Annotated in this window: 49 protein-coding genes, 1 tRNA gene, 2 rRNA genes and 2 pseudogenes (2 of these 54 only partly in view); 31 read left to right on the forward strand and 23 right to left on the reverse strand. The window is 67.7% G+C overall.

Going from position 1 to position 57543, the window contains the following annotated elements; translation table 11 throughout:
• From JN22_RS06670 to JN22_RS06680, 3 genes are all read left to right on the forward strand, one after another.
• Nucleotides 1-2462, forward strand: a 23S ribosomal RNA gene (locus JN22_RS06670); it begins 281 nt to the left of the window's first position.
• Between the two features lie 151 nt (nucleotides 2463-2613).
• Nucleotides 2614-2729: ribosomal RNA gene (gene rrf, locus JN22_RS06675) — 5S ribosomal RNA — on the forward strand.
• Nucleotides 2730-2820: 91 nt separating this feature from the next.
• A tRNA-Met gene (locus JN22_RS06680) sits at nucleotides 2821-2897 on the forward strand.
• Nucleotides 2898-3145: 248 nt separating this feature from the next.
• Here the strand turns inward: JN22_RS06680 and JN22_RS06685 are convergent.
• Nucleotides 3146-3787, reverse strand: a complete 642-nt coding sequence (locus tag JN22_RS06685) for a GIY-YIG nuclease family protein (RefSeq protein WP_317852918.1) — start codon at nucleotides 3785-3787, stop codon at nucleotides 3146-3148.
• A 205-nt stretch (nucleotides 3788-3992) separates the two neighbouring features.
• Between JN22_RS06685 and JN22_RS06690 the strand changes: the two genes are divergently transcribed.
• The 3 genes from JN22_RS06690 (at nucleotide 3993) to JN22_RS06700 (ending at nucleotide 6937) form a co-directional block, all read left to right on the forward strand.
• The gene (locus JN22_RS06690) at nucleotides 3993-4247 is read left to right on the forward strand and encodes an ArdC-like ssDNA-binding domain-containing protein (protein WP_449658090.1); all 255 of its coding nucleotides are present in this window, start codon (nucleotides 3993-3995) and stop codon (nucleotides 4245-4247) included.
• A 159-nt stretch (nucleotides 4248-4406) separates the two neighbouring features.
• Complete coding sequence (locus JN22_RS06695; protein ID WP_085552005.1) at nucleotides 4407-5603, forward strand: IS256 family transposase; 1197 nt, start codon at nucleotides 4407-4409, stop codon at nucleotides 5601-5603.
• A 62-nt stretch (nucleotides 5604-5665) separates the two neighbouring features.
• Nucleotides 5666-6937: an IS701 family transposase gene (locus JN22_RS06700; RefSeq protein ID WP_085553465.1), complete on the forward strand. Its 1272-nt coding sequence runs from the start codon at nucleotides 5666-5668 to the stop codon at nucleotides 6935-6937.
• Nucleotides 6938-7200: 263 nt separating this feature from the next.
• On the opposite strand, the pseudogene JN22_RS06705 reads toward JN22_RS06700, so the two are convergent.
• From JN22_RS06705 to JN22_RS06735, 7 genes and pseudogenes are all read right to left on the reverse strand, one after another.
• Nucleotides 7201-8277 (reverse strand): annotated as a pseudogene (locus JN22_RS06705) (IS5 family transposase).
• An 88-nt stretch (nucleotides 8278-8365) separates the two neighbouring features.
• Nucleotides 8366-9194, reverse strand: a protein-coding gene (locus tag JN22_RS06710; RefSeq protein WP_211099584.1) for an IS5 family transposase whose coding sequence is annotated in 2 segments (ribosomal slippage) — nucleotides 8366-8824 and nucleotides 8826-9194 — 828 coding nt in all. Because the reading frame shifts where the segments join, the coding sequence is not laid out codon by codon here.
• Between the two features lie 122 nt (nucleotides 9195-9316).
• Nucleotides 9317-10672 (reverse strand): 2-hydroxyacyl-CoA dehydratase subunit D, encoded by a 1356-nt coding sequence (locus JN22_RS06715; protein WP_085553152.1) that lies wholly within the window; start codon nucleotides 10670-10672, stop codon nucleotides 9317-9319.
• A 27-nt stretch (nucleotides 10673-10699) separates the two neighbouring features.
• Nucleotides 10700-11863, reverse strand: a complete 1164-nt coding sequence (locus JN22_RS06720; RefSeq protein WP_143268164.1) for a 2-hydroxyacyl-CoA dehydratase subunit D — start codon at nucleotides 11861-11863, stop codon at nucleotides 10700-10702.
• 331 nt (nucleotides 11864-12194) lie between these two features.
• Nucleotides 12195-13577 carry a 2-hydroxyacyl-CoA dehydratase subunit D gene (locus JN22_RS06725; RefSeq protein WP_085553153.1) on the reverse strand — a complete coding sequence of 461 codons (1383 nt, stop codon included), beginning with the start codon at nucleotides 13575-13577 and terminating at the stop codon, nucleotides 12195-12197.
• Between the two features lie 59 nt (nucleotides 13578-13636).
• Nucleotides 13637-14785: a 2-hydroxyacyl-CoA dehydratase subunit D gene (locus JN22_RS06730; protein ID WP_085553154.1), complete on the reverse strand. Its 1149-nt coding sequence runs from the start codon at nucleotides 14783-14785 to the stop codon at nucleotides 13637-13639.
• A gap of 269 nt (nucleotides 14786-15054) precedes the next feature.
• On the reverse strand, nucleotides 15055-16704 hold the full coding sequence (locus tag JN22_RS06735) for a class I adenylate-forming enzyme family protein (protein WP_211099585.1): 1650 nt from the start codon (nucleotides 16702-16704) through the stop codon (nucleotides 15055-15057).
• 151 nt (nucleotides 16705-16855) lie between these two features.
• Between JN22_RS06735 and JN22_RS06740 the strand changes: the two genes are divergently transcribed.
• The 20 genes and pseudogenes from JN22_RS06740 (at nucleotide 16856) to JN22_RS06835 (ending at nucleotide 37349) form a co-directional block, all read left to right on the forward strand.
• Nucleotides 16856-17290: a VOC family protein gene (locus JN22_RS06740; RefSeq protein WP_085553155.1), complete on the forward strand. Its 435-nt coding sequence runs from the start codon at nucleotides 16856-16858 to the stop codon at nucleotides 17288-17290.
• 88 nt (nucleotides 17291-17378) lie between these two features.
• Nucleotides 17379-18524, forward strand: coding sequence for an acyl-CoA dehydrogenase family protein (locus JN22_RS06745; protein WP_085553156.1), 1146 nt, complete (start codon nucleotides 17379-17381; stop codon nucleotides 18522-18524).
• 10 nt (nucleotides 18525-18534) lie between these two features.
• A complete protein-coding gene (locus JN22_RS06750) occupies nucleotides 18535-19767 on the forward strand; it encodes an acetyl-CoA hydrolase/transferase C-terminal domain-containing protein (protein ID WP_085553157.1) in 1233 nt (410 codons plus the stop codon).
• A gap of 50 nt (nucleotides 19768-19817) precedes the next feature.
• Nucleotides 19818-20750, forward strand: coding sequence for a BKACE family enzyme (locus tag JN22_RS06755; RefSeq protein WP_085553158.1), 933 nt, complete (start codon nucleotides 19818-19820; stop codon nucleotides 20748-20750).
• Between the two features lie 532 nt (nucleotides 20751-21282).
• Nucleotides 21283-22689 (forward strand): DcaP family trimeric outer membrane transporter, encoded by a 1407-nt coding sequence (locus tag JN22_RS06760; RefSeq protein WP_143268165.1) that lies wholly within the window; start codon nucleotides 21283-21285, stop codon nucleotides 22687-22689.
• A gap of 254 nt (nucleotides 22690-22943) precedes the next feature.
• Entirely contained in the window at nucleotides 22944-23492 is a 549-nt protein-coding gene (locus JN22_RS06765; protein WP_211099586.1) for a MarR family winged helix-turn-helix transcriptional regulator, read from the forward strand.
• A gap of 225 nt (nucleotides 23493-23717) precedes the next feature.
• Nucleotides 23718-24164 (forward strand): PaaI family thioesterase, encoded by a 447-nt coding sequence (locus tag JN22_RS06770; protein WP_085553161.1) that lies wholly within the window; start codon nucleotides 23718-23720, stop codon nucleotides 24162-24164.
• 125 nt (nucleotides 24165-24289) lie between these two features.
• Nucleotides 24290-25462, forward strand: a complete 1173-nt coding sequence (locus tag JN22_RS06775; RefSeq protein ID WP_085553162.1) for an acyl-CoA dehydrogenase family protein — start codon at nucleotides 24290-24292, stop codon at nucleotides 25460-25462.
• A 111-nt stretch (nucleotides 25463-25573) separates the two neighbouring features.
• On the forward strand, nucleotides 25574-28189 hold the full coding sequence (locus JN22_RS06780) for a methyl-accepting chemotaxis protein (protein WP_085553163.1): 2616 nt from the start codon (nucleotides 25574-25576) through the stop codon (nucleotides 28187-28189).
• Between the two features lie 231 nt (nucleotides 28190-28420).
• The gene (locus JN22_RS06785) at nucleotides 28421-29218 is read left to right on the forward strand and encodes an SDR family NAD(P)-dependent oxidoreductase (protein ID WP_085553164.1); all 798 of its coding nucleotides are present in this window, start codon (nucleotides 28421-28423) and stop codon (nucleotides 29216-29218) included.
• Between the two features lie 33 nt (nucleotides 29219-29251).
• Complete coding sequence (locus JN22_RS06790; protein ID WP_085553165.1) at nucleotides 29252-30040, forward strand: SDR family NAD(P)-dependent oxidoreductase; 789 nt, start codon at nucleotides 29252-29254, stop codon at nucleotides 30038-30040.
• Between the two features lie 45 nt (nucleotides 30041-30085).
• Nucleotides 30086-31330, forward strand: a complete 1245-nt coding sequence (locus tag JN22_RS06795) for an acyl-CoA dehydrogenase family protein (protein ID WP_085553166.1) — start codon at nucleotides 30086-30088, stop codon at nucleotides 31328-31330.
• Entirely contained in the window at nucleotides 31330-32367 is a 1038-nt protein-coding gene (locus JN22_RS06800; RefSeq protein WP_085553167.1) for a phosphotransferase family protein, read from the forward strand. The genes JN22_RS06795 and JN22_RS06800 overlap by 1 nt, the downstream gene beginning before the upstream one ends.
• 82 nt (nucleotides 32368-32449) lie before the next feature.
• Complete coding sequence (locus JN22_RS06805) at nucleotides 32450-33319, forward strand: SDR family oxidoreductase (RefSeq protein WP_085553168.1); 870 nt, start codon at nucleotides 32450-32452, stop codon at nucleotides 33317-33319.
• Nucleotides 33320-33424: 105 nt separating this feature from the next.
• Nucleotides 33425-35080, forward strand: coding sequence for a class I adenylate-forming enzyme family protein (locus JN22_RS06810; protein ID WP_085553169.1), 1656 nt, complete (start codon nucleotides 33425-33427; stop codon nucleotides 35078-35080).
• Nucleotides 35080-35874, forward strand: a complete 795-nt coding sequence (locus JN22_RS06815) for a 3-ketoacyl-ACP reductase (protein WP_085553170.1) — start codon at nucleotides 35080-35082, stop codon at nucleotides 35872-35874. The genes JN22_RS06810 and JN22_RS06815 overlap by 1 nt, the downstream gene beginning before the upstream one ends.
• Before the next feature lie 3 nt (nucleotides 35875-35877).
• A complete protein-coding gene (locus tag JN22_RS06820) occupies nucleotides 35878-36351 on the forward strand; it encodes a MaoC/PaaZ C-terminal domain-containing protein (protein WP_085553171.1) in 474 nt (157 codons plus the stop codon).
• Nucleotides 36352-36386: 35 nt separating this feature from the next.
• Nucleotides 36387-36506: pseudogene (locus JN22_RS35340) on the forward strand (hypothetical protein); the annotation flags it as partial.
• 13 nt (nucleotides 36507-36519) lie between these two features.
• Entirely contained in the window at nucleotides 36520-37062 is a 543-nt protein-coding gene (locus JN22_RS06830; RefSeq protein WP_143268167.1) for a molybdopterin-dependent oxidoreductase, read from the forward strand.
• Nucleotides 37059-37349 (forward strand): molybdopterin dinucleotide binding domain-containing protein, encoded by a 291-nt coding sequence (locus tag JN22_RS06835; RefSeq protein WP_085553173.1) that lies wholly within the window; start codon nucleotides 37059-37061, stop codon nucleotides 37347-37349. Before JN22_RS06830 ends, JN22_RS06835 begins: the two co-directional genes overlap by 4 nt.
• Before the next feature lie 4 nt (nucleotides 37350-37353).
• Here JN22_RS06835 and JN22_RS06840 read toward each other — a convergent pair whose 3' ends face one another.
• The 8 genes from JN22_RS06840 to JN22_RS06875 form a co-directional block, all read right to left on the reverse strand.
• Nucleotides 37354-38265, reverse strand: coding sequence for an HpcH/HpaI aldolase/citrate lyase family protein (locus JN22_RS06840; protein ID WP_085553174.1), 912 nt, complete (start codon nucleotides 38263-38265; stop codon nucleotides 37354-37356).
• Nucleotides 38266-38268: 3 nt separating this feature from the next.
• Nucleotides 38269-39009: an ABC transporter ATP-binding protein gene (locus JN22_RS06845; protein WP_085553175.1), complete on the reverse strand. Its 741-nt coding sequence runs from the start codon at nucleotides 39007-39009 to the stop codon at nucleotides 38269-38271.
• Complete coding sequence (locus JN22_RS06850; RefSeq protein WP_143268206.1) at nucleotides 38996-39820, reverse strand: ABC transporter ATP-binding protein; 825 nt, start codon at nucleotides 39818-39820, stop codon at nucleotides 38996-38998. Before JN22_RS06850 ends, JN22_RS06845 begins: the two co-directional genes overlap by 14 nt.
• On the reverse strand, nucleotides 39817-40806 hold the full coding sequence (locus tag JN22_RS06855; RefSeq protein ID WP_085553177.1) for a branched-chain amino acid ABC transporter permease: 990 nt from the start codon (nucleotides 40804-40806) through the stop codon (nucleotides 39817-39819). Before JN22_RS06855 ends, JN22_RS06850 begins: the two co-directional genes overlap by 4 nt.
• A gap of 4 nt (nucleotides 40807-40810) precedes the next feature.
• The gene (locus JN22_RS06860) at nucleotides 40811-41692 is read right to left on the reverse strand and encodes a branched-chain amino acid ABC transporter permease (protein WP_085553178.1); all 882 of its coding nucleotides are present in this window, start codon (nucleotides 41690-41692) and stop codon (nucleotides 40811-40813) included.
• Nucleotides 41693-41793: 101 nt separating this feature from the next.
• Nucleotides 41794-43029 carry an ABC transporter substrate-binding protein gene (locus JN22_RS06865; protein WP_085553179.1) on the reverse strand — a complete coding sequence of 412 codons (1236 nt, stop codon included), beginning with the start codon at nucleotides 43027-43029 and terminating at the stop codon, nucleotides 41794-41796.
• 161 nt (nucleotides 43030-43190) lie between these two features.
• Nucleotides 43191-44753 (reverse strand): enoyl-CoA hydratase-related protein, encoded by a 1563-nt coding sequence (locus JN22_RS06870; RefSeq protein WP_085553180.1) that lies wholly within the window; start codon nucleotides 44751-44753, stop codon nucleotides 43191-43193.
• Nucleotides 44754-44780: 27 nt separating this feature from the next.
• A complete protein-coding gene (locus JN22_RS06875; protein WP_085553181.1) occupies nucleotides 44781-45548 on the reverse strand; it encodes an SDR family oxidoreductase in 768 nt (255 codons plus the stop codon).
• 187 nt (nucleotides 45549-45735) lie between these two features.
• On the opposite strand from JN22_RS06875, the gene JN22_RS06880 reads away from it, so the two are divergent.
• The gene (locus JN22_RS06880; protein ID WP_085553182.1) at nucleotides 45736-46461 is read left to right on the forward strand and encodes a TetR/AcrR family transcriptional regulator; all 726 of its coding nucleotides are present in this window, start codon (nucleotides 45736-45738) and stop codon (nucleotides 46459-46461) included.
• Between the two features lie 10 nt (nucleotides 46462-46471).
• Here JN22_RS06880 and JN22_RS06885 read toward each other — a convergent pair whose 3' ends face one another.
• The 6 genes from JN22_RS06885 to JN22_RS35170 are packed head-to-tail and all read right to left on the reverse strand — an operon-like array spanning nucleotide 46472 to nucleotide 52627.
• Entirely contained in the window at nucleotides 46472-47329 is an 858-nt protein-coding gene (locus JN22_RS06885) for a MaoC/PaaZ C-terminal domain-containing protein (RefSeq protein ID WP_085553183.1), read from the reverse strand.
• Nucleotides 47330-47331: 2 nt separating this feature from the next.
• Entirely contained in the window at nucleotides 47332-48255 is a 924-nt protein-coding gene (locus JN22_RS06890; protein ID WP_085553184.1) for an SDR family NAD(P)-dependent oxidoreductase, read from the reverse strand.
• Nucleotides 48256-48283: 28 nt separating this feature from the next.
• Nucleotides 48284-49465 (reverse strand): acyl-CoA dehydrogenase family protein, encoded by a 1182-nt coding sequence (locus tag JN22_RS06895; protein WP_085553185.1) that lies wholly within the window; start codon nucleotides 49463-49465, stop codon nucleotides 48284-48286.
• A gap of 55 nt (nucleotides 49466-49520) precedes the next feature.
• On the reverse strand, nucleotides 49521-49973 hold the full coding sequence (locus JN22_RS06900; RefSeq protein WP_085553186.1) for a MaoC family dehydratase: 453 nt from the start codon (nucleotides 49971-49973) through the stop codon (nucleotides 49521-49523).
• Between the two features lie 28 nt (nucleotides 49974-50001).
• Nucleotides 50002-51201 carry an acetyl-CoA acetyltransferase gene (locus JN22_RS06905; RefSeq protein WP_085553187.1) on the reverse strand — a complete coding sequence of 400 codons (1200 nt, stop codon included), beginning with the start codon at nucleotides 51199-51201 and terminating at the stop codon, nucleotides 50002-50004.
• Nucleotides 51202-51205: 4 nt separating this feature from the next.
• Nucleotides 51206-52627: an OB-fold domain-containing protein gene (locus JN22_RS35170; RefSeq protein WP_143268168.1), complete on the reverse strand. Its 1422-nt coding sequence runs from the start codon at nucleotides 52625-52627 to the stop codon at nucleotides 51206-51208.
• A gap of 205 nt (nucleotides 52628-52832) precedes the next feature.
• On the opposite strand from JN22_RS35170, the gene JN22_RS06915 reads away from it, so the two are divergent.
• The 3 genes from JN22_RS06915 (at nucleotide 52833) to JN22_RS06925 (ending at nucleotide 56085) form a co-directional block, all read left to right on the forward strand.
• Entirely contained in the window at nucleotides 52833-53621 is a 789-nt protein-coding gene (locus tag JN22_RS06915; RefSeq protein ID WP_085553189.1) for an enoyl-CoA hydratase-related protein, read from the forward strand.
• A 162-nt stretch (nucleotides 53622-53783) separates the two neighbouring features.
• Nucleotides 53784-54956 carry an acyl-CoA dehydrogenase family protein gene (locus JN22_RS06920; protein WP_085553190.1) on the forward strand — a complete coding sequence of 391 codons (1173 nt, stop codon included), beginning with the start codon at nucleotides 53784-53786 and terminating at the stop codon, nucleotides 54954-54956.
• A gap of 34 nt (nucleotides 54957-54990) precedes the next feature.
• The gene (locus JN22_RS06925; protein ID WP_211099587.1) at nucleotides 54991-56085 is read left to right on the forward strand and encodes a zinc-binding dehydrogenase; all 1095 of its coding nucleotides are present in this window, start codon (nucleotides 54991-54993) and stop codon (nucleotides 56083-56085) included.
• 51 nt (nucleotides 56086-56136) lie between these two features.
• Here JN22_RS06925 and JN22_RS06930 read toward each other — a convergent pair whose 3' ends face one another.
• Nucleotides 56137-57285 carry a CaiB/BaiF CoA transferase family protein gene (locus JN22_RS06930; RefSeq protein WP_085553191.1) on the reverse strand — a complete coding sequence of 383 codons (1149 nt, stop codon included), beginning with the start codon at nucleotides 57283-57285 and terminating at the stop codon, nucleotides 56137-56139.
• 138 nt (nucleotides 57286-57423) lie between these two features.
• Here JN22_RS06930 and JN22_RS06935 point away from each other — a divergent pair, with 138 nt between their 5' ends.
• Nucleotides 57424-57543: the 5' end (the start) of a transglutaminase-like domain-containing protein gene (locus JN22_RS06935; RefSeq protein WP_085553192.1), read on the forward strand. The gene runs 549 nt beyond the window's last position; the window shows 120 of its 669 coding nt (coding positions 1-120); it begins with the start codon at nucleotides 57424-57426; the stop codon falls past the right edge of the window.

The following is a 57543-nucleotide window of genomic DNA, read 5'->3' on the forward strand; positions in this document are numbered from 1 at the left end:
ACCGGAACCGTCTGGAAAGTCGGGCCACAGTGGGTGATAGCCCCGTATGGGTAAACCGGAAGCAATCCTCGAGTAGGGCGGGGCACGTGAAACCCTGTCTGAACGTGGGGGGACCACCCTCCAAGCCTAAGTACTCCTCAGTGACCGATAGTGCACCAGTACCGTGAGGGAAAGGTGAAAAGCACCCCGACAAGGGGAGTGAAACAGTTCCTGAAACCGGATGCCTACAAGCAGTCGGAGCCTCCTTGCGGGGTGACGGCGTACCTTTTGTATAATGGGTCAGCGACTTAGAGTATGCAGCGAGCTTAAGCCGGTAGGTGGAGGCGCAGCGAAAGCGAGTCTGAATAGGGCGACCGAGTTGCATGCTTTAGACCCGAAACCTGATGATCTAGCCATGGGCAGGTTGAAGGTGCGGTAACACGCACTGGAGGACCGAACTCACGCCTGTTGAAAAAGTCGGAGATGACCTGTGGCTAGGGGTGAAAGGCCAATCAAATCAGGAAATAGCTGGTTCTCCGCGAAAGCTATTTAGGTAGCGCGTCGGATATTGCTCCGGGGGGTAGAGCACTGGATGGGCTAGGGGGGCGCGAGCCTTACCAAACCTAACCAAACTCCGAATACCCGGAAGCACAGTCCGGCAGACAGACGGTGGGTGCTAAGGTCCATCGTCGAGAGGGAAACAGCCCAGACCGCCAGCTAAGGTCCCCAAATCACGGCTAAGTGGGAAAGGATGTGGGAAGGCCATGACAACCAGGAGGTTGGCTTAGAAGCAGCCATCCTTTAAAGAAAGCGTAATAGCTCACTGGTCTAGTTAAGCCGGCCTGCGCCGAAAATGTATCGGGGCTCAAGCCGTGTACCGAAGCTGCGGATGTGATCTCAGATCACGTGGTAGCGGAGCGTTCCGTAAGCCTGCGAAGGGTGTCCGTGAGGCCGCCTGGAGGTATCGGAAGTGAGAATGCTGACATGAGTAGCGACAAAGAGTGTGAGAAACACTCTCGCCGAAAGTCCAAGGGTTCCTGCGCAAGGTTAATCCACGCAGGGTGAGCCGGCCCCTAAGGCGAGGCCGAAAGGCGTAGTCGATGGGAACCACGTTAATAGTCGTGGGCCAGCGGGTGTGTGACGGATGGGAAAGCGTGTGCGGCCTTATCGGATTGGCCGCGCTGGGGACCCGTTCCAGGAAATAGCCCCCGCATCAGACCGTACCCCAAACCGACACAGGTGGACAGGTAGAGCATACCCAGGCGCTTGAGAGAATGGTGTTGAAGGAACTCGGCAAATTGCCCTCGTAACTTCGGAAGAAGAGGGCCCCGTTCGTGCGCAAGCATGGGCGGGGGGCACAGACCAGGGGGTGGCGACTGTTTACTAAAAACACAGGGCTCTGCGAAGCCACACAAGGCGACGTATAGGGTCTGACGCCTGCCCGGTGCCGGAAGGTTAAGAGGAGGGGTGCAAGCTCCGAATTGAAGCCCCGGTAAACGGCGGCCGTAACTATAACGGTCCTAAGGTAGCGAAATTCCTTGTCGGGTAAGTTCCGACCTGCACGAATGGCGTAACGACTTCCCCGCTGTCTCCAACACCAACTCAGCGAAATTGAACTCTCCGTGAAGATGCGGAGTTCCCGCGGTCAGACGGAAAGACCCCGTGCACCTTTACTACAGCTTTGCAGTGGTGCTAGGGATCTCATGTGTAGGATAGGTGGGAGGCTTGGAAGCATGGGCGCCAGCTCGTGTGGAGCCAACCTTGAAATACCACCCTTGAGGTCTCTGGCATCTAACCGCGGCCCGTTATCCGGGTCCGGGACCCTGCATGGCGGGTAGTTTGACTGGGGCGGTCGCCTCCCAAAGTGTAACGGAGGCGCGCGATGGTGGGCTCAGAGCGGTCGGAAATCGCTCGTCGAGTGCAATGGCATAAGCCCGCCTGACTGCAAGACTGACAAGTCGAGCAGAGACGAAAGTCGGCCATAGTGATCCGGTGGTTCCATGTGGACGGGCCATCGCTCAACGGATAAAAGGTACGCCGGGGATAACAGGCTGATGACGCCCAAGAGTCCATATCGACGGCGTCGTTTGGCACCTCGATGTCGGCTCATCACATCCTGGGGCTGGAGCAGGTCCCAAGGGTTCGGCTGTTCGCCGATTAAAGTGGTACGTGAGCTGGGTTTAGAACGTCGTGAGACAGTTCGGTCCCTATCTGCCGTGGGTGTAGGAGTTTTGCGAGGATCTGTCCCTAGTACGAGAGGACCGGGATGGACGCACCTCTGGTGCACCGGTTGTCACGCCAGTGGCATGGCCGGGTAGCTAAGTGCGGACGGGATAACCGCTGAAAGCATCTAAGCGGGAAACCCACCTCTAAACCAGACCTCCCTTGAGAGCCGTGACAGACCATCACGTCGATAGGAGGCGTGTGGAAGGGCGGCAACGCCCGAAGCTAAGCCTTACTAATCGCTCGATTGGCTTGATCCCTCACCGACAAAGCGCGCCGCGCGCAGCGGCAAGCCCGCTTCAAGCCCAGACGGCAAACGCCGTTTCGATCCTCAAAACACGTCACTTGCACGACAGCGCGAACGCGAAACGCTCCGGTTGGACGAGACGTCCGGTTCCTGTGCCTCGGTGACCTGGTGGTCATGGCGAGGTGACAAACACCCGATCCCATCCCGAACTCGGCCGTGAAAAGCCTCTGCGCCGATGGTACTGCGTCTTAAGGCGTGGGAGAGTAGGTCGCCGCCAGGTCTCCAAGGCACAGGGTCAAAACCAGACATCACAAAACTCTCCAAACCAAACGCTTCCGAAAACGCGCGCCATCTTCACGCACACCGGCAACCGCGGGGTGGAGCAGCCCGGTAGCTCGTCAGGCTCATAACCTGAAGGCCGCAGGTTCAAATCCTGCCCCCGCAACCATAAAAAAAGCCCGCTAACTCAAGTGGTTAGCGGGCTTCCGTTTGTCCACGATTTCGCCTCCGAAACGGCTTCGTGGCAGCGTCGTGGAAGCGCCAGGACGGAAACTCCCGGATAGGTTCGGCGGCCTGACATGCGTAAAATGGTGGGCAGTATCTCTCTGAGCGCATGGGCTGAAACGGGAAAATCTTTCGAGGGAGCGGGGGAATAGCCGCTCGCCGCTTCTCATCAACCCGTGCTCCAGCACGCAGTCATGCCCGTGAGGGAGGACACCGGGTGATGTCCGGTCCAGCATTGGCCGGGGAAGCATCCGGTGCACCAAAGGGCAGCGCAGTCCCATCGGGCCAAGTCAGAAGATGGCTTCGGCAAACGGTGCAGTCGCTGCTGCCGAACCCTGGGACTGGAGCCGGCAGGGCGGCGAGGCGAGTGACCAGTGCACATTCGTCGCCATCGGGAAAGACCCAGCAGCCGAGCACGGTTCCTGCCGTGGTCAGCCGATCAATGTGCCAGCGGACGTTCTTGTCCCGGCGCATGTGGCGGCTGATGCGGGCGCGTATTCCACCTGGACCGCGGGCGCTGCCGCAGTACAGGTACTGTCCCGGCGGCAGAACGGTCTTGGCCCGGCCGGGCAGGGCGACCTCCACCGCTTCCGTCAGCCGGACGAGCAGAACGTAGGCCCCGGCGACGGCAGGGGCCGCTTCCCCCGTGTGGTGGAAGTGAGGACTGTGCACGGTCATCATCAGCGGCACTTCACCGTGGCGGGTGGGAGACGTCAACCGGAATGCGGCCAGTTCTTCTCGTGGTCGGGGAACAGCCTGTCCGGAATGCCTTTTTCCTGCGAATCCAGAGTCAGGCGACGTGTCCCAAAGCCGAGGTTGTTCTTGGATCATCATTCGTGAGGTGCTGAGGGATCCGCTCTCAGTGGCCGCTGCGGAAAAGTCCTAAAGTTGCGATGCCTCCCGGCGCCCCCCTGTGTCCGCCTCTCCTGACCTGGGGCGGTGCAGGTGTCGGAGAAAGGGAGAGGGCTGCGGAGGAGACCGCGACGGGCTGACAGGCTGGGGGAGAGTCCTCCGGCGGGTCCGTCGTGGAGACCACGCCATGCCCGACGCCTCACGCACCGTCCGCTCCGCCGGTGAGCGCGCCAGCCTGTACAGCGAGATCACCGCCCGGATCATCGATGAACTGGAAGCCGGCCGGCTGCCCTGGGTGCAGCCCTGGGGTGGAACCGACACCGCCGCCCTCGGCCTTCCCCGCAGCGCCGCCTCCGGCCGCAGCTACAGCGGCATCAACGTGCTGATCCTTTGGGGGGCCGTCTTCGCCGGCGGTTTCTCCGGTCAGACATGGCTGACCTAGGTCGCGTCCCGGTGAGTGGTGTCCGAACGTGAGGCTGGCCCGCCGGAGCGCTCCCCCCTAGCTGGCGCAGGCGGGCCAGCCGTTCGGAAGCAGGCGGTCACCGTGTGTCTTCGGTAAGTTGAGGTTGCTTGACGACCATCAACTGTGACGGAGACCACGATGACCGAGGACAGGATCGCTCTTCAGGACCTGATTGGGAAGAGCGCCGACGCTGACTTCCTGCGCGAGATGGTCGGTTTCGCCGCCCAGCGGCTGATGGAACTGGAGGTCGAAACCTTGTGCGGCGCCGGTTACGGCGAGCGCACGGACGAGCGGCAGACCAAGCGCAACGGGTATCGCGAGCGGAGCTGGGAAACCCGCGCCGGGGCCATCGACCTTCGGATCCCCAAGCTTCGGCGCGGCTCCTACTTCCCGGCCTTCCTGGAGCCACGGCGCACGGCGGAGAAGGCGCTGGTCGCGGTGATCCAGGAGGCCTACGTGCAGGGCATCTCGACGCGCAACGTCGATGACTTGGTCAAGGCGATGGGCATGACCGGCATCTCGAAGAGCCAGGTCAGCCGCCTGTGCCAGGACATCGACGAGCGCGTCCAGGCGTTTTTGAACCGGCCGCTGGAGGGTGACTGGCCCTTTGTGTGGCTGGACGCCACCTATGTCAAAGTGCGCCAGGACGGCCGCATCGTCTCGGTTGCCGCCATACTCGCCATCGGCGTCACCACCGATGGCCGGCGCGAGGTGCTGGGGCTCGGTCTCGGGCTGTCGGAAGCCGAAATCTTCTGGAGCGAGTTCCTGCGCTCCTTGACGCGCCGGGGGCTGCGCGGAGTGAAACTGGTGATCGCCGATGCTCATCTCGGGCTGAAGGCCGCCGCTTCCAAGGTGCTGGGCGCGACACTCCAACGGTGTCGTGTTCATTGCATGAGGAACCTCCTGGCCTGCGTCGGCAAGGCGCACCAGACGATGGTCGCCGCCACCATCCGCACCGCCTTTGCCCAGGAGACCGCCCAGGCCGCCCACGAGCAGTGGCGACACGTCGCCGACAGCCTGCGGCCGCGCTTCTCCAAACTGGCCGCCTTGATGGACGAGGCCGAGTTCGACGTGCTGGCCTACATGGCCTATCCCAAGGACCTGCGCACCAAGCTGCACTCCACCAACCCCTTGGAACGCCTGAACGGCGAGATCAAGCGGCGCACCAATGTCGTCGGCATCTTCCCATGCGAAGCCGCCGTCACCCGACTGGTCGGCGCCCTGCTGCTGGAGCAACATGACGAGTGGGCTGTATGCCGACGCTACATGACCATGGAAAGCTTGGCCGTGCTGTGCAACCCTGCGGGCGACCCGCTTGTCATCTCAGCGGAGTAAACCGGCAGCCTCAGCGCGCCGAGGAACACGAAGCCTCCTCAGACACCACACCCCGGGGCACGATCTTCGCGGCGTATGTCGAGCGCTTGGCGCCGGCTTTGGGCCACGCTGATCGCGCGGCGCCGTTTCGTGCCTATTGCACCGGATTGATCCTTCCAGGCGACCGCAAGAGTGTCGAGCCGATGGCCGCGCGGGTGGAGCCGGGACGTGTCGGTGCCGCCCATCAGTCCTTGCACCATTTTGTTGCCAAGGCGGCCTGGGACGATGCCGCTGTGCTGGCCGGGGTGCGCGATCTGGTTTTGCCGGCGCTGTTGAAACGTGGCCCAATCCGCGCCTGGATCATCGACGACACTGGCATGCCGAAGAAGGGGCGCCATTCCGTTGGCGTGACGCGCCAGTACTGCGGCCAGATCGGCAAGCAGGACAATTGCCAAGTCGCCGTGTTACTGTCGCTGGCAACCGACCACGCCAGCCTTCCCGTCGCCTTCCGGTTGTACCTGCCGGAGACATGGGCTGGCGACGCGGAGCGCCGGGCGCGGACCGGCGTCTCGGACGGGGTCCTCTTCCAGACCAAGCCCGCCATCGCGCTGGACCAGATCCGCATGGCCATGACGGCGGGGCTGCCGCCGGGCGTGGTCCTGATGGACGCAGGCTACGGCAACGACACCGCTCTGCGCGAAGGCGTGACCGCGCTGGGGCTGACTTACATCGCCGGAGTCCAGTCCTCGCTGACCGTCTGGCCGCCCGGTGTGGAACCGCTGCCGCCCAAGCCGTGGAGCGGCAAGGGGCGGCCGCCGAAGCTCCTGCGCCACGCCCCTGGACATGAACCGATCTCGGTAAAGGCTCTGGCCGAAGGGTTGGCGCCGGAGGCTTGGCGCTCCGTCACCTGGCGCGAAGGCACGAACGCGCCGCTGGCCTCCCGTTTCGCCGCCGTTCGCGTTCACGCCGCGCACCGCGACGAGGAGCGGGCGGAGCGTCGCCTGGAGGAGTGGCTGCTGATCGAATGGCCGGAGGGTGAAGAGAAGCCGACCAAGCTCTGGTTGTCCACGCTGCCGGAGACAATGTCGCTCGACGCCTTGGTGGAGACCGCCAAGTTGCGGTGGCGCATCGAACGCGATTACCTCGAACTCAAACAGGAACTCGGCCTCGGCCATTATGAGGGCCGGGGTTGGCGCGGATTCCACCATCACGCGACGCTGTGCATCGCCGCCTATGGATTCCTGATCAGGGAACGGGCGGCGATTCCCCCCTCAGAACCACCTCGCTCCGGGCGCCTCCAAGCGCCTGACCTTCCCGAAAGCTTCCGACCCCGCGGGGCCGCCGCTGCGCCCTGAGCGCCACGTCCCGACGTCCATCGCCACCCTGCGCATCGCAATCGCCAGAATGCTCGCCAGAACTCTTCAGCGATGTCCATGCTGCCATCAATTGCGAATTTTATGACACAGTAGAAAGGCTGCGGAAAAACAGGCCTGTGCAGCGGCCCTTCCTCCGCTGAGGCTCTGAAATGAGGTTTCCGACTCCCGCTTTGGTCGGGATGGATCATTTTTCCCCGCCCCGAGGCTCCCGGAGCTGCCGTTCAGGCAGAGTCCGGGCGTGGTTATGCCGCCGCCAGCAACTTGGGCAGGCGGATCAGGTTGTAAGCGGCGGCGGTCAACGTGAACATCCAGCCGACACGCCTGATGCCGCGATGGCGGGTCTTGCGCAGCCCGGCCCCTTTGATCCAGCCAAACACCTCCTCGATCCGCTTACGAATCCGCACCGATACGGCGTAGCCGGGGTGGCGGGTGGTCCGACGGTCGATGGCAGAGCGACGATTGCTGGTGTTCTGGGCGACGTGCGGGGCGGCGCCCAACTCGCGCATGTTCGCCACAAAATCCTTGGTGTCGTAGGCCTTGTCGGCTCCCACCGTGATGCGGTGGCGGCCGGGGATGGCCTCGACCATGGAAACCGCCGCCTCGCGTTTGGCCAAGCCGGTGGCCGCCGTCAGCCGGACATCGACCACCAGAGCGTTTCGGTTCTCCATCAGCGCATGGCCCATGAAGGCCAGCTTCGCCGGCTGCCCGTTGCCCTTGCGGTAGAGCCGTGCCTCGGGATCGCTGGTCGAGGCATGGGGTTCGTTGGAGCGCTTCTCGCCGTGGAAGTCGCGGTCGCCGTTGCGTCCCGGACTTGGCGGCTCGCCGCTGCCGTCCTTGGGCCGAAAGCTCTTCACGCTGGCCCAGGCTTCGATCAGCGTGCCGTCCACCGAGAAGTGCTCGTCCGACAGCAGCGCCTTGACCTTCGGCTAGCCCAGCACGGTGGCCAGGAACTGGGCCGCGACATCGCCGGCCAGCAGACGCTCCCGGTTCTTGGTGAAGACCGTCACGTCCCACACCGGGGCGTCCATCGACAGGCCCACGAACCAGCGGAACAACAGGTTGTAATCGAGCTGTTCCATCAGTTGGCGTTCCGAGCGCACCGAGTAGAAGGCCTGGAGCAGCAGAGCCCGCAGCAGCTTCTCCGGCGGGATCGACGGCCGCCCGATCTTGGAGTACAGCCCCTCGAACGCTGGCGACATCACCTCCAGCGCCTCGTCCACGATGGCCCGGATCCGCCGCAACGGGTGACCGGGCGGAACCCGCGCCTCACAGCTCACGTAGCTGAACAGACCCTCGCTGCGTTCGTCCCAGCCCCGCATCCTTCTCTCTCCGCCCGCATCCGGTGCCAGGAGAGAGAATCACGACACCCCGCTGCCGAACAGCCCTTGTTCCGCGTCCTGCTAGAGCCTATTCCAGTAGGGAGACGAACTGCCAGACGGTGACGGCGCAGACGATGTGGAGCATGGCCTTGTAGGTGAGGGCGAGCTTTTCCCAGCGGACCAGGATGCGGCGGTAGCGGTTGAGCCAGGAGTGCGCGCGCTCCACTCCCCACCTTCGTGGTTTTCCCGGCTGGGCGGGGGTGGCGGATCGATCCTCGCCCCGGCGCCGGATATGGGCGGTGAGGCCGTGGTCGTAGGCGATCTGACGCGGGCCATCGTAATCGTAGCCCTTGTCCAGGCAAAGATGCTGCGGCTGCGCTGGCGTCGGTGCGGGGCGCGGTACGGCGGTGGCCTCAAGCGTTTGTTCCAGCAGCTTGAAGTCGATCACGTTGGCGCCAGCGACCGCGAGGCCGAGGGGGAGACCGCGGCCGTCGGTCAGCAGTGAACGCTTGGTTCCCAGCTTGCCGCGGTCGGTCGGGTTGGGGCCGACTTTTTTCTCCACCCAGGGGCGCCTTGGTCATCGCCCCGTCCACGGCCATCCAGGTCCAGTCGATGCCGAGCAAGGCATCGTAGGCCAGAAGCCCTTGGCGCCAGAACTCCTCGAACACCCCGGCATCGATCCATTCGCGGAAGCGACGGTAAGCGGAAGACGGTGAACAGATCCCGGTCGCCCGCAGGGCCTGCCGCTGGCTGCCGGTCCGCAGGACAAAGACGATGGCATCCATCGCCGCGCGATCCGGGATCCGTGGATTATGACAGCCCAGCGGGTGCGGCGGACGCTCCGGGAGCAGCGGCTCCATGCGCTCCCACAACTCACCCGGCAATCGCCAGCCGTCATCTTGAACCAACTTGCCCATGAAAACCTCCGCACCGAAAAGCACGGAAGTCCAACAGAGCAGGCCCACCTCGATCCCTACCGAAATAGGTGCTTAGCCAGCGTCGTCCGCTGAGCAATCGAAGCATCTACTTACTTCAGACTTCAAGTTGCTGACATCCTGCGCGTGTCGATCGCCTCCAGCATCGCCTCGAGTCGGCTTTCCAGTATCGCGTCCTTGTAGAACGACGCGTCCGCGACATCGCCTTCGAAGAACATCGTCTGCAAGCCGGCCCGCTGGGCCATCTGCGCTATGATAAGCTGCCCGTTGGAAGCAGACCGGCAGGTCCGGGTGGCGTGGAACACGACCCCTTCGATGCCGTAGTTCTCGCACTCGCGCAGGAGCAGTTCGCCGAGCACCTTGGCGCTGTGATTGAACGGGCACAGCAGGTAGTGCTGCGCCATGCCGAGGATGGGATCGTCCTCATCGATGAGCTGCGGCTCGTTCCAGAACGAGTTGTGGGTGTAGCGCCCGGTCAGAACCGCCGCGTTGTTCTCAGCGAACTTGTTGGCCAGCCACCCGACCTTGTTCCAGTTCATGATGCCGTCGAACGCCAGCCGATAGCGTTCGTTCGGAAGCGCTACGACGCCCTCACTCAGCCGCTGCTCGATCTCGGCCTTCACACCGGCGAAATAGTCGACCAGATCCTGGTTGCCCGGCAGAAAATTGATGGGCGCGATGCTCGCAATCCAATCCCAGAACGTGGCCGGTGCGGGCTTCGAGCGGCACAGCGCCATCGCCTCCAGCCGCAACTGGGACGCCCGCTTGATGTAGTGCATCGACTCGCGAAGCGCTTCCCAGTCAAAAGGCCGACCCGTCTGATGCTCAAGGAACTCGATCAGTTTATAGACCTGCCGTGCAACTTGGCGCGATGCGCTCTCCCATTCCTCGCCCCGCAGATAGCCGGCGTCCGGCTTGTTGCCCCACAGGAGAGGGTACGAGATTTTGAAGAACGGCAGCTTCTTGTCGAACAGGCGGTATGAGATCTCGTCCCATTGCTGGCCGGTGCTACAGCCGGCGTAGGCGTTCACGAAGAAGTCAGGGGGAGGCAGGCGGCTTGCCAGCGCCTCCTGATCGGCTTCGGGGAGAGAGATCCCACGGTCGTCGACGGTCGCGCGCTTCGTCAGGACGGCGCACCCGAGTGTCGTGCGCGCGTAGGAACAAAGCTCATTGATGTAACCGTAATCCTCCCCGGTCCGTTGCGCCGGCCCCTCGAGATGCATCGCGGCGAGGCGAGCGCCGAAGGCCTCGCCATGGCACCACTCGATGCCGGCCGCCTGGAAAAGCGGGCTGACGGCCGCACCATTGTACCAAACGACCTGCGCGCCCCGCTCTTTGGCCGTGAACAGGCGGTCCCAATAATCCTTGACCAGCTTCCCGCCCAGGCGCGTGCTGGTCAGCCGGTTGATCTGGGGCGGTGTGGCGGAACGGGTTTGCGACGGCTCGGAGGACATCGACATGAGCTTCTCCCTGGATCTGCCAAGCGTTCAGGACAGGGCGGGCGCGGCGCGGCGCACGCGCTCGACGAGGGCCTCGACCCGTGTCCTGAGGACCTCCAGAGGAAGTCCCTCGTGTTCGGTTTCGATGAGGAGGTGGGGAACTCCTGCACGGTCAAGCTCCTGCCGGAGCTCGGGATAGTAGAGCATGTGCGGCTCGCAGAATTTTGCGACGAGCACAATCACGGCGTCGGCCCTTCCCTTCCGGACGGCTTCGACGAGGTAGCTCTCCCAATCGATCGTTTTCTGCGCACGGGTCGGACAAGGCACCGCGGCGTTCCGTCGGTAGTACCAATCCACCACCGCTTCGGTGGGGTCGCCCGACGCTGCCACGTCGGTCGCGATGTAGCGGTAGCCCGTGAAGATATCGTCATCGACGATGACCGCCCCGCAGCTTTCGATCATCTCAAGAAGCTCAGGGGCAGGCGCATGGCAGAAGTGGCCCGACAGATGCAGCCGCACGGGATCGGCACCCAAACCGGATGGCTGGCGAAGGGCCGACGACAATTCACGAAGAAGCGTCGTATGCTCTTCGATGTCCATGACCATGCTCGACTTTACCAGGACCTGCATCTGCGACAGCAACAGCCTGACCTTTCCGCTGCGCCGCAGGTCGTAGAAATGGCGAAGAAGACCACGGTTCTCGTTGTGAAGCGCAATGCTTTTCGACAGCGCGGACTCTGTCACCGGCGTGCCGCAGAGGTCGGCAAGCTGCGACTTCAGCAGATCCACCTGAGCCCGTATGTCGGGCCTGTTCCAGTCCTCGTCCATCGAGGCGATGAACTGGGCGAGGATGATCGGCTTTCCAGGCAGTTCGAACCGCATGGCGTCGGCCGCCCCGAGAAGAGCGACGCAATGGTCGACGAGCAGGAACGCGTCGTACACGTCGAGCTGCTTCGTCGCCGCCTGATCCACGAGGCTTCGGGTGTAGCCGCAATAAAACTCGAAGAGGAGCCCGCGGCCATAGGTGATCGGCGCCCGGCTTTCCTGGATCAGGACCGGCAGAGCCCCGGCCGCGTGAACCAGTTCGCTGGGGAAGTTCATCGGCAGGATGCCGACGATCTTGCGCCCCTTTTCCTTCCATGCCGCGGCATAAGCCTGCGGATCGTCAGCGGCCTGGGACAGGGTGGATATGATCTCTTCAACCCTACGCAATTCCCGATCCTCCGCTGCATCCGCCGCACGCCGCCTTTGGGGGCACCCCCCAACCCTGCTGCCCGCTAATTAGTAAACTAGCGTACTATACGATGCAACATCAAATTCGCCGATGCCACGCCGCCATCGGGGCGGGACGCGCGATTGCCGGATTGTGCTTGGACGAGACGCAGGTGGGGCTGATGGTCGCGATCCCGGCGGGCGGCACGCCAGAGTGGCGGCCGCCGGTGTGTGACGCCGGCGGGCCACCATTGTCAACTCGACCCCCAGGGCGCTGTGTGCCTGCGGCGCCCTCCACGAATTCACAGCGCCGGCGCGCCTGCCCACCCGCTCATGCGGCCTGGAGTCTCCGGGCCTCCATCGACTCGATCATGGCTTCGAGGCGGGTGTTGAGCAGCTCGTCCTTGTAGAAGGATTCGTCCGCGACGTCGCCTTCGAAGAACAGCGCCTGCCGGCCGTTGCGCTTGGCCGAATCCGCGATCAGGAACTGCGAATTGGTCATGCCGCGGCAAGTGCGCGACGCGTGCATCACCATGCCGTCGATGCCGAACTTGTCGCACAGCTTGTTGATTTCGCCGATCATGATCGGGGCCCCGTGATTGTTGGGGCAGATCAGATAGTTCTGCGCCATGCCCAGCACCGGATCCTTCAGGTCGACCAGATCGGGCTCCTGCCAGAAGGACATGTGGGTGTAGCGCCCGGCCACCACGGTGGCGTCGACCGCGGCGAATTTGTCGGCCAGCCAGCCGACCTTGTTCCAGTTCATCATGCCGTCGAAGAACAGCCGGTATTTCTCGTTCGGAACGGCGCCTTCGCCGTTGGCGATGCGCTGCTGGATCTCGTCCTTCACCGCCTGGAAATAATCGACGATGGCCTGCGTGCCGGGCAGGAAGTTGACATGAGCGATCGAGACGATCCAGTCGAAGAAGCTGGCCGGCGCCGGCCGCGCCGTGCAGAGATCCATCGCCTCCAGCCGCAGGGTCGCCGCCTGCTTGATGAATCCCATCACCTCGCGCAGCCGGTCCCAGTCGTATTTGCGGCCGGTGTGCTCCTCCAGGAATTCGGTCATGGCGCGCAGCTGGCGGGCGACATACTGCGACCGCTCGTCCCATTCCTGGCCACGCAGGTAGCCGGCGTCGGGACGGCCACCCCACAACAGCGGGATCGAGACGTTGAAGATCGGGATGCGCTTCCCATACAGCCGGTAGATGATGTCGTCCCATTGCTGGCCGGAGCTGCAATAGGGATAGGCGTTGATGAACATGTCCGGCGGCGGCAGCTTCGCCATGGTCAGGGCGCGAGGATCATCCGGCGCCATGCCGAGCTTGCCCTCCGCGACGTTGCGCATGTCGATCAGCGCTTGGCCGATGTGCGTGCGGGCATAAGAGCAAAGCTCTCGGTCGTAGCCGCGCGCTTCGCCCGCCTGCTGGGCCGGAATTTCGCCATGCTTGGCGGCGAGATAGGCCGACCACGCTTCGCCATGCACCCAGGCGACGTCGTGGGCGTGGAAGAAGGGCGGGATGTAGGTACCGTTGTACCAGACGACCTTGCGGCCATCCTCCTTCGCCGCGAACAGGTCCGTCCAGTAGTCGTTGACGAGCTTGCCACCCTGCTTGGTGGTCTTCAGCCGGTTGGCACGCAGGCCGTTGCCGAAGGCCGGGCTGGCTGACAGGGGTGGGGTCGGAGAGGAACTCCGGTCGGCGGTGATCTGCATGCTCTGTCCTCTCGGATTGGATTGGGGCAGGGGGCCGGATTGATCGGACCGGCTCCGGATCAGGCGGCGATCCGCCGTTTTGCGACTTCGAAGAAGGTTTCCATGCGGGTCTTGAGCGATTCCATCGCCATGGATTCATGCTCGGTCTCGACCAGCAGGTACGGGATTCCCTGCCGCTCGAACGCTTCCTTGATCTCCGGATAGAAATACATGTGGGGTTCGCAGAATTTCGCCATCAGGATGATCAGCCCCGCTGCCTGGGATGTCTTGACGGCGCCGAGCAGGAAGGTCTCCCAGTCGGTGGTCTTGTCGGCCCGGGTCGGGCAGGGAACCCGCTTGTTGCGCTGAAGATACCAGTTCGCCAGCGCGTCGAGCGGCGGCCCCTCCTCCGCGATGTCCGTCGAGATGTAGCGGAAACCATGGTAGAGATCGTCGTCGACCACCACCCCGCCGCATTGTTCGACGAGGTCGAGGATTTCCAGCTTCGGCGCCTGGCACAGATGCCCGGAGAGATAGACACGGATGGCCCGCTCGGGGGCCGGGGCGTCGGCGACCTGCTCCAGCAGGGTTTCCAGCAGCGCGGTGTGGCGGGCCTTGTCCATCACCATGCTCGATTTCACGATGTGCTGGAGCTGCCGGCCCGTCAGCGCGATCCGGCCGGAGCGGCGCATCTCGTAGATCCGCCGGATCAGGCTGCGGTTGCGGTTGAACAGCCGGATGCTGGCCCGGACATCCTCCTCGGGGATCGGGCGGCCGATCAGCGCCTCCAGCTCCGTCCAAAGCTGGCGGAAGGTCTTCCGCGTCTCCTCCATCGCCCAGGGCGCGCTTAGCGTCGTGATCAACTGGTTGAACAGGATCGGCGTCGCCGGCATATGGTCGCGCAGCACGTCCGCGGTGCCGAGAAGTTGGACGCAGTGATCGCCGAACAGGATCGCGTCGAGAAAGGCGAATTCGCCGCGCATCGCCTGGTCGACGACGCTGCGGTTGTAGCCGCAGTAGAAATTGAAGACGCTGCTGAGCCCGACGGTGATCGGCTGGTCGTCCTCCTGGATGATCACCGGCAGGGCGCCGGCGGCGTGGGCGAGTTCGCCGGGGAAATGCATCGGGAAGATGCCGATCACCCGGCCGCCGGTTTCCTGCTTCCAGGCCCGCGCCTGCTCGTGCGGGTGAGCCGCCGCCGTCTCGAAGATTTCCAGAATCTGTTGCATGGGGCGTTTCCTCTCGACGAACCGGCCGAGCCCTCGGCAATCCGCCGGCATGAAGCTGTCTTGGAGACAGTATGGAGTTAAACTCAACAAGTCAAGACGCGCGGGCGGGCCAGGTTCCGGCGCCCGCCGGCACGCTCTCGCTTCCTATTAGATCACTGTTATTACGCAGACAATTTCAGAAAACTGCGTCGATTCCCAAGAAGGGCATCGGGTATCGGAGGCGCCATGGAAACGGATATAATGAGTCACGCTCACTAATGGCCGTGCCATCAGGTCTTGATCGGCGGGGACAGCGCGCCCTGCCGGATCGCCTCCACCAGCTTGAACTTCTGCAGCTTGCCGGTTTCGGTGTGGGGAAGCTCCTTGACGATGTACCAGAGCCGCGGCGCCTTGTAGGCGGCCAGCTGGGAGCGGCAGAAGGCGAAGAGTTCGGCGGCGTCCGGCGGATCATCCTCCGCCTGCGGCTGGATCACGGCGCAGACCTGCTCGCCCCAATAGGGATCCGGGGCGCCGACCACGGCGACCTGGGCGATCTTCGGGTGTTCGATCAGCAGTTCCTCGATCTCGCGCGGGTAGATGTTCTCGCCGCCGCGGATGATCATGTCCTTGATCCGGCCGGTGATGCGCAGAAAGCCGCGTTCGTCCATCGAGCCGAGGTCGCCGGAGCGCAGCCAGCCGTCGGGCCGCAGCGTCTTGGCCGTTTCCTCGGGCATGTTGAAGTAACCGAGCATCGTCTGGTAGCCGCGCATCCAGATCTCGCCCTGGCTGCCGAGCGGAAGCACGGCCCCGCTCTCCGGGTCGGCGATCTTGACCTCGACCTGCGGCATCGGCCGGCCGATCGTTCCGGCCTTGTCGTCCGCCCCGTCGCCGGGATGGACGCCGGTGATGACCCCCTGCATCTCGGTCTGGCCGTAGATGTTGCAGATGGTGCAGCCCAGCTCGCTGTTGGCCCGGCGGATCAGGCTGGCCTCCACCACCGACGCGCCGGAGGTGAGGTTGCGCAGCGTCGAAAGGTCGTGGGCCGGCCGGTCCGGATGGGCGAGGATCGCCTCGATCATCGTCGGGACCAGCAGGGAGTAGGTGCCGCCCTCGCGCGCGACGAGGGACATGAACAGCGTCGGCTCCCACTCTGCGGCCAGCACATGCGTCGCCCGGCGGGCGACCGCGCCGACTCCGGCATGGCCGAGCGCACCGATGTGGAACATCGGCATCGGGTTGACGAAGACCCCGCCCTCGGCAAGCCCGCCGCGTTCCTGCGTGAACAGGGACATGTTGAGCACGCCCCTGTGGTGGAACATCACCCCCTTCTGGGCGCCGGTGGTGCCGGAGGTGAACATGATGACGCAGGGATCGAGCGGCGTCACCGCCGGCAGCGGCGTGGGTGCGGCCAGGGTTCCCGCTGCGGCGAAATCCGCGAAGTCGGCGATGCGGATCACATGACGCAGCGCGGGCAGGGTGTCGCGCACGTCCGCCACCGCCGCCGGCATGTCGTAGCCGCGGTAGCCGTCCAGCAGGAAGAGGCCGGCCGCTTCCGACTTTTCCAGCACGTAGCGCATCTCGCGCGCCTTGTAGGCCGGGTTGACGGTGACCAGCACGATGCCGGCCAGGGCGCAGCCGTAGAAGGCGAGCAGCCATTCCGGGACATTGTCGGCCCAGAAGGCGACGCGCTCGCCCGGCCGGAACCGGGTCAGCAGGGCGGCGGCCACCCGCTCCGATTCGGCGAGAAGCCCGGCATAGGTCCAGCGCCGGCCCTCCTTGCGGTCGGCGCGGCCCTCGACCAGCGCCATCCGGTCCGGCACGGTGGCTGCGGCGTGGCGCAGCGCGTCGCCCAGCGTCCAGTCCAGCAGGGGGCGCGATTGGTCGGCGGGCCAGTGCGATTCGGTCAGCTGGCGCTGGCGATAAGAAGGTGCGGCAAGCAAATGCAGTCACTCCCGGCTCGTGCGCGGCTGTTCCGCTTGAATTGACCTAATAGCACGCATAGCATATCGTATGCTAGCGCACTGATTGCCGGGTGAACATATTTCGACGCCATCCGCCCTGACCGGGCGATGGCCGGTGGGAGGAGCCGCGATGACCAACACGCTCGACCATATCGGCATTATCGTGGGGAACCTGGAGGAGGCGATCGCCTTCTACGGCCGGACAGCCGGACTCGGCACACCGGTCCTCAAGGATGTCCCCGAACTGCGGATCCGCTGCGCCTTCTTCGATCCCGGCGGGGAGGGCACGATCATCGAACTCGTCGAGTTCTCGGGGCTTGGCGATCTGGTCCATGGCGACGTCGTCGTCGCGCTGGAGGTCGCCGACCTGGATGAGGCGCTGGCTCATTTCCGCAGCCAGGGAGTTCGGGTGTTCGACCAGCCGGCGACGGAGAATCTGCCGCTGCGCCGCGGATGGGTGCTGAAGAAGGACGCGCACGGCACGGTGATCGAGCTGTGCCCGAAGGGCGAGGTCGCGCGCTTCGTGCGGAGCCGGGCCGGCGCCAGGCCGGCGCATGACGCTTGAATCCGCGAAAATCGTATTATAGCGTACTGTACATAAGCAAACAAATAACGAGCCCGGCCGGAATCCGGCGGGCCGGGGGAGGGCTCCGGTGGATTTCTCGTTCTCCGACGAACAGAGGATGGTCCAGGATTCGATGCGCGCCTTCGCGCGGGCCGAGCTTTTGCCGAAATACACCCATTGGGACCGCAACGACGAATTCCCGCGCGAGCAGTGGCTGAAGATGGGCGCGCTCGGCGTGCTGGGCCTGCGCGTTCCGGTGGACCAGGGGGGGCAGGAGGCCGACTGTGTCACCGCCGGGCTGGTGATCGAGGAGATCGCGCGCGGCGATTTCAACTGCTGCTACGGCATCCTGAACAGCTGCTTCGCCGGCGACATCCTCGGCAAATTCGCCTCCCCCGCGGTCAAGGACACCTGGCTGCCGGCGATGGCGTCGGGCGAGACGGTGCTGTGCGTCTGCCTGACCGAGCCGCATTGCGGATCGGACGCCGCCGCCATCCGGACGCAGGCGGTGCGCCGGGGCGATTCCTATGTGCTGAACGGCGAGAAGTCGGGTGTCACGCTGCTGATGGTCGGCGACGCCGCGATTGTCTTCGCCAAGACCGACCCGGCGGCGGGAGCGAAAGGGGTGTCCGCCTTCCTGGTGCCGCTGGACCGGCCGGGGATCACGCGGCATCCCTATTCCGACATGGGCGCCCGCGGGATCGTCCGGGGATCGCTGTTCCTGGAGGATGTCGAAGTCCCGGCCGGGAATCTCATCGGGCCGGAGAATGGCGGGTTTTCCCGCGTGATGCAGACCTTCGACTACACCCGCGCCCTGATCGGCCTGATGTGCCTGGGGGCGGCGCAGGCGACGGTCGAAGAGACGGTCGATTATCTCAAGCAGCGGCAGGCGTTCGGGCGGCCGCTGTCGACCAACCAGGGGGTGTCCTTCCCGCTGGCGGAATGGTCGGCGAAGATGGAGATGGCGCGCTGGTTCTGCTACCGCACGCTCTGGCTGCGCGATCAGGGGCTGCCGCACACGCGGGAATCGGCGATGTGCAAGATGCAGGTGCCGGTCATCGCCGCCGACGCCGTCCACGACTGCCTGATCCTCCACGGGCATTACGGCTACACCAAGGATTTCCCGGTGGAGCAGAGGCTGCGCGACGTCATCGGCCAGGAGATCGCCGACGGCACGCCGCACATCATGAAGATCATCGTCGCCCGCGATCTGTTCGGCCGCGACTTCGTCTGAGGAATCCATCATGAGCTTGACCACGCTGCTGGACCGGCTGACGCCCGGCGGGCGCGTCTTTCTTCCCGGATCGGCGGGCGAGCCGGCCGGGCTGCTGGAGGCGCTCTGCGCCCCCGGCGCCCCGCCGCTCGACATCCTGTCGAGCGCTGTTCCGGGGATCAACCCGGTTCCGCTCGACCGTCTGCCGGACGGGTCGCGCTTCACCGGGCTGTTCGCCCATCCGCAGACGCCGGAGGTCCGGGCGCGCGGCGTCTTCCGCCAGCTGCCGCTCTCCTACGGCGGTTTCGTCAAGCATCTGGGATCCTGCCCGCCGTTCGACGCGACCGTCGTGCATGTCGCGCCGCCCGACGCTGAGGGGCGCTGCTCGCTCGGCCCGTCGGTCGAGTTCACCGAGTTGGCGGTCCGGCGGTCCCGCCGGGTGCTGGCGGTCGTCAACCCGCGGATCCCGGCGCTGCCGGGGTCGGTCTCGCTGCCGCTGTCCGGCTTCGCGGCGTGGGTGGAGCAGGATGCGCCGCTGCGCGGCTACGATGTCGGGGCGCCGTCCGATCAGGCGGCGGTGATCGCCGGGCGGATCGCGCTCTTCGTGCCGGACGGCGCCACCCTCCAGGTGGGGCTCGGCAAGGTGCCGGACGCGTTGATGCGGCGGCTGGAGGATCGCCGGGGGCTGCGGCTGTTCTCGGGCCTGCTGTCGGACGGGGCGCGGCTGCTGGCGGAGCGCGGCTGCCTTGCCGGCGGCGCGCCGCACACCGCCTGCGTCGCCCTGGGGTCGCCGGATTTCTACCGCTGGCTGGCCGACCGGCCCGACGTCCGGGTGGCCGGCTGCGACACCACCCACGCCGCGGCGCGGCTGGCCGCGTTGCCCCGCTTCGTCGCGGTCAATTCGGCGGTCAGCGTCGATCTGCTGGGGCAGGCGAATCTGGAGATGCTTGACGGCCGCATGATCAGCGGGGTCGGCGGCGCCGCGGATTTCGCCCGCGCCGCCGCCATCGCCCCGGACGGGATCAGCATCGTGGCGCTGCCCTCGGTGGCGGGCCGGGAGTCGGTGTCGCGGATCGTGCCGCGGCTCGACGGCCCCGCATCGCTGCCGCGGCACGACATCGACGTCATCGTCACCGAGCACGGCGCCGCCGACCTGCGCGGCCTCGACATGGCGGCGCGCGCCCGGCGCATCCTGCAGGTGGCCGCCCCCCAGCATTGCGAATCGCTGGCCGCCGCCCTGGCGGAGACGCTGGCGCGGCTGTGACAGCCGGTCCGAAAAAACGCCTTTAACGGAAAACCAGGAGGAAACCAACCATGAAACGCGCCGACAAGGTCATCATAAGCTGCGCCATCACCGGCTCGATCCACACGCCGAGCATGTCGCCCTATCTGCCGGTGACGCCGGACGAGATCGCCACCGCCGCCATCGACGCCTGCAAGGCGGGGGCGGCGGTGCTGCACCTCCACGCCCGCGTTCCCGAGACCGGGCGCCCGTCGCAGGATCCGGCCCTGTTCAAGCAATTCCTGCCGGCCATCAAGGATGGCTGCGACGGCATCGTCAACATCACCACCGGCGGTGGCCTGGGGATGACGCTGGAGGAACGGCTGGCCCCCGCCAAATGGGCGCAGCCCGAGATCGCCTCGATGAACATGGGGTCGTTCAACTTCAACATCGCGTCGGCGGGCGACCGCATCCAGAGCTTCAAGCATGACTGGGAGCGGCCCTATCTGGAGATGACGAAGGACTTCATCCTGTCGAACACCTTCGCCCAGATCGAGCGCGGGATGACCGAGCTGACGGCGCTCGGCACCCGTTTCGAGTTCGAGTGCTACGACGTTGGCCATCTCTACAACCTCGCCCATTTCGCCGACCGCAAACTGGTCGAGCCGCCCTTCTTCGTGCAGGCGATCTTCGGCATTCTCGGCGGCGTCGGCGCCGACGCGGAGAACCTGATGCACATGAAGGCGACCGCCGACCGGCTGTTCGGAAACGACTATTTCCTGTCCGTCCTGGCCGCCGGGCGCCACCAGTTTCCCTTCGTCACCATGGGGGCGATCCTCGGCGGGAATGTCCGCGTCGGGCTGGAGGACAACCTGTATCTCGGCCGTGGCCAGCTTGCGCCGTCGAACGCCGACCAGGTGGCGAAGATCCGCCGCATCCTGGAGGAGCTGTCGCTGCCGATCGCCACGCCGGACGAGGCCCGCCGCATGCTGGCGACCAAGGGCGCCGATCGGGTCGCGTTCTGACGATCCCGCCGGGGCTGGACGCCCCGGCCTTCTCCCCCCCGGCCCCTCTTGTCCCGCCCCTGGCCCGCCCGATCCTTCGCTGGCCCTCTCCGCCGAAAGGCGGGGTATTTTCCGGGGCGGGGAAAAGTGATATTGCGTATCGTACGCTATAGAACTATAATCCGTCCTATCAACGATTCGCCTGACCCTCCTTGGTGGAGTGCGCTCATGAGCGCGGCGCTGCCGCGCAGCTTATGGCTGCCTGCATTTGTAATGCCGACGGACACACGGTTCGAAGCTTTCCGTCCGCCCGCTTTCGCGGAGAGGGCGATGGAGGTTTGCTGCTGACGATTTCGGATGCAGGCCGGCTCTTCGTCAAATCGAAAGAACAAACCAGCGGATTGCTGCGGCAAGACGTAGTTCTGCAAGTGAATATTCATGTATTGGAAAATTTTTAAAATATTAATTTTCTCCATTGTTTTGCGAATTTTCGCGGTGACCCAACAGGTCGAACGGGGGGAAAATGATCAAGAAACTTTGCAAAACGGCAACCGTGACATCCGTCCTGACCCTGCTTTCCGGCGCGGCGATGGCCGCCACCGATCCGGAAGTGCTGCGGCAGATGCGCGAGTTGTCGCGCAAGATCGAATCCCTGCAGAAGGAGGTGGTGCAGCTCAAGACGCAGAACACCCAGCTTCAATCCCAGCAGACCGCGATCGAGGCGAAGCAGGCGGCGGCCCCCGCCCCGCTGTCGCCCGACACGGTCGTCACCAAGGGGGATCTGCCGAACTCCTTCAAAATCCCGGGCACCGACACCTCGGTCAAGATCGGCGGCTACGCCAAGCTCGACGTGATGAAGGACATCAAGGGCAAAATGGGCGGCAGCGCTTCGGTCACCGCGCTGGTGCCGGTGGAAGGGTCGGCCGCCTCCAAGCGCACCGGCCAGTTCACCGCGTCGGCCCGGCAGTCGCGGGTCAATGTCCAGACGCAGACCCCGACGGGGTGGGGCACCTTCAACACCTTCGTCGAGGGGGATTTCTGGGGGGTCGGCGGCAACGAGGCGATCACCAATTCGGCGTCCTTCCGCCTGCGCCACGCCTATGGCGAGCTTGGCCCGGTGCTCGCCGGCCAGACCTGGACGACCTTCTACGACCCGCTGTCGGCGCCCGAGACCCTGGATTTCGGCGGGCCGGTCGGGCTTCCGCAGGGCATCCGCCAGGGGCAGCTCCGCTACACGACGCAACTGGCCGGCGGTTCGCTGGCGCTGGCCATCGAGAATCCGGAAGGCGACTTCTTCCAGTCGCAGCATGACGCCTTCGTGGCCGGAACCTCGGTCGATCCGACGATCCACATCGACAAATGGCCCGACCTGATCGCCCGCTACACGATCGCCGGCAGTTGGGGGCGCCTGTCCGGATCGGCCCTGCTGCGCTATCTGAGCTTCGACAATCGCGGCGGGACCGCGGTCAACGGCATCGTCGGCAAGGATTCGACCTTTGCCGGCGGCCTCGGCGTCATGGGCCGCCTGAACACCATCGGCAAGGATTCGGTGATCTATTCGGCGTCCGCCGGCCCCGGCATGGGCCGCTACATCCTGGGCCTCGGCACCGGCGGCGACGCCGGCTATGTCGACAGCAGCGGCGCGCTGAAGACCCAGATGACCTGGGGGGCCGCGCTGGGCTACCAGCATTACTGGACGGACGAGCTGCGGTCGACCCTGGTGGCCGGCCGGAACCAGGTGCACAACCCGTCGGCGACCTCCGGCGGTTCCGCGGTCAGCGGCCTGACCGACTATACCGACACGCTGCACGCCAACATCGTCTGGAGCCCGATCCCGCGCGCCAACCTGGGCCTCGAGTACATCTACGCCGATCGCAAGGTGAACACGCCGAGCACGGCCACCCTGTCCAACAAGGGCACCGCCAGCCGCGTCCTGTTCAGCGCCCAGTACGGCTTCTGAGCGGGCTCGTCCGGCACTTCGCTTCCTGGCAGAGGCAGACTTACCCGGAGGCGGGATCGCCTCCGGTTTTTCCTGTTGATGGCGTCCGGAACCGATGGCGGGCAACCTTGGCGTGACCGAAGGGGCGGGGAAAAACAATCCGTGAGGAGGCGTGGGAGCAAGCAGGTGATGATTTGAATCGTAAGCTGATGTACGGTAAAGAGGTGAACCGCACCGTTGCAGCGGTTTTCATCGCGATTGGGAAGAGACAGGGCATGGCTGACTTGGACTGGGATCTGCGGCTTGGGTATCTCATCCACGATGTTTCGCGGTTGCGGCGCACGCTTTTCGACAAGTGGCTGAGTCCGCTTGGGATCACGCGTTCGCAATGGTGGGTGCTGGCCTTCCTGTCGCGCAACGACGGCATGCCGCAGACCGAACTCGCGCTGGAGCTGGACGTCGGCAAGGTCGCGCTGGGCGCGCTGGTCGACCGGTTGGAGGAGGGCGGCTTCGTGGAGCGCACCCTCGATCCGAACGACCGGCGGGTGAAGCGCGTCGTGCTGACGGCGCAAAGCAAGGCGCTGATCGAGACCCTGCGCGAGAAGAGCAGCGAGTTCAACCACTGCATCCTGGAGGGAATCCCGCGCGAGCATCTGGACGTGACGACGGAAACCCTGCGGATCATGAAGCACAACCTGCTGGAAGGCACCAAGCAGTTTTCGCCGGAGGACGAGGCCGAACCGCCGGCCGCCAAGCCGGCGCCCCGCAGGAAGGCCGCGAAAACGGCCGGCCAGCCGCGCGCCCGCGTGGCGTTGGGCGATTGACGGACGACACCGGCTCCAGGCCCGGTTGCCGGGCCTGACGGGGAAGCCTGATTCGGACCCGCGGGTGTCCCGCACCGCCTGACCGTTTCCTGGCGCGCGCGTGGGATCCGCGGCGGCCGGCACGGCCCGCATGGGTTGCTCGGGCGCATTAAATACGCTAGCGTATGATTCGCTATATGATTTATCTTTCAAATCACGTCCCATTGTCTTTCGGAGCAAGGCGGCATGACCGGTCCGGCCAAGGAATCCCCGATGCGTTTCGATCCGGCCGACCATGGCTGGCAGCGTGATCCCAACAACCGCTTCGTCAGCCAGATCGGCCAGATCTGGCGGCGGGCGATCGGCGGGAAGGAGGAATTCGGCTTCGTCGCCGAGGAAAAGCACCTCAACCGCAACGGCACCGTCCATGGCGGGATGCTGGTGGCGCTGTTCGATCACGCGCTGGGGGAGACCTGCTACCGGCTGGTCGGCAACGACGCGGCGCTGGCGACGATCCAGCTCAACGCGCAATTCATGCAGATGGCCCATCCGGGCGCGTTCGTCGTTTCCAGCGCGGACATCCTGCGGCAGACCCGCACGCTTCTGTTCATCCGCGGGGAGTGCCGTGTCGGCGGCGAGGCGGTCCTGGCCGCCGACGCCATGGTCAAGCGGACGCGCGGCGTGGCGGCTTGACGAAAATAGTACGCTAGTGTATTAATTTCCTCCGGGTCCGGCCCCGGTGCCGTTTCCCGGCGGGAGGAGGGTGTCACCGCCTGGAATCAGGCCGATCACGCCGAAAACATCCAAGGAATGAACGCATGCCGACGCCCCCCGATTCCGTGCTCGACCTTCCCCGGCCGTCCTGGTGGACCGACGACGTCGCCCTGCTTCGGGAGATGACGGAGCGGTTCAGCACGGCCGAGATCATGCCGAACTACGCCCGCTACGAGGAGCAGGGGAAGGTCGACCGCGCCCTGTGGACCAAGGCCGGCGAGGCGGGCCTGCTGTGCGCGCAGATCCCGGAGGCCTATGGCGGCGCCGGCGGCAGCCACGCGCATGACGCAGCGATCGCCGAGGCGCTGGGCAACACCGGGGCGGACGGCTTCGGCCTGCCGCTGCACAACGCCATCGCCGCCCCCTACATCCTGCATTGCGGCACCGAGGAGCAGAAGCGGCGCTGGCTGCCGCGCATGGCCACCGGCGAGCTGATCGGCGCCATCGCGATGACGGAGCCCTGCGCCGGATCCGATCTCCAGGGGGTGCGGACGACCGCGCGCCGGGACGGCAACCATTACGTGATCTCCGGTTCCAAGACCTTCATCACCAACGGCCAGCACGCGAACCTGATCATCGTCGTCGCCAAGACCGATCCGTCGGCCGGGGCGAAGGGCACCTCCCTGATGATCGTCGAGACCGACGAGGCCGAGGGATTCGAGCGCGGCCGCAACCTCGACAAGATCGGCGTCCACGCCAACGACACGTCCGAACTGTTCTTCAACGACGTGCGGGTTCCCACCGCGAATCTGCTGGGGCTGGAGGAGGGGCGGGGCTTCTACCAGCTCATGGGGCAGCTCCCGCAGGAGCGGCTGCTGATCGCCAACCAGGCGATGGCGATGATCGAGCGGGCGCTGGCCGCCACCATCGACTATGTCAAGGAGCGCACGGTCTTCGGCCGTCCGGTGCTCGACCATCAGAACACCCAGTTCAAGCTGGCGGAGCTGAAATCCGAGGCGACGATGATGAAGGTCTTCGTCAACCATTGCGTGGGCGAGCATCTGGCCGGGCGGCTGACCCCGACCCTGGCCTCGATGGCCAAGTATCTGTCGACCGACCTGCAATTCAAGATCGCCGACGAATGCCTGCAACTGCATGGCGGCTACGGCTACATGAACGAATACCCGATCGCCCGGATGTTCCGCGATTCCCGCGTGCAGCGGATCTACGGCGGCACCAACGAGATCATGAAGGTGCTGATCGCGCGCAGCCTCTGAACGGCGGCGGCCGGGCACCGGAAGGCCCGCGGAGAACAGCGGTCCGGCTCCCGCCCGGCAGTGACGATCGTCGGGATCGCCTCGAAGGGCCGCGGCAAGGGAGGGGAAAATATGAGCAGCACGGGCGTGCGGGTGGAGGCTTCCAGCCCGCGGACGGCAGGGCGCGGCTTCGGGATTGGCCGGAAGCTCCTGGTCTCCGTGGGGGCCATCTCGGCCATCTCGGTGCTGGGCGCGGGGGTCGGCTGGCTGTCCTACGACACCATCGGCCAGCGCCTGTGGGAGGTCACCGGGCAAGGCATGCCGAGCCTTTCGGCGGCGCAGGGCCTCGCCGTGGAAAGCGCCGGGGTCGTGGCGCTGGCGCCGTCGCTGGCGGCGGCGGCAAGTTCGGCCGACCGCGTCGCGCTGAACGGGGAACTGTCGGGCAAGCGCAAGCGGCTCGACGCGCTGGCCGGCGAGGCCGGCCGCCTCGGCGCGCCGGCGGCGGTGCTGGAAAGCGTGACGGCGGAGGCCGACGCCATGTTCGGCAACCTCGCGCGCCTCGACGCCTCGGTCCAGGCGCGGATCGGCGCGGTGGAGCGGGGCGACCGGGTGCTCGCCGCCGTGGACGAGGCGCACCGCAGCCTGCTGGCGGTGATCGGCCCGTTGGTGGAGCGGAAGTCGGCGGTGCTGGAGACCTCGACCGCCGGGTTGAAGAGCGTCATCGCGACGACGGCCGACCATCTGCGCGACGACACCAGCGTCCGGTTGGCGACGGCGTTCGAGACGAACACCGCGGTCCAGGTCATGGGAAGCGCCATCCGCGGGCTGGTGCAGGAAACCGACCGGAACGCGGTCAGCACGCGCATGTCCGACTTCCTTGCCGAGACCGACAAGGTGGCGGCCAGCGCGCGGACGCTGGAGGACAAGGAGAACTGGCCCGACCTCCCCGACCAGATCGACGCCCTGGCGACCCTCGCCGCAGCGCCGACCAACCTGTTCGATTGGAAGACCCGCATCCTGTCCCCCGGCGTTCCGGCCGAGGAGCGCGCCGCCCTGTCGGACCGGCTCGCCAAGGCGGTGGCCCGGGCGGCGGAGGGGGAAAGCCTGCTGCTCGAGACGCTTCAGAAGATCCTGATCCAGACGCGCGCCACCTTCAGTATCGAGACGCTGAACCTGAAGATGAACGCCGCCGACCAGCTGACGGAGGTGGAGCGGGATCTGGCGTCGCTGCGCACGCTGTTGGAACTTGCCGCCGACGGCAATCGGCTCGCCGGCCAGCTCAACCAGGCCGGCACGGCGCCGACGCTGGCCGCCGTGGCCGCGCTTGAGAAGGCTTACGGCATCACGGCCGCCGGTTTCCAGAAGCGCTTGGCGGTTCTCGCCGCCGGCAACGCCGAACTGGTAGAGCGCGGCCGGGCCTTGCTGGAACACGGCATGGGCGGAAGCGGGATCTTTGCGATCCGGAGTGCCCAGTTGACGGCGGTCGAGGAGGGGCACCGGCTGCTCGCCGCCAACGCGCAATCGGCCGGCCGGCTGAGCGACGCGGCGACGACCCTGGTCCGGCTGGCCGGCGAGCACGCCGACCGGGCTTCGGCCGAAGCCGGCGATGCCGTCCGGCAGGGCCGGGCCTGGCTGACCGGGCTGGCCGGCGTCAGTGTCGCCGCGTCGATCCTGATCGTCTGGCTGGTCGTCGGCCGGCACATCGTGGCCCGGCTGACCGGATTGGCCGAGGCAATGCGCGCGGTCGCCGGCGGCCGCCTCGATCACGCCATTCACACCGCGGGCGCCGACGAGATCGGCGAGATGGCGCGGGCGCTGACGGTCTTCCGCGACACCGCGCGTGCGGTCGAGGCCGCCAACGCCCGCGCCGAGGCCGAACGGCTCCGCGCCGCCGAGGAGCGCCGCGGCCTGACGCTGGCGCTGGCCGACCAGTTGGAACGCAGCATCAAGGGCGTCGTCGGCGTCCTGTCGTCGCGGGCGGACGAGATGCACGCGATGGCCGGCGAGATGACCCAATCCGCCGAGCAGAACCGGACCGAGGCGTCGGAAGCCGCCGTCACCGCCGACCAGACCCGCAGCAACGTGGAAACCATCTCGGCCGCCGCCCACCAGCTGTCCGCCGCGATCGCCGAGATCGGGCGGCGGGTCGGCGAATCGGCGCGCTTCGCTGGCGAGGCGGCGCGTGAGGCGGGGCACACCGACGCCACCGTCCAGACCCTTCAGACGGCGGCCGCCGAGATCGGCAAGGTGGTCGAGCTGATCAGCGCGATCGCCAGTCAGACCAATCTGCTGGCGTTGAACGCCACCATCGAGGCGGCCCGCGCGGGCGAGGCCGGCAAGGGGTTCGCCGTGGTGGCGAGCGAGGTCAAGAATCTGGCCAGCCAGACCGCCAAGGCCACCGAACAGATCTCCCAGCGGATCCAGTCGATCCAGGGCGTGACGGCCGAGGCCGCGAACGCCATCCGCCGCATCGTCGGCAGCATCGCCACCATCAACGACATCTCCACCGGCATCGCCGCCGCCGTGGACGAGCAGGACGCCGGCACGCGGGAGATCGCCCGCAACGTTGAGCAGGCCGCGGTCGGCACCAACGCGCTTTTCCGCACCATGGAGACGGTGTCGACCGCCGCCGGCCGGACCGGCACCGTCGCCGGCCAGGTGCTGGGCGCGTCGGCCGAGCTGTCGCAGCAGGCGGAAACCATGCGCCAGGACATCGACAGCGTCCTGCGCCAGATCCGCGCGGGCTGAGGCGGGCCGAGCCCGCCCCACCGCCCGCCGGCCTGATTCCCAACGGCTTTTCGATCCACGCAGCCTGAGCGGAGCCGCCCTGTCGGAATGGCGCTGGGCAGCGCCGCCGTCCCTGCGCCAACATACTTGTGTGTGCAGTAGATCATGTAGGAAGCGAAGAGTCATATTGCGTATCGTACGCTACCGTATTATTGTTCATCCCATCATCCTGTCCCCTTACGGAGTTCCGTCATGACCGAGGCGCCCACCCGCAAACCCCTTCCCCTGGCGGACTGCGGCGTGCTGATCACCGGTGGCACGTCGGGTGTCGGGCTGGCCACCGCCATCCAGTTCGCCCAGGCCGGGGTGACCCGGATCGGCATCAACGGGCGCGACGCCGCCCGCGGCGCGAAGGCCCGCGCCGCCGTGCTCGCCCACGCTCCCGAAGCCCAGGTCGAATTCCTGGCCGGTGACTGCAACGACCCCGCCCAGGCGGCCGAGGTCTGCGAAGCCGCCCGAGCGCGGCTGGGCAGCGTCGACGCGCTGGTGAACTCCACCGTCGGCCCCTACGGTCCCACCCTCTTCCACGACATCCCGCTGGACGAGATTCCCCTGATGGTCACCAAGCAGATGATGGCGCCGCTGCTGACCAGCCGCGTGGTCGTGCCCTGGATGCGGGAGCGCGGCGGCGGGGCGATCATCAACATCGCCTCGGACGCCGGAAAGGTCGCCACCCCCGGCGAATCGGTGCTGGGCGCGGCGATGGCCGGCATCATCATGTTCACGCGCACGCTGGCGATCGAGGGCAAGCGCGACGGCATCCGGGTCAACGTCATCACCCCGTCGATCATCGAGGGCACCATCACCTATGGCAAGGTGATGAACGACGCCTTCTCCGGCAAGTTGTTCGGCAAGGCGATCAAGATGGCGCAGCTCGGCGTCGTCCAGCCCGACGACCTCGCGGCGCTGATCGTCTTCCTCGCCGGCCCGCAGGCCGCCAAGCTGACCGGCCAGGCCATCAGCGTCAACGGCGGCATCTCCGCCGCCTGACGACCCTCCATAGCCTGAACAAGGACCGTTCCCATGAAACGACTGGAAGGCCGCCGCGCCATCATCACCGGGGCCGGCTCGGGCATCGGCCGGGCGAGCGCGCTGCGATTCGCCGCCGAGGGCGCGTCCGTCCTGGCGGTCGGCCGCACGGAGGCGACGATCGCCGAGACCGCCGCCCTCGTCCGCGAGGCCGGCGGCGTCGCCGGGCATTTCATCGCCGACGCGACGAAGGAGGAGGAGGTCGCGGCGGCGGTCGCCGTCTGCGTCGAACGGCTGGGCGGGCTGGAGATTTTCTTCGCCAACGCCGGCAACACCGACCGCACCGTGCCGCTCTTCGACCAGACGGTCGAGGCCTGGGAGACCCAGTTCCGCGACAACGTCGTCAGCGCCTTCCTGGCGGTCAAGCACGCCGGCCGGCACATGGTGGCGCAGGGGCACGGCTCGATCGTGCTGAACTCCTCCACCGGCTCGCTGCGCGCCAACGGCGGGACGCTGGCCTACGGGGCGGCGAAGGCCGGGGTCAACAGCCTGACCATGGGGGCGGCGGCGGCCTTCGCCGGCACCGGCGTGCGGGTGAACGCCGTGCTTCCGGGGCTGACCGAGACCGGCCTGACCCGCGCCACCTTCGACTACGCCCGCGCCAAGGGGTCGGAAGCCAAGCTGGGGGCGCTGACCCTGATGAAGCGTCCGGGCCGGGTCGAGGAGATCGCGGCGGTGGCCGCCTTCCTCGCCAGCGACGACGCCGCCTATGTCGACGGCCAGCTCATCGCCGCCGACGGCGGCATCAGCAGCACCCATCCCTACGGGCGGTTCGTCCTCTAGCCCGCCCGGCCTCCGGCCGCGCGGCACGACAATCGGGGCAATCAGATGGATTTCGAACTTCCTTCGCCGATCCGGGCGAAGCTTGCCGAACTGGACGCGTTCATCGAGGCGGAGATCAAGCCGCTGGAGCGCGAGAACATGCGGTTCTTCGACCACCGGCGCGAGAACGCCCGCACCGACTGGGAACGCGACGGCACGCCGCGCGACGAATGGAACGCCCTGATCGCCGAGATGGAGCGGCGGGCCGACCGGGCCGGCCATCTCCGCTTCGGGCTGCCGGTGGAATGCGGCGGGCAGGCGGGGTCCAACCTCGCCATCGCGGCGATCCGCGAGCATCTCGCCGCCAAGGGGCTGGGGCTGCACAACGACCTGCAGGACGAATCCTCGATCGTCGGCAACTACCCGATCGTCCCCATCCTCAACGCCTACGGCACGGCCGAGCAGAAACGCTACATCGAGGGGATCATCACGCGCGAGATGCATCTCGCCTTCGCGCTGACCGAGCCGGAGCACGGCAGCGACGCGACCTGGCTGGAGACCACGGCCCGGCGCGACGGCGACGGCTGGATCATCAACGGAGTGAAGCGGTTCAACAGCCAGGTCTACCGGGCGGCGGCGAATCTGGTCTTCGCGCGCACCTCGGGCAAGGCGGGCGACGCGCGCGGCATCACCGCCTTCATCGTGCCGATGGACACGCCGGGCGTGAGGATCCTCTTCAACCATTGGACCTTCAACATGCCGAGCGACCATCCGGAGGTCGGGCTGGAGAATGTCCGCGTGCCCGACAGCGCCATCCTCCACAAGGAGGGCGAGGGGCTGATGGTGGCGCAGCGCTTCGTGCACGAGAACCGCATCCGGCAGGCGGCGGCCAGCGCCGGGGCGGCGCGCTACTGCATCGCCCAGGCGGCGGCCTACGCGAAATCCCGCAAGGTGTTCGGCGAACCGCTGGCCGGCAAGCAGGGCATCCAGTTTCCGCTGGTCGAGCTGCACGCGGAATGCGAGATGCTGCGCAACTACCTGTTCCGCACCGCCTGGGAGATGGACCGCCGCGACCCGATCGAGATCAGCGACCAGGTGGCGATCTGCAATTTCCGGGCGAACCGGCTGGCCTGCGAGGCGGCGGACCGGGCGATGCAGATCCATGGCGGCATGGGCTACACCCGCGCGCTGCCCTTCGAGCACATCTACCGCCACCACCGCCGCTACCGCATCACCGAGGGATCGGAGGAAATCCAGCTTCGCCGCGTCGCCCAATATCTCTTCGGCTTCGGTCAGAAGGGCGCGCAGTGATGGGCGACGCCGCCGCCGATCTGGGCGGCGAGGCAGGCGTCGCCCGGCTGGACGGCTTCCTGCGCCGGCGGTTCCCGGAGATCGTGGGGGCGATCGCCATCACGCGGACCGCTGGCGGGATGTCGAACCCGACCTTCTTCCTGGAGGCCGGGGGCTGGTCGGCCGTTCTGCGCAAGCAGCCGGGCTCGGTCCTGGTGAAGTCCGCCCACGCCATCGACCGCGAATTCCGGGTGATGAGCGCGCTGCACGGCTCCGCCGTGCCGGTGCCGCGCCCGATCCTCTACCACGCCGACACCGACATCCTCGACACGCCCTTCTACCTGATGGAGCGGCTGTCGGGCCGGGTGTTCGACGCCTACGCCCTGCCGGGGCTGGATCCGGCGGAACGCCGGGCCTGTTTCCTGTCGATGGGGCGGGTGATGGCGGCGATGCACCGCTTCGACTGGCGCGCGGCGGGGTTGGCCGATTACGGCCGGCCGGGCAATTACTTCGCCCGCCAGCTGAAGCGCTGGTCGGAGCTGTGGGAGCGCTACGACGACGGCGGGAACCCGCATGTCGATAGGCTGATCGGCTGGCTCGCCGCCCGCATCCCCGACAGCGAGGCGCTGACGCTGTGCCACGGCGATTTCCGCATCGCCAACCTGATGTTCCACCCGACTGAGCCGCGGGTCGTCGGCGTGCTCGACTGGGAGCTGTCGACGCTCGGCCACCCGCTGGTCGACGTCGGCTTCAACACCCAGGCGTGGCTGCTGGCGCCGGACGAGAATGGCGGCATCCGCGGCCTCGACCTCGCCGCGCTCGGCATCCCGCCGGAGGAGGACTATCTCGACGGCTATTACCGCGAGGCCGGCTCGCCGGAGCGGCTGACCGCCTTCCACAAGGCCTTCGCGATGTTCCGCGCCGCCGTCGGCAGCGCCGGGATCGCGGCGCGGGGCCGGGGCGGCAACGCCGTCAACGACGGCGCGGCCGAGGTCGGCGCCCGGCTGGCGCTGGCCTACGCCCGGCGCGGGATCGAGCTGATCGAACGGGAAGGATGAACCGCGCGTTCGGCGCTGCCTCGTCGCGCCGGGACTTGTCAACAAGCCGCCACCGGAGAGGCGGCGCCCCAGGGAGCCATCGATGCCATACCAATCCGTCTACAAGCCCGGCCTGTTCGAGGGGCAGACCGTCATCGTCACCGGCGGCGGCAGCGGGATCGGCCGCTGCACCGCGCATGAGCTGGCGGCGCTGGGCGCCAACGTCGTGATCGTCGGCCGCAACCCGGAGAAGCTGGCCACCGTCGAAGCCGAGATCCGCGAGGACGGCGGCGAGGTCACGATCCAGGTCTGCGACATCCGCGAGGAGACGATGGTGGTCGGCGTCATCGACGCCGTGCTGGCGAAATACGGCCGCATCGACGGGCTGGTCAACAACGCCGGCGGCCAGTACCGCACGGCGATGCACACCATCACCACCAAGGGCTTCGAGGCGGTGGTACGCAACAACCTGACCGGCGGCTTCATCTTCATGCGCGAAGCCTACAACCGCTGGATGAACGCGAACGGCGGCGCCATCGTCAACATCATCGCCGACATCTGGAACGGCTGGCCGGAATTCGCCCATTCCGGCGCCGCGCGCGGCGGCATGCTGACGCTGACCGAGACGGCGGCCTGCGAATGGTCGGCCTCGGGGGTGCGGGTGAACGCGGTGGCGCCGGGCGGCATCGCGTCGAGCGGCTTCGACACCTACACGCCGGACATGCGCAAGCGCCTGTTCGACTTCACCAACAAGGTTCCGTTGCAGCGCTTCGGCACCGAGGCGGAGGTGTCGGCGGCCATCGTCTATCTGCTGGGCCCGGCCGCCGCCTACATAACGGGAAGCTGCATCCGGGTCGATGGCGGCACGCCGAACGCGCGCACCACCTGGAACCTCCAGGAGCACAAGAACAGCCGTCCCTTCGAAGGATTCCATCGGTCCAAGCTGCCGGACGTGCTGGTCAAGGGGGAGTGACGGCGCCCGGCCCGTTGCGGGCCGGGCAGGGGAAGCGGCGAGCGAAAAACAAACGACGGGCCGTCCGGCGGTTTTCGGGCGGACCCGAAAACGGGGGAGGAACACATGGAAGAAAGGCGCACACTGACGCTGTCCCATTGGGTCCCGGACACGTCGCAGGAACTGCTGGACACCACGCTCGGCGATCTGATGCGCCGGAACGCGGCGGAGGTTCCCGACCGGCTGGCGCTGGTGGAGGGGGCCGCCGATCCGGCCAAGCGGCGGCGCTGGACCTACCGGCAACTCGTCGAGGTCGCCGAACGGGCGGCGCGCGGGCTGCTCAATCATTTCACGCCCGGCGAACGCATCGCCATCCTGGCGCCCGACACGCCGGAATGGGTGATCCTTCAGCAGGGCGCCAGCCTGGCCGGCCTCGTGCTGGTGCCGATCAACCCGGCCTACACGGCGCGCGAGCTCGCGTTCGTCCTGAAAAGCTCCGAGGCCGCCGGCATCGTCTTTGCGGAGACCTCGCGCGGCAAGAATTTGCGGGCCCTGGTCGAGGAGGTGGGACCGCAGCTGCCGCAGCTGCGGGTGAGGCTGGCGATGGCGGAGTTCGATGCGCTGCTCGCCTCGGCCGATCCGGCGCGGGTTCTGCCGCCGGTCAAGCCGACCGACACCATCCAGATCCAGTACACCTCCGGCACCACCGGCTTTCCCAAGGGGGCCTGCCTGCACCATCGCGGCGTGATCAACGCCGCCCGCTACATCGCGCTGCGCTCCGGCTGCCGGGACGGCGGGGTGTGGATCAACGCCATGCCGATGTTCCACATCGCCGGCGCCATCGTGAAGGAGCTGGGAACCTTCGCGCTGCGCGGCACCTTCGTGCTGATGCAGGGCTTCGACCCCGGCCTGATGCTGGAGCTGATCGAGGCCGAGCGCTGCGAGACGACGCTGATCGTGCCGACGATGATCCTGGCGCTGATGGACCATCCCGACCTTCCCAAACGGGACGTGTCGAGCCTGCGGCTGATCCAGTCCGGCGCGGCGACGGTCCCGGCCTCCCTGGTGCGGCGGGCGCAGAGCGTCTTCGGCTGCCAGCTCTGCATCATGTTCGGCCAGACCGAAAGCAACGGCCCCTTCATCATCACCTCGCCCGACGACACGATCGAGGACCAGACCGAGACCATCGGGCGCCCGGTGGCGCATGTCGAGGTGAAGATCGCCGATCCGGTGACCGGGGAGCCGCTGCCGGTGGACACGGTCGGCGAGATCTGGGCGCGCGGCTACCAGACCATGTCCGGCTATTACGGCCAGCCGGAGGCGACCGCGGCCACGCTGCGGCCCGACGGCTGGCTGCGCACCGGCGACCTCGCGACGATGGACAGCCGCGGCTATCTCAGGATCACCGGCCGGCTGAAGGAGATGATCATCCGCGGCGGCATGAACCTCTACCCACGGGAAATCGAGGACGTGCTGTTCAATCATCCCGAGGTGTCGCAGATCGCCGTGATCGGCCTTCCCGACGAAAAATGGGGCGAGATCGTCGCCGCGGTCGTGCTGCCGAAGACGCCGGACGCGCCGCCGTCGATCGACGAGCTCTATCGCTATTGCCGCGCGAACCTGTCGCCGCAGAAGACGCCGGAGCGCTGGTTCATCGTCCCCGGCTATCCGCTGACCCCCAGCGGGAAGGTCCAGAAGAACGTCCTGCAGGACTGGATCCGCGAGGGCCGGATCGAGCCGGAGGCCTGGGTCCGGCCGGTCAGCCAGGCCGGCGCCGCCTGATGGCGTCGTCACCGCAACGGCCGGTCGCCCTGGTGACCGGCGCCGGCGGCGGGCTTGGCGGCGCCATCGCCCGCGCGCTCGCCGCCAAAGGCTTCGATCTCGTCCTCAACGACCTGACCGAGAGCCCGGCGCTTTACTCCCTCTGCGGGGAGATCGCGGCGTCGGGCGGCGCGGCGTCGCCGGCGGCGCAGGACATCGGCAGGGTGGAGGAGCTGGAGGATTTCGTCGAGCGGGTCCATGCGCGGCATGGCCGGCTCGACTGCTTGGTGAACAACGCCGGCGTCTCGGTGCTGTCGCGCGGTGACATCCTCGACGTGACGCCGGAGAGCTTCGACCGCTGCGTCGCCGTGAACCTGCGGGCGCAGTTCTTCCTGACCCAGCGGGTCGCCCGCCGGATGCTGCGCGACCCGCGGCCGGAACTTGCCGGCGGGCGGCGGCGGTCGATCGTCACCATCAGCACGGTGGCGCTGGACCAGGTCGTCGGCAAGGTTCTGGCCGAATACAGCATCGCCAAGGCCGGGCTGCCGATGATGGTCAAGCAGTTCGCCGTGCGCCTCGTCACCGAGGGCATCGACTGCTACGAGGTGCGCCCCGGCATGATGGCGACCAGCATGACGGACAGCTCCCGCGGCAAGTATGACGCGCTGATCGCGGACGGCTTCGTGCCGGCGCAGCGCTGGGGCGAGCTGTCCGACATCGGCCGGGCCGTCGCCACCCTGGCCGACGGCGGGTTGAGCTACGCCGTCGGCCAGACCATCGGCATCGACGGCGGCCTGCCGCTGAAAACCTTCTGAGCCATGGCGGACGATCAGACCGGCGGCGGGCTCTGGTACGAGGATTTCGTGCTCGGCCGGACCATGCGTTCCCCGGCCCGGACGGTGATGGAGGCCGACATCGCGACCTTCGCCGGCCTGACCGGAGATTTCAGCGAGCTTCACACCAACGAGCCGTTCGCCCGCTCCACCCCGTTCGGCGGCCGCGTCGCCCATGGCCTGCTGGGGCTGGCGATCGCGCACGGGCTGATTTGCCGCACCGGCCACATCCAGGGCACCGGTCTCGCCTCGCTGGGCTGGGACAAGTGGGAGATCCGCGGGCCGATCCGCATCGGCGACACCGTGCAGTCGGTCTGGTGCGCGGTGCGGCTGCGGGACAGCCGCAGCCGGCCCGACGCCGGAATCGTCACCGAGCGGATCGAGCTAGTCAACCAGCATGGCGACGTCGTGCAGCAGGGCGAACACACCAGCCTGATCCGCAAACGGCCGGAGAGCTGACGGGCGCTCACCGGCGATGAAAGGAGCGCCGGCCCATGCGCGAGGACATCTCCCCGGAACACGGACCACGACCGGCTTCGGAGCCGGCCTTCGGCGATGGCACCCACCCCAGCATCTGCCGGCTTTGCCTCGCCTACTGCCCGATCGAGGTGACGGTGAAGGACGGGCGTGTCGCCAAGGTGGCCGGGGACGGCAGCGGCACGCGACAAGCCCGGCGCCAACATCTCGACGGCGCTGCACGGCAATTGGGTGGCCGGCGCCCAGAGAATAGAGGACTCCGACGTTTGGATGATCGTCGGCGGGAACCCGGTCATCTCCAAGTCGAACGGCGCACCGCCCAACAACCCGGCCAAGCGGCTGAAGGACGCGGTGACCGGCGGGCTGAAGCTGATTGTCGTCGATCCGCGGCGGACGGAAACCGCCAAGCGGGCCGCCCTGCATCTGGCGGTGAAACCCGGGGAGGATCCGGCGCTGCTCGCCGGGATCATCCACGTCATCATCGCCGAGGGGCTGCATGACCGTTCCTTCCTTGCCGCGCATGCGCAGGGGTTCGAGCGGCTGCGTGACGCGGTAAGGCCCTTCACGCCCGACTCCGCCGCCGCCCGCGCCGGTGTTCCCGTCGACAGCCTGCTGGAGGCGGCTCGCGTCTTCGCCGGCGGCCGGGATGCGCCAGAACGCCAGCGGTCTGCCGACGGGGGCGCTGGCCGATGAAATTTCAAGCCGCTGACATCGCGAAGCACGGGCTGGCCGAAGGCGGCCGGGCCGGGCTGCGCTCCCGCCACGGCGCGGTGGTCGGCGTGGTGCAGGCCGACGAGACGCTACGCCCTGGCACGGTGTCGCTGACGCATGGCTTCGGCGGGCTGCTGGCGGACGGCGACGCCGGGATGCTGGAACGAGGGGCGTCGGTCGCCCGGCTGGTCGGCCGCGACGACCGCGACCCGGTGACGGGGATGCCGCGGTTGAGCGGCATCCCCGTCACGCTCCATCCGGTCGGGTAAACGGTCAGTCGGGCAGCCCGGCGCGCGCCAGCACGCGCCGGGCCTGCTTGAGGTGCGGGATGTCGAGCATCCGGCCGTCTAGCCCGACCACCGCCGTTCCCGGCTCCGCCGCGAAGGCGGCGAGCACCCGGCGGGCGTGGGCGATGTCCCCGGCCGACGGGGTGAAGGCCGCGTTGATCGCCGCGACCTGTCCGGGATGGATGGCGATGCGGCCGGTGAAGCCCTCGCGCGCCGCAGCGGCGCTGTCGGCCAGCAGGCCGGCCTCGTCGCGGAAATCGGCGAACAGGGTCTCGATCGCCGCCACGCCGCAGGACTTCGCCGCCATCAGGCACAGCGACCGCACCATGCGGTAGGTGAAGTCCCAGCGGCCGTCCGCCCCCTTGTTGGTCGAGGCGCCGAGCGCGGTGCCCAGATCCTCCGCCCCCCAGGTCAGGCCATGCAGGCGCGGCAGCGGCGTTTGCGCGTAGGCGCCGAGCGCGAAGGGCGCGGCTGGCGTCTCCGTCACCACCGGCAGGAGGCGGATGGGGCGGTCGATGCCGTCGCGCCTCTCCAGCGCCGCCAGCATGTCGGCGATCCGGACGAGATCCTGCGGATGATCGACCTTCGGGACCATGATCCCGTCGGGGGCGGCGCGGACGATCGCGACCAAATCGTCGAGGCCGCCCTCGGCCGGCGGATTGATGCGGACCCAGAGCTGGGAGTCCCGGCCGCCGCTCCTTGTGCCGCCGCTCCTTGCGGCCAGGAACTCCCGCACCATCGTCCGCGCCAGCCCCTTGCGGGCCGGGGCCACCGAATCCTCCAGGTCGAGGATCAGCGCGTCGGCGCCGGCGTCCTCGCCCTTGGCCAGCTTCCGGTCGTTGTCTCCGGGGACGAAGAGGAGGGAGCGCAGGGGCTTTTCCGATTGGATATCCGTCATCGCTCAGCCCGCCGCCCGCATCTCGGACGGCCGCCCGAGGTAGGAGTGCTGCAGGGCGGGATCGCCGCGCAACGCGTTGCCCGGCCCTTCGGCGCGCACCCGGCCGACCGCCATGACATAGCCGTAGTCGGCGAGTTGCAGGGCCTCGTCGGCGTGCTGTTCGACCAGCAGGATGGTCAGCCCGTCCTTGCGCAGCGTGGCCAGGATCTCGAAGATGCGGTCGACCACCATCGGCGCCAGCCCCAGCGAGGGTTCGTCGAGCAGCAGCAGCTTGGGGTCGGCCATCAGCGCCCGGCCGATCGCCAGCATCTGCTGCTCGCCGCCGCTCATCGTGCCCGACCGCTGGGAGGCGCGCTCCTTCAGGATCGGGAACAGCGACAGCACATAGTCGAGCCGCTGCCGGTAGAGGCTGGCGCTGTCCGGCCGGCCGGCCAGCCGGTGGAAGCCGAGCCGCAGATTCTCATCCACCGTCAGCGGAGTGAAGAGCTGGCGGCCCTCCGGAACCTGGACGATGCCCTGCTCGACGGCATCGGCCGGCTTCAGCGTGGTGATGTTCCGGTCCTCGAACAGGATCGAGCCGGAATTGGCCGACACCAGCCGGGAGATGGTGTTGATCAGCGTCGATTTGCCGGCGCCGTTGGCGCCGACCACCGAGACGATGGTGCCGCGCCGCACCCGGATCGAGACCGAATGCAGCGCGTCCGATCCCTTGTAGCCGGCGCGGAGATTCTCAATGCGCAGCATCCGCCGCCCTCCGTCCCAGATAGGCCGCGATCACCTGTTCGTTCGCCCGCACCCGGTCGGGCCGGTCGTCGGCGATCTTGGTTCCCCGCTCCATCACGACGATCTTGTCGCAGGCGTTCATGATGAAGTCGATGTCGTGCTCGACGACCAGCATGGTCATGCCGGTCTTCTTCAGGCGCATGATCATGTCGGCCAGATTGTTGGTCTCGGCGTCGTTCAGGCCGGCCGCCGGTTCGTCCATCATCAGCAGGGTGGGCTCGCTGGACAGCGCGCGGGCGATGTCGACCAGCCGGAGCTGGCCCAGCGACAGGTGGCCGATGTCGTCGCCCGCCCGATGGGCGAGGCCGACGAAGTTCAGCAGGTCCATCGCATGCCCGCGCGCCTTGCGTTCCTGCGCGGCCAGCGCCCGGCCGGCGAACAGCGAGCGGAGGATGCCGTCCGGGAATTTCGGGTGGAAGCCGAGCAGCACATTCTCCAGCACCGTCAGGCCGCGAAACAGCCGCACGATCTGGAAGGTCCGCGCCATGCCCATCGGGCTGCGGGTGTGGGCCGGCTCCTTCGTCACGCGCCGGCCGCGGAAATAGATCTCGCCGGAGGTCAGCGGGCGCACGCCGGTGATCAGGTCGAACATCGTCGACTTGCCGGCCCCGTTCGGGCCGATCAGTCCTGCGGCCTGGCCGCGCGCGATCTCGAAGGACACGCCGTTGACCGCGACGAGCCCGCCGAATTTCCGCACCGCCGCCTCGGTCTTCAGGATGACCGGATCGGCCTCGGGTGACATGGTGTCCGCCATCATGGTTTCTGCCGTCATGACTGCTCCTTCAGGTCCGGTTGCGCATGGCCGGCCGGCTTGCGGGCGATCCGGCGCCAGTGTGCCGATTCGGCGAGGCCCGACAGGCCGTGCGGCAGGAACAGCAGGAAAAGGATGATGAAGGCGCCGTAGATCAACGTCTCCAGCTCGCCCAGGCTGACCAGGAACTGGGGCATGACCACGACGAAGACCGACCCTACGACCGGCCCGAAACGGGTGCCGAGCCCACCGACCACGGCGACGGTCAGCATGCTGACCAGCACGTGGAATTCGCTCATGCTAGGATCGACCCGCAGGCTGACGATCGAGAAGCAGATCCCGGCCAGCGCCGCCAGCACCGCGGCGAGGACGAAGATGCGCAGCTTGAAGCGGGTGACGTGCACGCCGATCGCCGAGGCTGCCGTCTCGTCGTCGCGGATGGCCTGGAGCGCGCGGCCGACGTGGCTGCGGATGATGAAATCGTGCAGCAGCAGGACGAGGCCGGCGCAGAACAGTACGATGTAGTAAAGCTCGACCCGGTTGGCCGGCGCATCGCCAATCCTCGCGGGCGGAACGGCGAGCCCGGTCGAACCGCCGGTGAAGTCAATCCAGCGGATGACGACACCGTAGAAGATCAGGCCGAAGGCCAGGGTCGCCATGGCGAGATAATGCGTCCGCAGCCGCAGCAGCGGGATGCCGAGCGCCAGCGCCAACACCGCGCAGAGCAGCAGGCTCGCCACGACGGCCGCCGCCGGGGACCATTGCGCGTTGTTCTGCAGCAGCGTGAAGGCATAGGCGCCGATGGCGAAGAAGGTCTGCTGGCCGAGCGATATCTGCCCGGTGAAGCCATAGAGCAGATTGAAGCCCATGCAGAGGATCGCGTAGATCCAGACGAGCATGGCGAGGCGAAGCTGGAAGCCGCCGGTGAGGAGGCAGGGCAGCAACGCGCCGATCGCCAGCACGACCAGCGCGGGGAGCAGGGAGGAGGACCGGGGTGCCGGGGCCATGAGATCAGCGCCTTTCCGCTTCGTAGTCGCCGAGCAGCCCGTAGGGACGGACGAACAGCACGAACAGGATCACCAGGAAGATCGCCGGCTCGGCATAGAGGCTGGTGCCGTAGCCGGCCATCAGCGCTTCCAGCATGCCGATTGCGATGCCGCCGGCGGCGGCGGCGAAGGGGCTGCCGAGCCCGCCGAGGATCGCCGCCATGAAGCCCTTGACCGTCAGCAGCAGCCCCATGCCGATCTGTCCGCCGAGCAGCGGGCCGACGAGAACGCCGGAGATCCCGCTGACGAAGGCGCTGAACAGGAAGCTGAACTGGACGATCCGTTCCGACCGGATGCCCATCAGCAGGGCGACGCGCGGGTTGACGCCGGTCGCCCGGATCGACAGCCCGAACCGCGTGCGGTAGAGGATGTACCAGGTCAACCAGAGGAACACCGCGAAGACGGCGATGATCGCGAGCTGCTGCGGGTTGGTGATCAGCGGGCCGATGGTCATCGGCTCGAGCGAGACGATGGCCGGGACGAACTGCTGGTCGGGTCCCCAGACCAGCAGCGCCGTGCCGTAGATCATGATCGCGGCCCCCAGCGTGCCCATCAGGATGGTCAGCGGCGGGGCGTTCCGCCGCACCATCGGGCGGTAGACGCCGTAGTCCAGCGCGAGCGCCACGACCAGGACGGTGGCCAGCACGGCGAGCAGAGCCGCCGGCCAGGGCAGGGAGGCGGTGACGACGAACAGGATCGCGGTCATCGCGCCCAGCATCACGAAGTCGCCCTGGGCGAAATTGATCACCCGGCTCGACCCGTAGGTGATCGACAGCGACAGCCCGATGAGGCCATAGACGCTGCCGTTGGTGATGCCCGCAAGCAGCAGGTAACCCAGCTTTTCCATGGAAACGCCAATCGGTGAGAATGGGGGAAGCGGGCGTCCCGGTGGGATGGGCCGGGACGCCTTGAATCCGCTTTCGGCAATCCGCCTTCGACAATCCGCCGTCAGCTTTTGGGCTTGAGCTTCTTCATGTCGGGAACGACGAGCTGCTCGCCCTTGCCGGTGACTTCGGTGAAGACGAAGAATCCGCGGTCCGGCACGCCATGGTGCTGGCCGCTGCCAAACTGGTAGGAAACGCCCTGCTGGCCTTGCATGCCCTGGAAATCGCCCAGCCGCTTGGTTGCGTCGCGGATCGCCTTGCGGGCGTCGGCGAGGTTGCCGCCGTCGATCGCCTTCTGCACCTCGGCGTCGGACAGCACCTTCACCGCCAGCGTGGCGGCGTCGTAGCCCTGGGCCGGCGACGGCGAGGGGGCGATCGGCTTGAACTTCGCGTTGTAGTCCTGGAACAGCTTGGCGACTTCCGGCCGAGTGAGGTCGACGGAGGTCGGCACCAGGATGCCGTCGGCGGAATCCGCCGCCAGCTTGCGGAAGGCCGCCATCAGGCCGACGCGCGGCATGATGACGGGGGTCTTGATGCCGAGCTGCCGGATGGTGCGGGCGACGCGGGCGCCGTCGGCCGGGTAGGGGAAGACCAGGATGACGTCGGCCCCCGCCTGGCGCAGGTTGACCACCTGCGGCGCCACGTCCGTGGCGGCGGCGTCGTAGGTCTGGTGGGTGACGATCTGGATGCCCTTGGCCTCCAGCGCCTCGATGGTCGAACGGGCGCCGTCGGTGCCGAACGGCGTGGAGTTGTTGATGACCGCGGCCTTCTTGAAACCGAGATCGATGAGGGCGTCGGCGACCGCGATGCCGTCCTGCGCCGCCTTCGGGCCGAAGCGGAAATGCCAGGTGGCGTTGTCGGTCAGGTTGTTCGCCGCCGCCGACAGCATGTAGTAGGGGATCTGGTTCTGGGTGGCGACCGGGATCATCGCGGCGGCGGGGGCCGACGGGCTGCCCCCGATGATCATCAGCCCCTTGTCGTCCTCGGCGCAGCGCGTGGCGAAGGTCGCGGTGAGCTGCGGATCGGTCTTGCCGTCATAGGCGACGATCTCGATCTTGCGGCCCTTGATGCCGCCCTTCGCGTTCAGCGGCTCGATCACCATGTTGAGGCCGTTGAGGCTTTCGATGCCGACGTCGGCGGCGGCGCCGGACCGGTCGTCGATCGAGCAGATCTTCAGCGGCAGCGGGGCCTGCGCGGACGCGGCGGCGGCGAAGCCGCAGCCCGCCGCCAGGGCCGCGACGCCCGCCAGCAGGCGGGTGCGCGGGGGAATCGATGATGTCCGCGGTTCCTGGTGTTTCATGGTTTCCTCCCGTGTGTGCAGACGAAACGGTCGAGCGGGTTCGTTGCAACGGCGTGGCGCATGTTCGCGCTTCTGATCGTACGGTACTAATATAGTATGCTATATTACTATATTTTCGGACGCAAGCCCCTCGTCAAGAAACGCCCTTCCCGGCGCGACACTCAGCCGGGAAGGGCGGGAACGCCCGCCGCCTGGGCGGCCAGCGCGTCGGCCCCATGCCTGGCGAGGTGAAGGAAGGGGCCGCCAGCATGGGCCGGGAAGACACCGGCGACGGCGCAGGCGACGTCGGCCATTGCACGGTCGCCGATGCCGCCCTCGGCGTCCAGCGTGCCGGCGGCGAGCGCCTGGGCGGCCAGGATCGCGGCTTCCGGCAGCCCGGCCTCCGCCGCGCGCCGTTCGACGTCGGCGAGAGCCGCGAGCAGGGAGCGGGATCCGGCGTGGAGATAGGGGGTGGCACGCAACTGCCGCGCCAGCGCCAGGGCCTTTCCCGGCTCTTCGCCGCCGGCGGTCACGATCTCGACCACGGTCCCATGGTGGGCCGAGCGGCGGACATGGATGCCGGCCGTCCCGCCGATCCGGTCGTCCGCGCTGTCGAGAAGCCGCAGATCGGCCCGCTTCGCCATGGCGTCGCCCGCCGGGGCGATCACCACGTCGGTCTCTCCGGCCTGCGCGGCATCGACCTCGGCGACCTTCGCCACGGCGAGCATGGCGCGGAGGCGCTGGGCACCGGCGCCCTCGCCGGTCACTGCGAAGCGCACCCCGTCGGGTTTCGGGGCTTGAAGAAGGAGCTTGTCGGCCTTCTGGCGGTCGAGGAACAGGACGGTCACCATGTTGCCGGCGACCTCGTTCTGCATCAGGTCGACGAAACGCTCCATCTCGATCTCGCCACCGTCGCGCATCGGTTTGCCGGCGCCTTCGAGCGTGGCGCGGACGATGGCGTCGTAGGCGGGGTACGCCTCCGTCACGGCGTCGGGATGGCCGTAGCGCCGGGTGACCCGGCGGACGACGTCCGGTGCCGCGGGGTCGAAGTCCCCCGTGTCGAGCCGCGGCGGCAGGCGGGAGCCGCCGGGTTTTCCCGCCAGCTTCCGCGCCACCTCGACGGCACGGTCGATCAGGCGGTTGGCGGGGACCAGCTCGTCCATCAGGCCGAGCGCCTTCGCTTCGGCGGGGGAGACCGGCTTGCCGCTGAGCAGCAGCTCCATGCCCTTCTCGAAGCCGACCAGCCGTGGCAGGCGCTGGGTGCCGCCGGCGCCGGGCAGCAAACCCAGCCTGATCTCGGGCAGGCCGAGCTGGATGCGCGGGTCGTCGGCGGCCAGCCGGTAGCGGCAGGCCATCGCCAGCTCCAGCCCGCCGCCCAGCGCCAGCCCGTTGACCGCCGCCACCCAGGGCTTCGCCAGGGATTCGAGCCGGACGAACAGCCGGCCGAGGCGCCCGCAGCGCTCGTGGAGATCGGCGCGGCTGGCGGTCCTCCCCATCTCGGTGAAGCCGCGCACCATGTCGAGATCGGCGCCGGCGAGAAAGGACGGCTTGCCGGAGGTGAGCACGACGGCCTGGATCCCGTCGTCCCGTTCGACCCGCCCGATCAGCGCTTCGAGCTGGTTCATCAACTCCCAGGAAAACACGTTCATGGTCCGGCCGGGCATGTCGAGCACGGCCAGAAGGATCCCGCCGCGCAAGTCCGTGCGGATCATCGCCGGGGAGGAGTCATCGTGGGTTTGGGACATGATCGGAACACCCGTGATGGGGCACGGTCAGCCGTGCATGGTCAGCCCGCCGGACACGCTGATCGTCTGTCCGGTCAGGAAGGCGCCGTCGTCGCTCGCCAGGAAGGCGACCAGTCCGGGATAGTCGTCCGGCTCGCCGATGCGCCCGACGGGAACGGCGCGGACCATGGCGTCCATGATCTTCTTGCCGTTGTCGTCGTTGCCGACCAGCGCGGTCATCGCCGGGGTGTTGGTCGGGCCGGGGCAGACCGTGTTGACCAGCACGTTCTTGCGCGCCAGTTCGCGGGCCAGCGTCTTGGCGAAGGCGATGGTGCCGCCCTTGCAGCCGGAATAGACCGCCTCGCCCGAGGAGCCGACCCGCCCGGCGTCCGAGGCGATGAAGACGACGCGGCCGAAACCACGTTCGGCCATGCCCTTGACGCAGGCGTGGGTGACGTTGAGCGGGCCGTAGAAATTGAGGTCGATCACCTTCTTCCAGAAATCCGGCGTCGTCTTCACGAAGGGAATCGTCATGTCCCAGCCGGCGTTGTTCACCAGGACCGAGACCGGCCCCTGCTTCGCCTCCACCGCGGCGACCGCCGCCTGGACGCCGGCATGGTCGGTGATGTCGCAGCGCTCGTGCACCGCCTTGCCGCCGGCCTCCGCGATCTCCGCCGCGACCTGGGCCGCGGCGTCGGCGTTGATGTCGAGAATGGCGACGGGCATCCCTTCCTGCGCGAGCCGCAGCGCGATCGCACGGCCGATGCCACTGCCCCCGCCCGTCACCAGCGCCGTGCGCCCAACCAAGCCTCGCATAGTCTTCTCCCCGAGGAACGTTATTAGTAAGCTATCGCACTATATAGCACCATACTAACCATGCAACACGCTTTCGGCTGGACGGAGCAAATTCCTGCCGCGGGCCGCGTCTTCGGCGGGAAAAGGTGGACGCGGCTTGGCGCTTGTGCATCCTTGCGCGGAATTCCGAGCAGAGTTGAGGATTCCGATGGCAGAGCCAACGCCTTCCCGGCCGGCGACACGGCGGCTGCCGCGCGACCAGCGGGTCGCCACGATCATGCAGACGGCCCGCGCCGTCCTGCGCGAACGGGGATCGGAGCAGTTCCTGACCGCGGAGGTCGCCGAGCGTTGCGGCATTTCGGAAGGCACGATCTACAAGTATTTCGCGACCAAGCGCGATCTGCTGATCCAGGTCGCCGAATCCTGGTTCGAGGAGTTTCTGACCGAGGAGCTGCCGGCCAACCGGCAACGCCCGGTGCGCGACCGGCTGTTCCACGTGATCTGGAACAGCCTGTCGCTGATCCGCCGCGAGCGGGCGCTGACCCGCTTCGTGCTGATGGAACTGCGCTCCGACCCGAACTACCGCAACATGCGGGTCTATGAGCTGAACCGCCGCATCGCGGCGCGGGTCACGGAGGTGATCGAGGACGGGGTGAAGCGCGGCGATCTGCGCGCCGACATCCCGCTGAAGCTCGTCCGCGACATGATCTTCGGCGGCATCGAGCACCAGACCTGGGCCTATCTGCGGGGCGAGGGCGATTTCTCGGTCGAGGATTCGGCCGAGGGGATCACCGACGTCGTCTTCCGCGGCATCGCCGTCCGGCCGGCGTCCGAGCCCGCCGGCATTGACGCCACCGTGGCGCGTCTGGAAAAGGTCGCGGCGGCGCTGGAGGGCGGGTTGAAGACCCTGTCGGAGTCGCGTTCGGCGTCCTGACCGGAACGGGTCACGCCAGGGTCGCCCGCCCCTGGTCGAGCACGACCCGCTCCCCGACGCTGGCCTGGAAGCGGACGTCGCCGCCGCCGTCCGGACACCACAGGTCGAAATCGAGCCGGTCGCCGGGGGTGACCGGGCCGGCGAACCGCATCGACAGCGCCTTCAGGCCGGCCGGCCGGCCATCCGCGAGCGCCTTCAGCACGACCCAGCCCGCCACGCCATAGGAGGCCAGCCCCTGCAGGATCGGCTTGGCGAAACCGGCGCGCCGGGCGGTCTCCGGCACGATGTGGAGCGGATTCCAATCGCCCGACAGCCGGTAGATCAGCGCCGCGCGCGGCGACAGCGGAAACGGGATCCGCAGGTCGGGGGCGCGGTCGGGCGGGGCGGTCCGGGGCGGGCGCGGCGCCGGTTCCGCCGCGAAGCCGCCGTTGCCGCGCAGCAGCAGCGTCTGTTCCAGGACGCAGCAGCGTTGCCCGGTGCCGGCATCCGCGATCGTGCGCTCCACGACGATCTCTGCGCCGCGCTCCGCCCCGCGATCGATGACGGAGGCCACGCGGGCGGTGCCGACGACCTCGCCCTGCGGCGGCAGCGGAGCCTCGAACCGGGCGCTCTGGGCGACGTGCAGCAGCCGCACCCAGTCGATGCCGAGCGCCGGGTCCTTCACCCACAGGCCCGGCGAGGACAGCGTCACCGCCATGGTCGGCAGCACGGCGAGGCCGGTCTCGAACAGGCAGGCGAGATCCAGGGGATCCATCGGGTCCGTCCCCAGCCCGATCCCCAGCGCGTAGAGGATGGCGTCGCGTTCCGTGTAGCGCTGGCGGATCTCGGGAAAGCGGTGGGCGAGCAGCCCTTCGGCCGAGAACGCCATGGTCAGGCCGGATCCCAGGTGAAGACGTCGCCGGAGCGGTCGAGCGGGTAGAAATCCTTCTCGAACATCGGCAGGACCCGCTCGACGATCGCGTCCGGCGTCCAGCCGTCGGCGGTGTGGGCCGAGCGGATCGGCCGTGGCTGCGAGAACAGGAAGATCTCGTTGTTGCGGACGCCGAAGATCTGGCCGGAGACATGGCGGGCGGCGTCGCCGCACAGCGCGACCACGAAGGGCGCGATCTTTTCCGGCACCAGCTTCTTCAGCCCTTCGACGCGCCGGGCCTGTTCCGGCGTGGTGGCGGGGATCGAGCTGACCATGCGGGTCCAGGCGAAGGGCGCCACCGCGTTGGAGCGCACGTTGAAGCGCTGCATGTCGAGGGCGATCGACTTCGACAAGGCGACGATCCCCAGCTTGGCCGCGGAATAGTTGGCCTGCCCGAAATTGCCGATCAGCCCGGAGGTCGAGGCCATGTGGATGTAGGACCCGCCGTTCTGCGCCTTGAAATGCGGGGCGGCGGCGCGGCTGACGTTGAAGCTGCCCTTGAGGTGGACGGCGATGACCGCGTCGAAATCCTCCTCCTCCATCTTGTGGAACAGCGTGTCGCGCAGGTTGCCGGCGTTGTTCACGACGATGTCGATGCGGCCGAAGGCGTCGAGCGCTTTGCCGACCATCGCGTGGGCGCCGTCCCAGGTGGCGACGCTGTTGCCGTCGGCGACGGCGGCGCCGCCGAACTCCCGGATTTCGGCGACGACCGCCTCGGCGGCCGTCAGGTCCGCCCGGTCGCCGCCTTCCAGCGGCACGCCGAGGTCGTTGACGACCACCGCGGCGCCGGCCCGCGCGAGGTCCAGCGCGATTCCCCGCCCGACGCCGCGCGCCGCGCCGGTGACCAGCGCGACCTTGCCGACGAGGCTTGTGCTGCTCTGCATGATGGGTGTTCCGTTCCGTGATGTCTGTTCAGTAGGATTTCGGCAGGCCGAGCACCTTCTCGGCGATGAAGCTCATGATGAGCTGCTCGGTGACCGGGGCGATGCGGGTCACCGTCACCTCGCGCAGCAGGCGCTCGACGTGATATTCCTTGGCGTAGCCGAAGCCGCCATGGGTCATGACCGATTGCAGGCAGGAGTCGTAGCCGGCGCGGGCGCCGAGGAACTTGGTGGCGTTGGCCTCCGCCCCGCAGGGCCGGCCGGAATCGTAGAGCTTGGCCGCCTGCAACGCCATCAGGTTGGCGGCGGCGAGGGCCATCCAGCGTTCGGCGAGCGGATGCTGGATCCCCTGGTTCTGGCCGATCGGCCGGTCGAAGACGACGCGTTCGCCCGCGTATTTCGCGGCGCGCGCCAGCGCGTCGGTGCCGATGCCGATCGCCTCCATCCCGACCAGGATCCGCTCGGGGTTCAGGCTGTCCAGGATGTAGGAGAAGCCCTTGCCCTCCTCGCCGATCCGGTGCTCGTCGGGGATGAACAGCCGGTCGATGAAGATCGCGTTGGAATCGACCGCCTTGCGGCCCATCTTGGCGATGCGCCGCACCTCGATGTGGTCGCGGTCGAGGTCGGTGTAGAAGATGGTGATGCCGTCGGTCGGCCGCTTGCAGTCCTCGTAGCGGGTGGTGCGGGTCAGCAGCATGATCTTGTTGGCGACCTGCCCGGTCGAGGTCCAGACCTTCTGCCCGTTCACCAGATAGCCGCCGGGAACCTTCTCCGCGAAGGTCTTGATCCGGGTGGTGTTCAACCCGGCGTCCGGTTCGGTGAAGCCGAAGCAGCACTGGTCCCGCCCGGCGACCAGGTTGGGGATCCATCGCTCCTTCTGGGACGGCGTGCCGTGCACGACGATCGGGTGCGGGCCGAACAGGTTGATGTGGACGGCCGACGCCGCCGCCATCGCGCCGCCGTGGGAGGCAACCTCGCGCATCATCAGCGCCGCCTCGGTGACGCCCAGCCCGGACCCGCCATACTCGACCGGCATGGTGATCCCGAGCCAGCCGGCGTCGGCCATCGCCCGGTGGAAATCCTTCGGAAAATCGCCCGATTCATCGTGGTCGAGCCAATACTCGTCGTCGAAGCGGGTCACGACGCTGCGGATGCCGTCGCAGATCATGCGCTGGTCGTCCGTCAGGATGTCGTTGTCGTTGAGAAGCGTCATGGGACCTTCTGCCTTTGGAAAGGGGGTTCGGGCGCGCGGAAGGGGCGGGGAGCGTTCAGCCCGGCTTCCCCAGCATCAGCGCGGCGCGGCGGCAGAAGGCGATCTCCTCGCCATGCTGGTTGAAGCCGCGATGCTCGAAGGTGACGATGCCCTGGCCGGGCCGGCTGGCGCTGCCGCGCACGGCGATCACGGTGGTCTCGGCGCGGATGGTGTCGCCGGCGAAGACCGGTTTCGGGAAACGCACCTCCTCCCAGCCCAGATTGCCGACCGTGGTGCCGAAGGTCGTGTCGTAGACCCCGAGGCCGAGCACCAGCCCCAGCGTGAAGACGCTGTTCATCAGCGGGCGGCCGAACTCGGTCGATTTGGCGTATTCGGCGTCGATGTGGATCGCCGCCGGGTTGCAGGTCAGGCAGGAGAAGGTGATGTTGTCGGCCTCGGTCACCGTCCGCCGGACGGCGTGCGAGAATGTCTGGCCGACCGTGAACTCGTCGAAATACAAACCGCCCACTGAAACCTCCCCGGGGTGGGCCGGCTGTTCAATGCAGCCGGCCGAGAATTGAAACCGCCGTCACGTTGTTGAAGGGCGCGCCGCCGAGATTGTGCGACAGACCGAAATCCACCCGTTGCAACTGCCGCCCGCCGGCCCGCCCGCTGAGCTGGGTGTAGATCTCGTAGGCCATGCGCAGGCCGGACGCGCCGACCGGATGGCCGAAGCATTTCAGCCCGCCGTCGACCTGGCAGGGAACGGCGCCGTCGCGGTCGTAGCGGCCGTCGAGGATGTCGAAGGGGGCGCGCCCCTCCGCCGACAGCCCGAGATCCTCCATCGTCACCAGCTCGGTCACCGAGAAGCAGTCATGCACCTCGGTGATGCCGAGATCGGCGGCCGGATCGCTGATGCCGGCCTCGCGGTAGGCGCGGGCGGCCGCTTCGCGGGTGTTGCGGACGTAGGAGCCGTCCCAGGCGCCGAACTGGCTTTCCCAGCCGTTGCTGGCGCTGAGCTGGATCGCCTTGACGGCGACGGGATCCCGCTTGCCGAGGCCGCGCGCGATGTCCGGCGTGGTGACGATGGCGCAGGCGGCCCCGTCGGAGACGCCGCAGCAGTCGAACAGCCCGAGCGGGTCGGCGATCATCGGCGCGCCGAGGATCGCGTCCATCGTGATCGGCTTGCGCAGATGCGCCCGCGGGTTGTCGACGGCGTTCTGATGGCTCTTCCACGAGACATGGGCCATGGCGCGCTTCAGGTCCGCCGCCGGCAGGCCGTGCCGCGCGACATAGGCGCCGGCCAGCTGCGCGAAGGTTCCCGGCGCCGAGCCGTAGGGCATCCACAGATCGTTGGCGAGGCCCTTGGTCCGCAGCGGCAGCCCGCCGAAGCCGGTGTCCTTCAGCTTCTCCACGCCCAGCGCCACCGCGATGTCGCAGGCCCCGGCGGCGACGGCGTAGACGGCGCCGCGCAGGGCCTCGGTGCCGGTCGCGCACATGTTCTCGACGCGGGTCACCGGGATCGGCGGCAGGCGCAGCGCCGTCGCCAGCGGCAGCGCCGAATTGCCGACGTTGAAGTCGTCGAGCGCGCTGCCGAGCCACGCCGCCCCGATCTGGCGGCGCTCGATGCCGGCGTCGGCCACCGCTTCGAGAAAGGCTTCGACCATCAGCTCTTCCGAGCCCTTGTTCCAATGCTCGCCGAAGACCGTGCAGCCCATGCCGGCGATGACGACGCGGTCGCGGATTCCGTTGGCCATGATCTCAGCCCTCCATCGCCGGGCGCTCGGCCGGGGCGGCTTTCCAGAAATAGGTGCGGAAACCGCGGCGGCGGTCGACCGACTTGATGCGGAAGCGCATGCGGACCGGGTCGCCGACCTCCAGCGGGCCGGGCGGGACGTCGCAGAACTCCATCAGCACGCGGGCGCCGTTGTCGAACTGCACCAGACCGAAATGGAAAGGCGGATCCGGGCAATAATTCAGGCGGTCGGCCGTCACCGACTGGATCCGGGCGGCCGTGTCGGCCAGCCGGACGTCGGTCAGCGGCACGGTCGCGTCGGCTTCCGGCGAGACCGGCAGGCGCGTCTTCGGGAACTGGACGTTGCCGGTCGAATCCCGGCCGCCGACGAAGCCCAGCATGTCGTGGCCGTAGCGTTCCAGCACCGGGCCGGCGGTCTTCTGCTCCAGCTCCGACCGTGGTCCCCAATCGAGGTCGAGGCTGCCGGACAGGCTGAGGAAGCGCAGGTAATCCTTGAAGGCGAGGCCCTGGCGCAGCGCCTGCTCCGCCCCCGACGGGCGGTCCGGCCGGCCGGTCATCTCCAGCACCAGCGCGTCGCAGCCGCTGCCGAAGCCGGCGAGCAGGATCAGGTCGCCGGGCTTCGCGCCGTCGGTCGCCAGCGCCAGCGCGAACAGGGGAAGGGCGGCGCCGAGGTCGCCGGCGGCGGCCTGGACCTTCTCCGCGTAATTCTCCGCCTTCAGCCCGAGCTTGGCGGCGAGCGGCCGGTAGGTGGCCGGCGCCGGTTCCGGAATCACGGCGTGGGTGATCTGTCCGGCCTCGACGCCCGCCGCCCGCAGCGCCGCCCGGATGGTCGGCGCCAGCACGGTGGAAACCGCCGTGTCGCGGACGAAGCGCTCCTCCGCCATGTAGGGCGTCGGATGGTCGCGCGAGCTGTGGAAGTCGATGAAATCATGGTTCTGCGAGGCGTCGCCGCGCAGGCGGGCGAAGCCGTTCGCCGACACCGCCGCCGCCGCCGCGCCGTCGCCCCAGGCGAGCTGCGCCGCGCTGCCGGCCCGCGCCGGCCGCTTCTCGCCCGCCGCGATCAGGGTCTGCCCGTCGTTGCCGCGCAGCGCGCGCAGCAGCGCGCCGACCGCGCAGCGGCGGGAGCCGGCGACGTCGCCGGCCCGGCAGGATGCCGGAAGGCCGAGGGCGGCGGCCATCAGGCCGGCGTGCAGCCGGTCGTGGAAAGGGGCGGAGGTCGAGGCGAACACGACCTCTCCGGGCTCCGGGCCGGACAGGCCGCGCGCCGCCTCGACCGCCATCGTCAGCGCGTCCTCGTCCCAGGACGCCACGCTGCGATGCCCGGCGCGCGCGCCGCCGAGGCCGGACCAGCGCAACGCCGCCGCGGCGGCGGCGCGCTCCAGGCGCAGCATCGGCAGATACGCGCTGAGACTGCTGATTTCTCCCACGGGATTATCCTTCCGTCATCGCTGTGGGCTTAAATTAGCTTGTCAGCTTTAAGTACGCAAGCGTATCATAATCTAGCTGAACAAATCGGCCCGGCCGCAGGACGCTTGATGGCGCGTCGGTTCGGCCGCTTTGATAAACGGGGCAGCCGGCCGCGGATTCTGGCCGACGCGCCGGCCCCTGCGGAATGTTTGGGAGGAATCGAGAATGAGTGCACAGTACGAAGACATTCTGTACGAGGTCCGGGGCCGGGCGGCCTGGATCGTCATCAACCGGCCGAAGGTCTACAACGCGTTCCGCGGCCGCACGGTGGAGGAGCTGATCCAGGCCTTCCAGCGGGCGGGCGAGGATCGCGCGGTTTCCTCGATCGTCCTGACCGGGGCGGGGGAGAAGGCCTTCTGCACCGGCGGCGACCAGTCCTCCCACGACGGCAACTATGATGGCCGCGGCGTGGTCGGCCTGCCGATCGAGGAGTTGCAGGCGATCATCCGCGATGTTCCCAAGCCGGTGATCGCGCGGGTGAACGGCTTCGCCATCGGCGGCGGCAACGTGCTGGCGACGCTGTGCGACCTGACCATCGCGGCGGAACACGCCAAGTTCGCGCAGGTCGGGCCGAAGGTCGGCTCCTTCGACGCCGGCTGGGGAACCGCGCTGCTGGCCCGCCATGTCGGCGACAAGCGGGCCCGCGAGATCTGGTTCCTCAACGAACAGCTCACCGCCGCCCAGGCGATGGATTACGGGCTGGTCAACAAGGTGGTCCCGATGGCGGAGCTGGACGCCGCGGTGACCGTCTGGACCGACACGATCGGCGAACGCTCGCCGACCGCGCTGGCCTTCCTCAAGCGCTCCTTCAACGCGGACACCGATTCCATCCGCGGCATCAGCAACCTGGCGCTCCACGCGGTCAAGCTCTTCTACGCGACGGCCGAATCCAAGGAAGGCGTCAACGCCTTCAACGAAAAGCGGAAGCCGGACTTCCACCAGTTCCTCGACTGAGGAGCCGGGACGCCCCGGGGCGCCGTCGTCCCCGGGGCGTCCGCCCTTCGCCTTTCCAACCTTTCGCGCCAACGGCTCGTGCCGGAGGCCGTGGACCCGGCCGGTCCGCGGCCAACGGGGCGCCGCGCCGGCGTCCGTCCGCAGGGACATGAGGAGAGTGTTATGATCGAGCGCACCCTGTTCCGCGAGGAACATGAGATCTTCCGGCGCAGCGTCCGCAAATTCATGGAACGGGAGATCGTTCCCCATCACGATTCCTGGGAGGAGACCGGCGTGGTCCCGCGGGAGCTGTGGCGGAAGGCCGGCGCCGAGGGGCTGCTGTGCTGCACCGTCCCGGAGGAGTATGGCGGGCTCGGCCTCGACTATCTGTTCGACGTGGTGGTCTTCGAGGAGCTGTGGCGCGTCGGCGCCAGCGGGCCGGGCTTCCTGATCCACACCGATCTGGTGGCGAGCTACATCCTGGGCTTCGGGACGGAGGAGCAGAAGCGGACCTGGCTGCCGAAGATGGTCAGCGGCGAGGCGATCGGCTCGCTCGGCATGACGGAGCCGCACGCCGGCAGCGACCTGAAGGCGATCCGCACGCGGGCCGTGCGCGACGGCGACGATTACGTGATCAACGGCCAGAAGGTCTTCATCTCCAACGGCCAGCTCTGCGACATCATCGTGCTGGCGACCAAGACGGATTCCCAGGGCGGCGCCAAGGGCATCTCGCTGTTCCTGGTCGAGGGAGACCGGCCGGGCTTCAAGCGCGGGCGCAACCTGTCGAAGCTCGGCATGCGGGCGCAGGACACGTCGGAGCTGTTCTTCGAGGACGTCCGGGTTCCCGCCGCCAACCGGCTGGGCGCCGAAGGGCAGGGCTTTCCGATCATGATGACGAAGCTGGCCCAGGAACGGCTGGCCCAGGCGGTCCGCTCCGCCGTGGTGGCGGAGACGGTGATCGACTGGACGGTGGACTACACGGCGAACCGCGAGGCCTTCGGCAAGACCATCGCCGACTTCCAGAACACCCAGTTCAAGCTGGCCGAGCTGAAGACCGAGGCGACGATCGCCCGCGTCTTCACCGACAAATGCATCGAGCTGTTCATGAACGGCCGGCTCGACGCCACCGACGCGGCGATGGCCAAGCTGTGGACCAGCACCCTTCATTGCAAGGTGGTGGACGAGTGCCTCCAGCTTTTCGGCGGCTGGGGTTACATGTGGGAATACCCGATCGCCCGCGCCTACGCCGACGCGCGGATCGTGAAGATCGCCGGCGGCTCGGTCGAGATCATGAAGACGATCATCGCCCGCGAGATGTTCAAGGATCATCTCGGTTCCCGGCGCCGGTCGGAATGAAGACCGGCCCCACCACAGGACAGGAGTGCGGCGCATGCCGTTGACGGTGCGGGCCGCGGTGGCCCATGGACAGAAGCGGCCGCTGGCGGTCGAGAGCCTCCGGCTCGAAGGGCCGCTTGCGGGGGAGGTCCTGGTCGAGATCAGGGCGTCGGGGCTTTGCCATTCCGATCTCAGCCTGTTCGACGGGTCGCGGGCCTGGGACGACTACCCGTTGGTTCCCGGTCACGAAGGGGCCGGCGTGGTGCTGGAGTGCGGTGCCGGCGTGACCTCCGTCGCGCCGGGCGACCATGTGATCCCGGTGGCGATACCGGAATGCGGCGAATGCCCGGCCTGCCGCAGCGCCAGGACCAACCTCTGCGACGATTACTTCAGGCCCCACCCCCGCCGGCCGTTCCAGCTGGACGGGCGGGGGGTCCGCGCCTTCTGCGAGCTGGGCACCTTCGCCAGCCACATCGTGGTGCGCGAAAGCCAGGTCTGCCGCATCCGGCCGGACGCCCCGCTCGATCTGGTCTGCTGCATCGGCTGCGCCGGGGCCACCGGCGTCGGCGCGGCGGTCTTCACCGCGCGGGTCGAGGCGGGAACGACGGTCGTCGTCTTCGGGCTCGGCGGCATCGGCACCAACGTGGTCGAGGGCGCCCGCATCGCCGGGGCCGCCCGCATCATCGGCGTCGACACCAACCCGGCCAAGGAGCGTTCGGCCCGCGCGGCGGGGGTGACCGACTTCGTGAATCCCAAGGCGGTCGCCGGCGACCTCGCCGGCCATCTGCGGGAAATCACCGGCGGTGGCGCCGACTACAGCTTCGAATGCGTCGGCAGCGCCGAGCTGTGGCGGCAGGCGGTCGAATGCACGCGGATCGGCTGGGGGACCGCCGTCATGGTCGGGGTGCCCAACGGCACCGACAGCGTCGGCTTCCGGCCGCGCTCCATCCTGGAGGGGCGGCGGATCCTCGGATCCTACCTCGGCAACGTCAAGACGCGCAGCGAGCTGCCGCAACTGGTGGACTGGTTCATGGAGGGGCGGATTTCGCTGGATCGGCTTGTGTCCCACCGCATCACGCTCGATCAGGTGAACGAGGGGTTCGAGCTGCTGTCGTCCGGCCGGAGCCTGCGCAGCGTCATTCTGTTCTGAAGCGCCGCGCCTCGTCCGGGACGCCGCCCTTGCGGCGCCCCGGCGGGGGGCTCAGCGCGGCGCGATCACGCCCGCGCTTGCCAATTCGTCGATCCGGCTTTCCGGCAGGCCCCAGGCCAGCAGCGCGCCGCGCGTGTCGCCGCGCGGGTCGAGCGGGGCGTTGCGGATCGCCGCGGGGGTGCGGCTGAAGCGCGGGGCCGGGCCGGGTTCGACCATCCCGTCGGTCCGCAGGAAGGTCCCGCGCGCCGCCATGTGCGGATGGGCGGTGCTCTCCAGCAGGTCGAGGACCGGGGACACGCAGGCGTCGCTGTCGGCGAAGACCGCCGTCCATTCCTCGCGCGTCCGGGTCGCGAAGACGGCGGCGAGGCGCTCGCGCAACTCGCCCCAGCGGGCGCGGTCGTTCTGCCTGGGGAGGTCGGCCTGCGCCAGCCCGAGCCGTTCGAGCAGCTCGCCGTAGAAGCGCTTCTCGACGGCGCCGACCGCCATGTGCTTGCCGTCGCGCGTCCGGTAGGTGGTGTAGAAGGGGGAACCGCCGTCGACGGCGTTCGATCCGCGCTCGTCCCGCCAGAAGCCGGCCTGGAGATAGCCGTAATGCATGCTCATCAGGCTGGCGACGCCGTCCACCATCGCCGCGTCGACCACCTGGCCCTGCCCGGAGGATTTCGCCTCGTGCAGCGCCGCGAGCAGCCCCATGGCGAGGTACAGCGCTCCGCCGGCGAAATCGCCGATCAGGTTGAGCGGCACCACCGGATCCCCGTCCTTCGGTCCGACCGCGTTCAGCACGCCGGTCAGCGCGATGTAGTTGATGTCGTGGCCGGCAAGCTGTTTCAGCGGCCCGTCCTGTCCCCAGCCAGTCATCCGCCCATAGACGAGCCGCGGGTTGATCTCCCGGCAGATGTCAGGGCCGAGGCCGAGCCGCTCCATCACGCCGGGCCGGAACCCTTCGATCAGCAGATCGGCGGAGCGCACCAGCTCCTTCACCATCGCCACGCCCTCGGCCGCCTTCAGGTCCACCGCGACGGCGCGCTTGCTGCGATTGGGAAGGTCGAACCGGGCGTCGATGTCGAAGCCGAGGTCGGCCGCGGACAGACGGTCGACGCGGATCACCTCGGCACCGAGATCGGCGAGCAGCATGCCGCAGAAAGGCGCCGGGCCGATGCCCGACATCTCAACGATCCGGACTCCATCAAGCGGTCCCATGCAATTATCCTTTGCTGCCAAGAAAGTTTTTGATACGTATCATACTCTAGCGTACTTTCATATAGCGTTCTAATAATGCCGGCCGCGCTGTGTTGCGCTGCCGGCGGAAACGCCGACGGAAGAAAGGCAGCAAGCATCATGACCGACGCGCAATATCGGAAGCCGGGGCGGCTCGTGGAGAGCGACGATCCGGCGATCATCGCCTTTGCCCGCGACGTGACGGCGGGAGCGCAGGACGAGGCGGCGACCGCTGTCCGC

This window comes from Azospirillum agricola (assembly GCF_020005195.1).
GTDB classification, from domain to species: Bacteria; Pseudomonadota; Alphaproteobacteria; order Azospirillales; family Azospirillaceae; genus Azospirillum; species Azospirillum agricola.

Coding starts and splice junctions, on each gene's coding strand:
- JN22_RS06920 (WP_085553190.1), top strand. CDS start 53,784: ATGATCGAGCGCACCCTGTTCCGCGAGGAACATGAGATCTTCCGGCGC.
- JN22_RS06765 (WP_211099586.1), top strand. CDS start 22,944: ATGGCTGACTTGGACTGGGATCTGCGGCTTGGGTATCTCATCCACGAT.
- JN22_RS06820 (WP_085553171.1), top strand. CDS start 35,878: ATGGCGGACGATCAGACCGGCGGCGGGCTCTGGTACGAGGATTTCGTG.
- JN22_RS06905 (WP_085553187.1), bottom strand. CDS start 51,201: ATGGCCAACGGAATCCGCGACCGCGTCGTCATCGCCGGCATGGGCTGC.
- JN22_RS06915 (WP_085553189.1), top strand. CDS start 52,833: ATGAGTGCACAGTACGAAGACATTCTGTACGAGGTCCGGGGCCGGGCG.
- JN22_RS06890 (WP_085553184.1), bottom strand. CDS start 48,255: ATGCAGAGCAGCACAAGCCTCGTCGGCAAGGTCGCGCTGGTCACCGGC.
- JN22_RS06785 (WP_085553164.1), top strand. CDS start 28,421: ATGACCGAGGCGCCCACCCGCAAACCCCTTCCCCTGGCGGACTGCGGC.
- JN22_RS06780 (WP_085553163.1), top strand. CDS start 25,574: ATGAGCAGCACGGGCGTGCGGGTGGAGGCTTCCAGCCCGCGGACGGCA.
- JN22_RS06865 (WP_085553179.1), bottom strand. CDS start 43,029: ATGAAACACCAGGAACCGCGGACATCATCGATTCCCCCGCGCACCCGC.
- JN22_RS06885 (WP_085553183.1), bottom strand. CDS start 47,329: ATGGCGTTCTCGGCCGAAGGGCTGCTCGCCCACCGCTTTCCCGAGATC.
- JN22_RS06850 (WP_143268206.1), bottom strand. CDS start 39,820: ATGACGGCAGAAACCATGATGGCGGACACCATGTCACCCGAGGCCGAT.
- JN22_RS06860 (WP_085553178.1), bottom strand. CDS start 41,692: ATGGAAAAGCTGGGTTACCTGCTGCTTGCGGGCATCACCAACGGCAGC.
- JN22_RS06815 (WP_085553170.1), top strand. CDS start 35,080: ATGGCGTCGTCACCGCAACGGCCGGTCGCCCTGGTGACCGGCGCCGGC.
- JN22_RS06875 (WP_085553181.1), bottom strand. CDS start 45,548: ATGCGAGGCTTGGTTGGGCGCACGGCGCTGGTGACGGGCGGGGGCAGT.
- JN22_RS06690 (WP_449658090.1), top strand. CDS start 3,993: ATGCCCGACGCCTCACGCACCGTCCGCTCCGCCGGTGAGCGCGCCAGC.
- JN22_RS06795 (WP_085553166.1), top strand. CDS start 30,086: ATGGATTTCGAACTTCCTTCGCCGATCCGGGCGAAGCTTGCCGAACTG.
- JN22_RS06750 (WP_085553157.1), top strand. CDS start 18,535: ATGAGCTTGACCACGCTGCTGGACCGGCTGACGCCCGGCGGGCGCGTC.
- JN22_RS06725 (WP_085553153.1), bottom strand. CDS start 13,577: ATGCAGATCACCGCCGACCGGAGTTCCTCTCCGACCCCACCCCTGTCA.
- JN22_RS06845 (WP_085553175.1), bottom strand. CDS start 39,009: ATGCTGCGCATTGAGAATCTCCGCGCCGGCTACAAGGGATCGGACGCG.
- JN22_RS06870 (WP_085553180.1), bottom strand. CDS start 44,753: ATGTCCCAAACCCACGATGACTCCTCCCCGGCGATGATCCGCACGGAC.
- JN22_RS06805 (WP_085553168.1), top strand. CDS start 32,450: ATGCCATACCAATCCGTCTACAAGCCCGGCCTGTTCGAGGGGCAGACC.
- JN22_RS06730 (WP_085553154.1), bottom strand. CDS start 14,785: ATGCAACAGATTCTGGAAATCTTCGAGACGGCGGCGGCTCACCCGCAC.
- JN22_RS06925 (WP_211099587.1), top strand. CDS start 54,991: ATGCCGTTGACGGTGCGGGCCGCGGTGGCCCATGGACAGAAGCGGCCG.
- JN22_RS06715 (WP_085553152.1), bottom strand. CDS start 10,672: ATGTCGATGTCCTCCGAGCCGTCGCAAACCCGTTCCGCCACACCGCCC.
- JN22_RS06810 (WP_085553169.1), top strand. CDS start 33,425: ATGGAAGAAAGGCGCACACTGACGCTGTCCCATTGGGTCCCGGACACG.
- JN22_RS06695 (WP_085552005.1), top strand. CDS start 4,407: ATGACCGAGGACAGGATCGCTCTTCAGGACCTGATTGGGAAGAGCGCC.
- JN22_RS06685 (WP_317852918.1), bottom strand. CDS start 3,787: ATGATGATCCAAGAACAACCTCGGCTTTGGGACACGTCGCCTGACTCT.
- JN22_RS06895 (WP_085553185.1), bottom strand. CDS start 49,465: ATGACGCTTCTCAACGACAACGACATCCTGACGGACGACCAGCGCATG.
- JN22_RS06790 (WP_085553165.1), top strand. CDS start 29,252: ATGAAACGACTGGAAGGCCGCCGCGCCATCATCACCGGGGCCGGCTCG.
- JN22_RS06855 (WP_085553177.1), bottom strand. CDS start 40,806: ATGGCCCCGGCACCCCGGTCCTCCTCCCTGCTCCCCGCGCTGGTCGTG.
- JN22_RS06800 (WP_085553167.1), top strand. CDS start 31,330: ATGGGCGACGCCGCCGCCGATCTGGGCGGCGAGGCAGGCGTCGCCCGG.
- JN22_RS06835 (WP_085553173.1), top strand. CDS start 37,059: ATGAAATTTCAAGCCGCTGACATCGCGAAGCACGGGCTGGCCGAAGGC.
- JN22_RS06755 (WP_085553158.1), top strand. CDS start 19,818: ATGAAACGCGCCGACAAGGTCATCATAAGCTGCGCCATCACCGGCTCG.
- JN22_RS06930 (WP_085553191.1), bottom strand. CDS start 57,285: ATGGGACCGCTTGATGGAGTCCGGATCGTTGAGATGTCGGGCATCGGC.
- JN22_RS06770 (WP_085553161.1), top strand. CDS start 23,718: ATGACCGGTCCGGCCAAGGAATCCCCGATGCGTTTCGATCCGGCCGAC.
- JN22_RS06740 (WP_085553155.1), top strand. CDS start 16,856: ATGACCAACACGCTCGACCATATCGGCATTATCGTGGGGAACCTGGAG.
- JN22_RS06840 (WP_085553174.1), bottom strand. CDS start 38,265: ATGACGGATATCCAATCGGAAAAGCCCCTGCGCTCCCTCCTCTTCGTC.
- JN22_RS06775 (WP_085553162.1), top strand. CDS start 24,290: ATGCCGACGCCCCCCGATTCCGTGCTCGACCTTCCCCGGCCGTCCTGG.
- JN22_RS06880 (WP_085553182.1), top strand. CDS start 45,736: ATGGCAGAGCCAACGCCTTCCCGGCCGGCGACACGGCGGCTGCCGCGC.